The organism is Streptomyces sindenensis, from assembly GCF_014649035.1.
Taxonomy (GTDB): Bacteria; Actinomycetota; Actinomycetes; order Streptomycetales; family Streptomycetaceae; genus Streptomyces; species Streptomyces sindenensis.
On record NZ_BMSG01000027.1, the window covers coordinates 1 to 57,671 of the forward strand.

Annotated in this window: 42 protein-coding genes and 1 tRNA gene; 31 read left to right on the forward strand and 12 right to left on the reverse strand. The window is 70.8% G+C overall.

Annotation, left to right across the window (positions count from 1 at the left end):
• Positions 1-51 precede the first annotated feature (51 nt).
• Positions 52-957 carry a LysR family transcriptional regulator gene (locus IE145_RS24725; protein ID WP_189527655.1) on the reverse strand — a complete coding sequence of 302 codons (906 nt, stop codon included), beginning with the start codon at positions 955-957 and terminating at the stop codon, positions 52-54.
• Between the two features lie 121 nt (positions 958-1,078).
• Between IE145_RS24725 and IE145_RS24730 the strand changes: the two genes are divergently transcribed.
• Both IE145_RS24730 and IE145_RS24735 read left to right on the forward strand, forming a co-directional pair.
• Positions 1,079-2,137: a bile acid:sodium symporter family protein gene (locus tag IE145_RS24730; protein WP_189527656.1), complete on the forward strand. Its 1,059-nt coding sequence runs from the start codon at positions 1,079-1,081 to the stop codon at positions 2,135-2,137.
• Between the two features lie 64 nt (positions 2,138-2,201).
• The gene (locus IE145_RS24735) at positions 2,202-2,417 is read left to right on the forward strand and encodes a helix-hairpin-helix domain-containing protein (protein ID WP_189527657.1); all 216 of its coding nucleotides are present in this window, start codon (positions 2,202-2,204) and stop codon (positions 2,415-2,417) included.
• 39 nt (positions 2,418-2,456) lie between these two features.
• Here IE145_RS24735 and fdhD read toward each other — a convergent pair whose 3' ends face one another.
• Positions 2,457-3,305 (reverse strand): formate dehydrogenase accessory sulfurtransferase FdhD, encoded by an 849-nt coding sequence (gene fdhD / locus IE145_RS24740; RefSeq protein WP_189527658.1) that lies wholly within the window; start codon positions 3,303-3,305, stop codon positions 2,457-2,459.
• Between the two features lie 239 nt (positions 3,306-3,544).
• Here fdhD and IE145_RS24745 point away from each other — a divergent pair, with 239 nt between their 5' ends.
• From IE145_RS24745 to IE145_RS24820, 16 genes are all read left to right on the forward strand, one after another.
• Positions 3,545-4,504 (forward strand): beta-ketoacyl-ACP synthase III, encoded by a 960-nt coding sequence (locus IE145_RS24745; RefSeq protein WP_189527659.1) that lies wholly within the window; start codon positions 3,545-3,547, stop codon positions 4,502-4,504.
• Positions 4,505-4,791: 287 nt separating this feature from the next.
• Entirely contained in the window at positions 4,792-5,973 is a 1,182-nt protein-coding gene (locus tag IE145_RS24750; protein ID WP_069737179.1) for an ROK family transcriptional regulator, read from the forward strand.
• A 177-nt stretch (positions 5,974-6,150) separates the two neighbouring features.
• Positions 6,151-7,674 carry a sugar ABC transporter ATP-binding protein gene (locus IE145_RS24755; RefSeq protein ID WP_189527660.1) on the forward strand — a complete coding sequence of 508 codons (1,524 nt, stop codon included), beginning with the start codon at positions 6,151-6,153 and terminating at the stop codon, positions 7,672-7,674.
• A complete protein-coding gene (locus tag IE145_RS24760) occupies positions 7,671-8,723 on the forward strand; it encodes an ABC transporter permease (protein WP_189527661.1) in 1,053 nt (350 codons plus the stop codon). Before IE145_RS24755 ends, IE145_RS24760 begins: the two co-directional genes overlap by 4 nt.
• A gap of 144 nt (positions 8,724-8,867) precedes the next feature.
• Positions 8,868-9,902 (forward strand): substrate-binding domain-containing protein, encoded by a 1,035-nt coding sequence (locus tag IE145_RS24765; protein ID WP_189527662.1) that lies wholly within the window; start codon positions 8,868-8,870, stop codon positions 9,900-9,902.
• 71 nt (positions 9,903-9,973) lie between these two features.
• Positions 9,974-11,209, forward strand: coding sequence for a Gfo/Idh/MocA family protein (locus IE145_RS24770; protein ID WP_189527663.1), 1,236 nt, complete (start codon positions 9,974-9,976; stop codon positions 11,207-11,209).
• A 13-nt stretch (positions 11,210-11,222) separates the two neighbouring features.
• Positions 11,223-12,227 carry a sugar phosphate isomerase/epimerase family protein gene (locus IE145_RS24775; RefSeq protein WP_189527664.1) on the forward strand — a complete coding sequence of 335 codons (1,005 nt, stop codon included), beginning with the start codon at positions 11,223-11,225 and terminating at the stop codon, positions 12,225-12,227.
• A 289-nt stretch (positions 12,228-12,516) separates the two neighbouring features.
• A complete protein-coding gene (locus IE145_RS24780; protein ID WP_189527665.1) occupies positions 12,517-16,236 on the forward strand; it encodes a ThuA domain-containing protein in 3,720 nt (1,239 codons plus the stop codon).
• A 94-nt stretch (positions 16,237-16,330) separates the two neighbouring features.
• The gene (locus tag IE145_RS24785; RefSeq protein ID WP_189527666.1) at positions 16,331-17,533 is read left to right on the forward strand and encodes an inositol-3-phosphate synthase; all 1,203 of its coding nucleotides are present in this window, start codon (positions 16,331-16,333) and stop codon (positions 17,531-17,533) included.
• Complete coding sequence (locus tag IE145_RS24790; RefSeq protein ID WP_189527667.1) at positions 17,530-18,924, forward strand: SCO3242 family prenyltransferase; 1,395 nt, start codon at positions 17,530-17,532, stop codon at positions 18,922-18,924. The genes IE145_RS24785 and IE145_RS24790 overlap by 4 nt, the downstream gene beginning before the upstream one ends.
• Positions 18,921-19,793, forward strand: a complete 873-nt coding sequence (locus IE145_RS24795) for a sugar phosphate isomerase/epimerase family protein (RefSeq protein WP_189527668.1) — start codon at positions 18,921-18,923, stop codon at positions 19,791-19,793. The genes IE145_RS24790 and IE145_RS24795 overlap by 4 nt, the downstream gene beginning before the upstream one ends.
• Positions 19,787-20,485: an EboA domain-containing protein gene (locus tag IE145_RS24800; RefSeq protein WP_189527669.1), complete on the forward strand. Its 699-nt coding sequence runs from the start codon at positions 19,787-19,789 to the stop codon at positions 20,483-20,485. Before IE145_RS24795 ends, IE145_RS24800 begins: the two co-directional genes overlap by 7 nt.
• Positions 20,485-21,333 (forward strand): TatD family hydrolase, encoded by an 849-nt coding sequence (locus IE145_RS24805; protein ID WP_189527670.1) that lies wholly within the window; start codon positions 20,485-20,487, stop codon positions 21,331-21,333. The genes IE145_RS24800 and IE145_RS24805 overlap by 1 nt, the downstream gene beginning before the upstream one ends.
• A 7-nt stretch (positions 21,334-21,340) precedes the next feature.
• Positions 21,341-22,516, forward strand: coding sequence for a metabolite traffic protein EboE (gene eboE, locus IE145_RS24810; protein ID WP_189527671.1), 1,176 nt, complete (start codon positions 21,341-21,343; stop codon positions 22,514-22,516).
• Positions 22,513-23,931: an alkaline phosphatase family protein gene (locus tag IE145_RS24815; RefSeq protein WP_189527672.1), complete on the forward strand. Its 1,419-nt coding sequence runs from the start codon at positions 22,513-22,515 to the stop codon at positions 23,929-23,931. The genes eboE and IE145_RS24815 overlap by 4 nt, the downstream gene beginning before the upstream one ends.
• A gap of 76 nt (positions 23,932-24,007) precedes the next feature.
• Positions 24,008-25,078: a sugar phosphate isomerase/epimerase family protein gene (locus IE145_RS24820; RefSeq protein WP_189527673.1), complete on the forward strand. Its 1,071-nt coding sequence runs from the start codon at positions 24,008-24,010 to the stop codon at positions 25,076-25,078.
• 65 nt (positions 25,079-25,143) lie between these two features.
• Here IE145_RS24820 and IE145_RS24825 read toward each other — a convergent pair whose 3' ends face one another.
• The gene (locus IE145_RS24825; RefSeq protein WP_189527674.1) at positions 25,144-26,448 is read right to left on the reverse strand and encodes a DUF2254 domain-containing protein; all 1,305 of its coding nucleotides are present in this window, start codon (positions 26,446-26,448) and stop codon (positions 25,144-25,146) included.
• A gap of 163 nt (positions 26,449-26,611) precedes the next feature.
• On the opposite strand from IE145_RS24825, the gene IE145_RS24830 reads away from it, so the two are divergent.
• Positions 26,612-26,699: transfer RNA gene (locus IE145_RS24830), tRNA-Leu, on the forward strand.
• A 73-nt stretch (positions 26,700-26,772) separates the two neighbouring features.
• Here IE145_RS24830 and IE145_RS24835 read toward each other — a convergent pair.
• Complete coding sequence (locus IE145_RS24835) at positions 26,773-27,129, reverse strand: hypothetical protein (protein ID WP_189527675.1); 357 nt, start codon at positions 27,127-27,129, stop codon at positions 26,773-26,775.
• Positions 27,130-27,568: 439 nt separating this feature from the next.
• Between IE145_RS24835 and IE145_RS24840 the strand changes: the two genes are divergently transcribed.
• The 6 genes from IE145_RS24840 to IE145_RS24865 all read left to right on the forward strand — a co-directional run bounded on the left by IE145_RS24840 (position 27,569) and on the right by IE145_RS24865 (position 33,953).
• Positions 27,569-28,585 (forward strand): LacI family DNA-binding transcriptional regulator, encoded by a 1,017-nt coding sequence (locus IE145_RS24840; protein ID WP_189527676.1) that lies wholly within the window; start codon positions 27,569-27,571, stop codon positions 28,583-28,585.
• On the forward strand, positions 28,582-30,150 hold the full coding sequence (locus IE145_RS24845) for a sugar ABC transporter ATP-binding protein (RefSeq protein WP_189527677.1): 1,569 nt from the start codon (positions 28,582-28,584) through the stop codon (positions 30,148-30,150). The genes IE145_RS24840 and IE145_RS24845 overlap by 4 nt, the downstream gene beginning before the upstream one ends.
• Entirely contained in the window at positions 30,140-32,095 is a 1,956-nt protein-coding gene (locus IE145_RS24850; protein WP_189527678.1) for an ABC transporter permease/substrate-binding protein, read from the forward strand. Before IE145_RS24845 ends, IE145_RS24850 begins: the two co-directional genes overlap by 11 nt.
• A 57-nt stretch (positions 32,096-32,152) precedes the next feature.
• The gene (locus tag IE145_RS24855) at positions 32,153-33,076 is read left to right on the forward strand and encodes a ribokinase (protein WP_189527679.1); all 924 of its coding nucleotides are present in this window, start codon (positions 32,153-32,155) and stop codon (positions 33,074-33,076) included.
• Positions 33,073-33,462 carry a D-ribose pyranase gene (gene rbsD / locus IE145_RS24860; RefSeq protein WP_189527680.1) on the forward strand — a complete coding sequence of 130 codons (390 nt, stop codon included), beginning with the start codon at positions 33,073-33,075 and terminating at the stop codon, positions 33,460-33,462. The genes IE145_RS24855 and rbsD overlap by 4 nt, the downstream gene beginning before the upstream one ends.
• Before the next feature lie 110 nt (positions 33,463-33,572).
• Entirely contained in the window at positions 33,573-33,953 is a 381-nt protein-coding gene (locus tag IE145_RS24865) for a hypothetical protein (RefSeq protein WP_189527681.1), read from the forward strand.
• A 14-nt stretch (positions 33,954-33,967) separates the two neighbouring features.
• Here the strand turns inward: IE145_RS24865 and IE145_RS24870 are convergent, their stop codons facing one another.
• The 3 genes from IE145_RS24870 to IE145_RS24880 form a co-directional block, all read right to left on the reverse strand.
• Positions 33,968-37,207: a type ISP restriction/modification enzyme gene (locus IE145_RS24870; RefSeq protein WP_229825797.1), complete on the reverse strand. Its 3,240-nt coding sequence runs from the start codon at positions 37,205-37,207 to the stop codon at positions 33,968-33,970.
• Positions 37,208-37,403: 196 nt separating this feature from the next.
• A complete protein-coding gene (locus IE145_RS24875; protein WP_189527683.1) occupies positions 37,404-39,539 on the reverse strand; it encodes a UvrD-helicase domain-containing protein in 2,136 nt (711 codons plus the stop codon).
• A gap of 76 nt (positions 39,540-39,615) precedes the next feature.
• Positions 39,616-41,208, reverse strand: a complete 1,593-nt coding sequence (locus IE145_RS24880) for a serine/threonine-protein kinase (RefSeq protein WP_189527684.1) — start codon at positions 41,206-41,208, stop codon at positions 39,616-39,618.
• 310 nt (positions 41,209-41,518) lie between these two features.
• Here IE145_RS24880 and IE145_RS24885 point away from each other — a divergent pair, with 310 nt between their 5' ends.
• The 3 genes from IE145_RS24885 to IE145_RS24895 all read left to right on the forward strand — a co-directional run bounded on the left by IE145_RS24885 (position 41,519) and on the right by IE145_RS24895 (position 45,563).
• Positions 41,519-42,970 (forward strand): hypothetical protein, encoded by a 1,452-nt coding sequence (locus tag IE145_RS24885; RefSeq protein WP_189527685.1) that lies wholly within the window; start codon positions 41,519-41,521, stop codon positions 42,968-42,970.
• Positions 42,971-43,053: 83 nt separating this feature from the next.
• A complete protein-coding gene (locus IE145_RS24890; RefSeq protein ID WP_189527686.1) occupies positions 43,054-44,310 on the forward strand; it encodes an AAA family ATPase in 1,257 nt (418 codons plus the stop codon).
• Positions 44,307-45,563 carry a vWA domain-containing protein gene (locus IE145_RS24895; protein WP_189527687.1) on the forward strand — a complete coding sequence of 419 codons (1,257 nt, stop codon included), beginning with the start codon at positions 44,307-44,309 and terminating at the stop codon, positions 45,561-45,563. Before IE145_RS24890 ends, IE145_RS24895 begins: the two co-directional genes overlap by 4 nt.
• Positions 45,564-45,577: 14 nt before the next feature.
• Here the strand turns inward: IE145_RS24895 and IE145_RS24900 are convergent, their stop codons facing one another.
• Entirely contained in the window at positions 45,578-46,048 is a 471-nt protein-coding gene (locus IE145_RS24900) for an ATP-binding protein (protein WP_189527688.1), read from the reverse strand.
• A 113-nt stretch (positions 46,049-46,161) separates the two neighbouring features.
• On the opposite strand from IE145_RS24900, the gene IE145_RS24905 reads away from it, so the two are divergent.
• Positions 46,162-47,037: a helix-turn-helix domain-containing protein gene (locus IE145_RS24905; RefSeq protein ID WP_189527689.1), complete on the forward strand. Its 876-nt coding sequence runs from the start codon at positions 46,162-46,164 to the stop codon at positions 47,035-47,037.
• Positions 47,034-47,234 (forward strand): DUF397 domain-containing protein, encoded by a 201-nt coding sequence (locus tag IE145_RS24910; protein WP_079149690.1) that lies wholly within the window; start codon positions 47,034-47,036, stop codon positions 47,232-47,234. Before IE145_RS24905 ends, IE145_RS24910 begins: the two co-directional genes overlap by 4 nt.
• A 74-nt stretch (positions 47,235-47,308) precedes the next feature.
• On the opposite strand, the gene IE145_RS24915 is transcribed toward IE145_RS24910, so the two are convergent.
• From IE145_RS24915 to IE145_RS24930, 4 genes are all read right to left on the reverse strand, one after another.
• On the reverse strand, positions 47,309-50,488 hold the full coding sequence (locus IE145_RS24915; RefSeq protein ID WP_189527690.1) for a type I restriction endonuclease subunit R: 3,180 nt from the start codon (positions 50,486-50,488) through the stop codon (positions 47,309-47,311).
• Between the two features lie 2 nt (positions 50,489-50,490).
• Positions 50,491-51,684, reverse strand: a complete 1,194-nt coding sequence (locus tag IE145_RS24920; protein ID WP_189527691.1) for a restriction endonuclease subunit S domain-containing protein — start codon at positions 51,682-51,684, stop codon at positions 50,491-50,493.
• Positions 51,681-53,693, reverse strand: coding sequence for a type I restriction-modification system subunit M (locus IE145_RS24925; protein WP_189527692.1), 2,013 nt, complete (start codon positions 53,691-53,693; stop codon positions 51,681-51,683). Before IE145_RS24925 ends, IE145_RS24920 begins: the two co-directional genes overlap by 4 nt.
• 91 nt (positions 53,694-53,784) lie before the next feature.
• Entirely contained in the window at positions 53,785-56,016 is a 2,232-nt protein-coding gene (locus IE145_RS24930; RefSeq protein ID WP_189527693.1) for an N-6 DNA methylase, read from the reverse strand.
• Positions 56,017-56,269: 253 nt separating this feature from the next.
• Here IE145_RS24930 and IE145_RS24935 point away from each other — a divergent pair, with 253 nt between their 5' ends.
• Positions 56,270-57,496: a DNA sulfur modification protein DndB gene (locus IE145_RS24935; RefSeq protein WP_189527694.1), complete on the forward strand. Its 1,227-nt coding sequence runs from the start codon at positions 56,270-56,272 to the stop codon at positions 57,494-57,496.
• The last annotated feature ends 175 nt before the right edge of the window (positions 57,497-57,671 follow it).

The following is a 57,671-nucleotide window of genomic DNA, read 5'->3' on the forward strand; positions in this document are numbered from 1 at the left end:
TGCCTGCAGCATCATCTGTCTCCGACGGCTTCGGGCGGCATTCTGAAACGATCAGTAAGGCGCCTCCGCGCCGCCCGTACCCCCCGTCCCGCGGTGCAGTCGGTCACCGCCCGCCAGGATCGCGGAGGCGAGAGCGTCCGCCGCCTCCTGGGCCGCGCCCCGTCGGTTCCCGTGCAGCAGGACGAAGTCGACCCCGCCGAGCTCCGGCAGCCCCGCCCTGGCCGGAACCGGCACGAGGCCCGGCGGGACCATCCCCCGGGAGTGCGCCATCACCCCCAGCCCCGCCCGCGCCGCCGCGACCAGGCCGCTCAGGCTCGTACTCGTACAGGCGATCCGCCAGGCCCGCCCGCCCTCCTCCAGCACCTCCAGGGCGCGCGCCCGGGTGATGGCGGGTGGCGGAAAGACGACCAGCGGTACGGGGCGCTCCGGATCGAGGCGCAGGTGCGGCGCGCCGATCCAGTCCAGGGCGTCCTGCCACATCAGTTCGCCGTGGGTGTCCCCGGTACGCCGCTTGGCCAGCACCAGGTCGAGCCGTCCCGCCGCCAGCTGCCGGTGCAGCGTTCCGGACAGCTCCACGGTGAGCTGGAGCTCGACCTCCGGATGGTCGCGGCGGAAGGACTCGAGGATCTCGGGGAGCCGGGTGAGCACGAAGTCCTCGGAGGCCCCGAACCGCAGCCGCCCGCGCAGCCGGGTGCCCGCGAAGAACGCGGCGGCCCGCTCGTGGGCCGACAGGATCGTCCGCGCGAAGCCGAGCATGGCCTCGCCGTCGTCCGTGAGATCGACGCGATGCGTGTCCCGGGCGAACAACTGCCGCCCGGCCGCCTCTTCCAGCCGCCGCACGTGCTGGCTGACCGTGGACTGACGGACCCCGAGCCTGCGCGCGGCCTGCGTGAAGCTGAGCGTCTGGGCGACGGCGAGGAAGGTCCGCAGCTGGGAGGGGTCGTACGTGGTGTCCATCCGGCCCACGCTATCGGGAATCGTGATGACAGTCAGAGTGGTGTACGGGATTCCCGATGGTCCCGTACGGGAGCAGGATGGAGGCCGAAACGGATCCCCGACCGCCGGAGCACCCCCGCACATGTCCCGCCGTATCCCGCGCCTGCCGTCCTGGCTGCCGTTCGACGCCTACCTCCTGGCGCTGGCCGCCACCGTGGCCCTCGCGGCACTGCTGCCCGCCCGCGGCGCCGCCGCCGACGTGGCGGGCGGGGCTTCCACCGGTGCCGTCGCCCTGCTGTTCTTCCTCTACGGGGCGCGGCTCTCCACGGCCGAGGCGCTCGACGGGCTCAAGCACTGGCGGCTCCACCTCACCGTCCTGGCCTGCACCTTCGTCGTCTTCCCGCTGCTGGGCCTGGCGAGCGGCGGGCTGGTGCCGTACGTGCTGACGCCCGAGCTCCAGGCGGGCTTCCTCTTCCTGTGCCTGGTCCCGTCCACGATCCAGTCCTCCATCGCCTTCACCTCGATCGCCCGGGGCAACGTGCCCGCCGCGATCTGCGCCGGATCCTTCTCCAGCCTCGCCGGGATCCTGGTGACCCCGCTGCTCGCCGCTCTGCTCCTCGGGTCCACCGGGGGCGGGTTCTCCGGGGACTCCCTGCTGAAGATCGTGTTCCAGCTGCTCGTCCCGTTCCTCGCCGGACAGCTCCTGCGCCGCTGGGTCGGCGGTCTCCTCACCCGGCACAAGAAGGCGCTCGGACTGGTCGACCGCGGGTCGATCCTGCTGGTCGTCCACACCGCGTTCAGTGAGGGGATGGTCGCCGGTGTCTGGCACCAGGTCACCCCCGCCCGGCTCGGCGCGCTGCTCGCCGCCGAAGCCGTGCTGCTGGCGCTGATGCTCACCCTGAGCTGGTACGGGGCGGGGAAGCTCGGGTTCGGCCGGGCGGACCGGATCGCCGTCCAGTTCGCCGGGTCCAAGAAGAGCCTGGCGGCCGGGCTGCCGATGGCGAGCGTGATCTTCGGGGCCCACGCGAGCCTGGCGGTGCTGCCGCTCATGCTGTTCCACCAGATGCAGCTGATGGTCTGCGCGGTGATCGCCAAGCGCCGCTCGCGCGACCCCGGGGAGCCGCAGTCCCGGGACGAGCCGGCAGAGGCCGCCGCTTCCGGCCGACTGTCCGACCCAGCCGTTACGGTGGGTAGCCGGTAGCCGGTAGCCGGTAGCCGGTAGCCGGGCGCCGGTAGCCCGGGTGGACCCACAGCGAGGACGTGCCATGAGTGACAAGGGCGGGACGCCTGCCGATGACTTTCCGCACGGGGCGGGCAACCCGGCCCGAGGCGCTCTGCGCGCCGCGGGCTACACCCGCCTCGCCCAGCTCACCACCGTGACCGCCGCCGAGGTGCTCGCCCTCCACGGGGTGGGCCCGAAGGCGATCGGGGTGCTCCGGGAGGCGCTGGCCGCCGAGGGGCTGGCCTTCGCGGGGGAGTGAGCGGGGCCCGTACGACGGCCCGCGCCCACGCCCCTGGGCTCAGCCCCGCGGCGCCGCCGCCTCCAGTGCGATCCGGTGCTCACCGGCGTACACGTTCATCGACGGTCCGCGCAGGAAGCCGACCAGCGTCAGTCCGGTCTCCGCCGCCAGGTCCACCGCCAGCGACGACGGGGCCGAGACCGCCGCGAGCACCGGGATCCCCGCCATCACGGCCTTCTGCGCCAGTTCGAACGAGGCCCGCCCCGACACCAGCAGCACCGCCCGCGACAGCGGCAGCCGTCCGTCCGTCAGCGCCCGGCCCACCAGCTTGTCGACCGCGTTGTGCCGGCCGACGTCCTCCCGTACGTCCAGCAGCTCGCCCTCCTCGGAGAACAGCGCGGCGGCGTGCAGCCCGCCCGTACGGTCGAACACCCGCTGCGAGGCCCGCAACCGGTCCGGGAGGGCGGACAGCAGCTCGGGCGTGATCCGCACCGGGGGAGCGTCGGCCACCGGGTGGCGGGTCGTGGTGCGCACCGCGTCCAGGCTGGCCTTGCCGCACAGGCCGCACGAGGAGGTCGTGTAGACGTTGCGCTCCAGCGTGATGTCGGGGACCGGGACCCCGGGCGCGAGCTTCACATCCACCACGTTGTAGGTGTTCACCCCGTCCGCCGTCGCCCCGGCGCAGTAGACGATCGACTGGACCTCGTCGCCCTCGGCGATCACCCCCTCGCTCACCAGGAAGCCCGCGGCCAGCGCGAAGTCGTCGCCCGGCGTCCGCATGGTGATGGCCAGGGGCCTGCCGTTCAGCCGGATCTCCAGGGGTTCTTCGGCCACCAGGGTGTCCGGACGGGAGGAGACCGCACCGTCCCGGATTCGGAGGGTGCGGCGGCGTTCGGTGACCCGTCCCATAGAGCTGAACCCGATTCTGTCTGTGTGCGGCTGTCTGTCCGTGTGCGGCTGTTCGTTTCTCCGGGTCATTGTCCGGCACGCGCACCGGCGTGTCGCAGCGAGCCGTTCAGCACGCTGACCAGGCTGTTGTCAAGGCTCCAACGTGTGGGCCCGATTCCTGTGGGATCACGTGCCCTCGTACCCGGCGGTAGCGACCAAGACTGGATGTTTCCTGCCCCCACCCGACGATGGGAACCCGTATGACCGGCTCACGTGTCGTGGCGCTCGGCCACTACCAGCCCGCCAAGGTGCTCACCAACGACGATCTCGCCGCGATGGTCGACACCAGCGACGAGTGGATCACCAGCCGGGTCGGCATCAAGACCCGGCACGTGGGTGGACCCGACGAGCCGGTGGACGAGATGGCCGCGCAGGCGGGGGCCAAGGCGCTGGCCTCGGCCGGTCTCGGGCCCTCGGACATCGACCTGGTCCTGGTCGCCACCTCCACCGCGATCGACCGGTCCCCGAGCATGGCGGCCCGGGTCGCGGCCCGGCTCGGCATGGGCTCGCCCGCCGTCATGGACATCAACGTCGTGTGCTCCGGCTTCACGCACGCGCTGGCCACCGCCGACCACGCGATCCGGGCCGGTGCGGCGGCCCGGGCGCTGGTCATCGGCGCCGACAAGATGGCCGACATCGCGGACTGGACCGACCGCTCCACCTGCGTCCTGCTCGGCGACGGCGCGGGCGCCGCGGTCGTCACCGCCGACCCGGCCGCCGCCGACGCCCCGGGCGGGCCCGGCATCGGGCCGGTGCTGTGGGGTTCCGTGCCGGAGATGGGCAACGCCGTCCGGATCGAGGGGACGCCCCCGCGCTTCGCGCAGGAGGGGCAGTCCGTCTACCGCTGGGCCACCACCCAGCTCCCTCCGATCGCCCGCCGGGTGTGCGAGAAGGCGGGTATCGCGCCGGAGGACCTGGGCGCGGTCGTCCTGCACCAGGCCAACCTGCGGATCATCGAGCCGGTCGCCCGCAAGATCGGCGCGGTCAACGCCGTCATCGCGCGGGACGTCGTGGACTCCGGCAACACCTCCGCCGCCTCCATCCCGATGGCACTGTCCAAGCTGATCGAGCGCGGCGAGGTCGCCTCCGGCGCGCCCGTCCTGCTCTTCGGATTCGGCGGAAACCTCTCCTACGCGGGCCAGGTCATCCGCTGCCCCTGACCGCCCGCCGCCGACCTGCGCGACCCCTCCCCGCCCCCGGCCTCCGCGCCCCGTCCCGCCGACCTCGACGGCGCCCTCCTTGCCGACCTCCACGACCCCTCCTCGCCGACCTCCACGACCCCTCTCCGTCGGTCTCCGTGGCCACCCCCGCCGACCTTTGTCCTGAGTGTGGAAAAAGTTGGCGCGGATTCCTGCGCAACTTCTTCCCACTCCGGGAAAGCGCTGCTACGTTCCCCTCGAAAGCCCGACGGACTGGCCGATGTGGCGGGGAGGGACGCGTGAGACGTATGACGGCACGACCCGCGAACGCGCATCAGGCGCGGCTGCTCCGGCTGTTGCGCGACGGGGGACCCAACTCCCGCGCGCAGCTGGGCGATCAGGTCGATCTGTCGCGCTCGAAGCTCGCCGTCGAGGTGGACCGGCTCCTGGAGACCGGTCTGGTGGTGGCCGACGGGCTCGCCGCATCGCGCGGCGGGCGCCGCTCGCACAACATCCGGCTCGCCCCCGAACTGCGCTTCCTCGGCGTCGACATCGGCGCCACCTCGGTCGATGTGGCCGTCACCAACGCGGAGCTGGAGGTACTGGGACACCTCAACCACCCGATGGACGTGCGCGAAGGGCCCGTCGCCGTCTTCGAACAGGTCCTCTCACTCGCCGCCAAACTGCGGGCCTCCGGGCTCGTCGAAGGCTTCGACGGCGCGGGCATCGGGGTCCCCGGCCCCGTCCGCTTCCCCGAGGGCGTGCCGGTCGCGCCGCCGATCATGCCCGGCTGGGACGGGTTCCCGGTCCGCGAGGCGCTCAGCCAGGAGCTGGGCTGCCCCGTCATGGTCGACAACGACGTGAACCTCATGGCGATGGGGGAGCAGCACGCGGGCGTGGCCCGCTCCGTGGGCGACTTCCTCTGCGTCAAGATCGGTACGGGCATCGGCTGCGGCATCGTCGTCGGCGGCGAGGTCTACCGCGGTACGACCGGCAGCGCCGGGGACATCGGGCACATCCAGGTCGACCCCGACGGCCGGCCCTGCGCCTGCGGCAACAAGGGCTGCCTGGAAGCCCACTTCAGCGGCGCGGCGCTCGCCCGCGACGCGGAGGACGCCGCCCGGGAGGGCCGCTCGCCCGAACTCGCCGCCCGGCTGGAGGCGGCGGGCCGCCTCACCGCCGCCGACGTGGCGGCCGCCGCCGCTGCCGGGGACGCCGCCGCGCTCGACCTCATCCGCGAAGGCGGCAACCGGCTCGGCCAGGTCATCGCGAGCCTGGTCAGCTTCTTCAATCCCGGTCTGGTGGTGATCGGCGGCGGGGTCACCGGCCTCGGTCACAACCTCCTCGCCAGTGTCCGTACGCAGGTCTACAAGCAGTCCCTGCCCCTGGCCACCGGCAACCTCCCCATCGTCCTGGGCGAGTTGGGTCCCACCGCCGGAGTGACCGGCGCGGCCCGGCTGATCAGCGACCACCTCTTCTCCCCGGCCTGACCCCAGGCCGTACGCACCCCGCATCACGCACCACGGAACCACCTTCCGTCAGCAGCCGTTCGCGGTGCCGCCGGCTCCACGGCACCTCCAGCCCTGCGCCCTGTCCGCTCACCGGCCCTCCCCGGCCCTCGGCACCCGCCCGAGCAGGGGAGACCCCATTCGCCGAGGGGATTCGTCATGGCACCAGAACCACCCCTGCTCACCATGTCCGGCATCACCAAGCTCTTCCCGGGCGTCCGCGCCCTGGACGGCGTCGACCTGGAGGTCCAGGCCGGCGAGGTCCACTGTCTCCTCGGCCAGAACGGTGCGGGCAAGTCCACCCTCATCAAGGTGCTCGCCGGAGCCCACCAGCCCAATGACGGCGAGATCACCTGGCGCGGCGAGAGGGTCCAGCTGAAGTCGCCGATCGCCGCCATGCGCCTGGGCATCGCCACCATCTACCAGGAACTGGACCTGGTCGAGGACCTGTCGGTCGCCGAGAACGTCTTCCTGGGCCACGAGCCGACCAGCGCCGGCTTCATCGTCCGTACGGGGGAGGGGCGCGCCGCCGCCAAGGCGCTGCTGGCCCGTCTCGGGCATCCGGAGATCGACCCCGCCCGGCACGTCGGCGACCTCTCCGCCGCCCAGCAGCAGATCGTCTCCATGGCGCGGGCGCTCTCCCACGAGGTCCGGCTCATCGTGATGGACGAGCCCTCCGCCGCCCTCGACCCCGACGAGGTCGACAACCTCTTCCGCATCGTCGAGAGTCTCACCGCCGACGGGGTCGCCGTCGTCTACATCTCCCACCGGCTCGAGGAGATCCGCCGCATCGGCGACCGGGTCACCGTCATCAAGGACGGCCGGACCGTGGCCGTCGGACTGCCCGCGGCCGACACCCCCACGCGCGACATCGTTGCCATGATGACCGGCCGCGACGTCGCCTATGTCTTCCCGCCCCGCCCCGAGGAGCCGGCGGTCCTCACCGCCGAGCCCGTGCTCCGGGTCGAAGGCCTGTCCCGCAAGGGCGAGTTCGCCCCCGTCGACCTCGAACTGCGGCCCGGCGAGATCGTCGGGCTCGCCGGACTCGTCGGCTCGGGCCGTTCGGAGATCCTGGAGACGATCTACGGAGCCCGCAAAGCGGCCACCGGAACCGTCACCGTCGACGGCAGACAGCTCCGCCCCGGCAGCGTCCGCGCCGCCGTCGCCGCGGGCATCGGGCTCGCCCCCGAGGAACGCAAGGCGCAGGCCCTGCTGATGACCGAGTCGGTCACCCGTAACGTCTCCGTCTCGTCCCTCTCCCGCTTCGCCCGCATCGGCTGGATCGACCGGGGCGGGGAGCGGAAGGCCGCGCGGAGCGCCACGCGCGAACTGCAGATGCGGCCCGACAACCCGGACGCCGCCGTCCGCACCCTCTCCGGCGGCAACCAGCAGAAGGCCGTCCTCGCCCGCTGGCTGCTGCGCGGCTGCCGGGTCCTGCTGCTGGACGAACCCACCCGTGGCGTCGACGTCGGCGCCCGCGCCGAGCTCTACGCCGTGATCCGCCGGCTGGCCGACGAAGGCCTCGCCGTCCTGCTCGTCTCCAGCGAAGTGCCCGAAGTCCTGGGCCTCGCCGACCGGGTGCTGGTCCTCCGCGAGGGCGAAGTGGTCCACACGGCCCCCGCCCAGGAGCTCGACGAGCACCGCGTACTCGACCTCGTGATGGAAGGGAGCCCGACGCCATGACACAGCCCGCCCCGTCGGCGCAGCACAACGGGCCGGACAAGGGGGCGCTCGCCGCCCCCTCCGACACGCCGCCCTCGAAGTCGGGCGGGGGCATGCCGGCCCTCGGTCTGCGGCTCGACGTCCGGATCCTGTCCCTGCTCGGCGTCCTCGCCGCGCTGGTCCTGGTCGGCGGCATCACCGAGCCGGACGCCTTCCTGGACACCGGGAACCTCCAGCTGATCCTGACCCAGGCGTCCGTCATCGGCGTCGTCACCGTCGGTATGACCTTCGTCATCATCAGCGGCGGCATCGACCTCTCGGTCGGCGCGATGGTCGCCCTCGCCTCGGTGTGGGCGACGACCCTGGCCACCCAGGAGTACGGTTTCGCGGGCATCGCCTTCACCGCGGTGATCGTCGGCCTCGCCGCGGGACTCGTGAACGGCGTGCTCATCGCGTACGGCAACATGGTCCCGTTCATCGCGACGCTGGCCATGCTCGCGTCGGCCCGTGGACTCGCCCTCCAGATCACCGACGGCAAGACCCAGATCGTCACCGTCGACGCGGTCCTCGACCTCGGCCTGCCCGACTCCTACATCCTCGGGGTCCCGCCGCTGGTCATCATGTTCGGGGTGGTGGTCGTCGTCGGCTGGCTGATCCTCAACCGGACCACCTTCGGCCGCCGTACGGTCGCCGTCGGCGGCAACGCGGAGGCCGCCCGGCTCGCCGGGATCGACGTCCGCCGCCAGCGCCTGTACCTCTACCTGCTGTCCGGGCTCTGCTGCGGCATCGCCGCCTTCATGCTGATCGTGCTGGCCGGCTCCGGCCAGAACACCAACGGCAACCTGTACGAGCTCGACGCCATCGCCGCCGCGATCATCGGCGGAACCCTGCTCAGCGGCGGCCGGGGCACCATCGTCGGCTCCGTCCTCGGCGTCCTGATCTTCACCACGATCACCAACATCTTCGCGCTCAACAACCTCCAGAGCGACGTCCAGCAGATCGCCAAGGGCGCCATCATCGTCGCCGCCGTCCTCGTCCAGGGCCGCACCATGCGCGGCCGGGAGACCTGAGCGACCTCCGGCCGACCGGACACCCCCGGCACCTCGAAGCGCCGTACCTGAACCCCCCCGCACCTGAACGTCTCCCCGCACCTGAACGACCCCCCCCCGCACCCGCACCTCGTACGCACCCACCGGATGAAGGGTCAGACCGTCATGCCAGAAACCAGCCGCAGAGGGCTGCTGTTCGGAACCGCCGCCGTCTCCGCGGGCGCGCTCCTCACCGCCTGCACCAGCAACGAGCCCAAGAAGACCGAGCCCGCCGGCAACAGCGCCCCCGCCGACGACAAGCCCGGCAAGGCCGTCACCATCGGGTTCGCCGGACCGCAGGCCGACCACGGCTGGCTGAACGCGATCAACGTGAACGCCAAGTCCCGGGCGGAGACGTACTCCGACGTCACCCTGGAGATCACCGAGGGCTCCAACGACACCGCCGCCCAGATCGGCCAGGTCAAGACCCTCATCAACAAGAAGGTCGACGTCCTCGTCATCCTCCCCGCCGACGGGAAGGCCCTCACCCAGGTCGGTCTGGAAGCGATGAAGGCGGGCATCCCCGTCGTCAACCTGGACCGCGTCTTCGCCTCCCCGCAGGCATACCGCTGCTGGGTCGGCGGCGACAACTACGGCATGGGGCTCAACGCCGGGCACTACATCGGCGAGCAGCTCAAGGACAAGCCGAACGCCAAGGTCGTCGAGCTCGCCGGGATCGACAACCTGGAGCTGACCAAGCAGCGCAGCCAGGGTTTCGCCGACGCCCTCAAGAACTACTCCAACATCAAGCTGGTGGCCCGTCAGGCGGCCGAATTCACCGTCGAGTCCGGCCAGGCCAAGATGGCCCAACTCCTCCAGGCACAGAAGCAGTTCGACGCCCTGTGGAACCACGACGACGACCAGGGCGTCGGTGCGCTCCGCGCCATCAAGCAGGCGGGCCGCGACGAGTTCATCATGGTCGGCGGTGCCGGCGCCAAGTCCGCGATGGACGCCATCAAGGCCGACGACTCGGTCATCAAGGCGACCGTCCTCTACCCGCCGACGATGGCCGCGTCCGCCATCGACCTGGCCCGGGCGCTCGGCCAGTCGAAGGGCATCAGCGGGCTCTCCGAGATGGAGATCCCGACCTCCCTGACCCTGTACTCCGCGGTCGTGACGAAGGACAACATCGACCAGTACTTGCCGACGGGCTTCAACTGACCGGGACCCGGGGGGAGGCGGCCAGCGCGTCCCCCGGCCCGTTACCGCACACCGATGAGGAGGAAGTCCGCATGGCCCGTAGTCAAGAGACGGAAACGCAAGCCTCAGCACCCCCGCCGCGGCAGGCGCCGGGAACGCTCGGGGTCGGCATGGTCGGATACGCGTTCATGGGCGCCGCCCACTCCCAGGGGTGGCGCACCGCAGGACACGTCTTCGACCTGCCGCTGCGACCCGCTCTCGCCGCGATCTGCGGACGCGACCGTGCGGCGGTCGACGCCGCCGCCGCCCGGCACGGCTGGGCGGCGGCGGAGACCGACTGGCGGGCTCTGATCGCCCGGGACGACGTCCAGCTGATCGACATCTGCACCCCCGGCGACAGCCACGCGGAGATCGCCGTCGCCGCTCTGGAGGCAGGCAAGCACGTCCTGTGCGAGAAGCCGCTCGCCAACAACGTCGCCGAGGCGGAGGCCATGGTCCGCGCCGCCGAGGCCGCCGCCGCCCGCGGCCAGGTGGCGATGGTGGGCTTCAACTACCGCAAGGTGCCCGCGATCTCCTACGCCCGGCAGCTCATCGCCGAGGGCCGGCTCGGAGCGCTGCGCCATGTGCGGGCCACCTACCTCCAGGACTGGCTGGTCGATCCGGCCTCCCCGCTCACCTGGCGGCTCAAGCGCGAGCACGCGGGATCCGGCGCGCTCGGCGACCTCGGGGCGCACATCGTCGACCTCGCCCAGTACCTCGCGGGCGAACCGCTGACCGGGGTCTCCGCCGTCAGTGAGACCTTCGTACGCGAGAGGCCCCTGCTCGCCGGGGCGTCGGCCGGGCTCTCCGGCAGCGCCGACACGGTGGAGCGGGGCGAGGTCACCGTCGACGACGCGGCGATCTTCACCGGCCGCCTCGCCTCCGGCGCGCTCGCCTCCTTCGAGGCGACCCGGATGGCCGCCGGGCGCAAGAACGCCCTGCGCCTGGAGATCAACGGGGAGCTGGGTTCGCTCGCCTTCGACCTGGAGCGGCTCAACGAACTGTCCTTCCACGACCACACCGAACCCGCCGCCACCGCCGGCTTCCGCCGCATCCTCGTCACCGAACCCGAGCACCCCTACCTGGAGGCCTGGTGGCCGCCGGGCCACGGCCTCGGCTACGAGCACACCTTCGTCCACCAGGCCCGCGACGTGGTCCGCACGATCGCCGAAGGGGCCCCGCCCGTACCGTCGTTCGCGGACGGCCTCCAGGTGCAGCGCGTGCTCGCCGCAGTCGAGGAGAGCGCCGCCAAGAACTCCGTCCACACCCCGGTCCCGTCCTCGTCCTAGGAGGCTGCCGCCCATGCCCCGCCCCTTCACCCTCTTCACCGGCCAGTGGGCCGACCTCCCGCTGGAGGAGGTCTGCAAGCACGCCCGGGACTTCGGCTACGACGGACTCGAACTCGCCTGCTGGGGAGACCACTTCGAGGTCGACAAGGCGCTGGCCGACCCCGGCTACCTGGACACCCGGCACCAGCTGCTCGACAAGTACGGGCTGAAGTGCTTCGCCATCTCCAACCACCTCGTCGGGCAGGCCGTCTGCGACCACCCCATCGACGAACGCCACCAGGGCATCCTGCCCGCCCGCATCTGGGGCGACGGCGAGCCCGAGGGCGTCCGGCAGCGGGCCGCCGCCGAGATCGCCGACACCGCGCGGGCCGCCGCCGCCTTCGGCGTCGACACGGTCATCGGGTTCACCGGCTCCTCGATCTGGCACCTCGTCGCGATGTTCCCGCCCGTCCCACCGCACATGATCGAGCGGGGCTACGAGGACTTCGCCGAGCGCTGGAACCCGATCCTGGACGTCTTCGACGCCGAGGGGGTGCGCTTCGCCCACGAGGTGCACCCGAGCGAGATCGCCTACGACTACTGGACCACCAAGCGCGCGCTCGAAGCGGTGGACCACCGGCCCGCGTTCGGGCTGAACTTCGACCCGAGCCACTTCGTCTGGCAGGACCTGGACCCGGTCGGCTTCCTCTACGACTTCCGGGACCGGATCTACCACGTCGACTGCAAGGAGGCCCGCAAACGCCTGGACGGCCGCAACGGCCGTCTCGGCTCGCACCTGCCGTGGGGCGACCCCCGGCGCGGCTGGGACTTCGTCTCCGCCGGCCACGGTGACGTCCCCTGGGAGGACGTCTTCCGCATGCTGCGGTCCATCGGCTACGAGGGCCCGGTCTCGGTCGAGTGGGAGGACGCCGGAATGGACCGTCTGACCGGAGCCCCGGAAGCGCTTGCCAGCCTCAAGCGGTACGACTTCGACCCGCCGTCCGCTTCCTTCGACGCGGCCTTCGGCGGCGGCGAGTAGCGAGAAAGATCAAGCTCCGGGGGCATGTGGCACGGCACCGCTCCCCGCCCCCGGGGCTGCCTCGTCCTGCCCGAAAACCTCTTTGTCCTGGCGGAAGCAGAAGTTCGACTTACCTGTTGCACAAGGGCTTTCCGTCGAGGACGAACAGGTCTACCGTCCATTTCGTGTACACGACATGACTCGCGTCACCGGGGTCACTCCCGTCTCCGGTGACGCACGCGCGGCAGTCCCCGCGCGGCACGGCACGGCTACACCCGCCCGTACAACCGGCACTCTCCGGAGGACCTTCGTGCACAGAACCAGAAAGCGGCTCCTGGCCCGGACCCGCGTCCGCAAAACCCTCGCGCTGTTCACCGGCGGCCTGCTCGCCGCCGCCACCCTGACCCTCGGCTCCGCTCCCGGCGCCACCGCCCACCCGGGCCACCCCGGGCACGAGGAGCCCCTGGCGGAGGACTTCCAGCAAGTCACCCTCGCCAAGGGCGCCGAGGAGACCGGTGAGCCCATGTCGCTCGCCGTCCTCCCCGACCGCAGCGTGCTGCACACCTCACGCGGCGGCGAGCTGCGGATCACCGACAGCGCCGGCAACACCAAGATCTCCGGAACCCTCCCCGTGTACACACACGACGAGGAAGGCCTCCAAGGCGTCGGCGTCGACCCGGACTTCGCCGAGAACCGGGCGATCTACCTCTTCTACGCGCCCCCGATGGACACCCCGGCGGGCGACGCCCCGGAGACCGGCACCGCCGCCGACTTCGCGAAGTTCGACGGTGTCAACCGCCTCTCCCGCTTCGTCCTCAACGAGGACGGCACCCTCGACACCGCCAGCGAGAAGAAGGTCCTGGACGTCCCCACCTCGCGCGGCACCTGCTGCCACGTCGGCGGTGACATCGACTTCGACAAGGACGGCAACCTCTACCTCTCCACCGGCGACGACACCAACCCCTTCGCCTCCGACGGCTTCACACCGATCGACGAACGCCCCGGCCGCAACCCGGCGTTCGACGCCCGCCGCACGTCGGGCAACACCAACGACCTGCGCGGCAAGATCCTGCGCATCAAGGTCGCCGACGACGGCTCGTACACCATCCCCGAAGGCAACCTCTTCGAGCCGGGCACGGACAAGACCCGCCCCGAGATCTACGCGATGGGCTTCCGCAACCCCTTCCGCTTCTCCGTCGACCAGGCCACCGGCACCGTGTACGTCGGTGACTACGGCCCCGACGCGGGCGCGGCCGACCCCGAGCGCGGACCGGCCGGGAAGGTCGAGTTCGCCCGGGTGACGAAGGCCGCCAACTTCGGCTGGCCCTTCTGCGTCGGCGACAACGAGCCCTACATCGACTACGACTTCGCCACCAAGAACTCCGGCGCGGCCTTCGACTGCGCCGCCCCGAAGAACGAGTCGCCGCACAACACCGGACTCGTCGACCTGCCGCCGGCCGAGGCCGCGTGGATCCCGTACGACGGCGGATCGGTGCCCGAGTTCGGCTCCGGTTCCGAGTCCCCGATGGGCGGACCCGTCTACCGCTACGACGCGGACCTCGACTCCCCGGTGAAGTTCCCCGAGGCCTACGACGGCGACTTCTTCGCCGGTGAGTTCGGCCGCCAGTGGATCAAGCGCATCGAGCAGGACGCCGACGGCACCGTCCGGTCCATCAACGACGTGCCCTGGTCCGGCACCCAGATCATGGACATGGCCTTCGGCCCGGACGGGGCGCTGTACGTCCTCGACTACGGCCTCGCCTGGTTCGGCGGCGACGAGAACTCCGCGCTCTACCGCATCGAGAACGCCACCGGAGGCCGCTCGCCCATCGCCGAGGCCTCGGCGAACAAGACCTCGGGCACCGCGCCGCTGAAGGTGAAGTTCTCCTCGGCCGGCACGGCGGACGGCGACGACGACCCGCTGACGTACTCCTGGAACTTCGGTGACGGCGGCACCTCCACCGCCGCCAACCCCACGCACACGTACAAGAAGAACGGCACCTACACCGCCACCCTCACCGCCGAGGACCCGACCGGCCGCACCGGCTCCGCCAGCGTCCACGTCACCGTCGGCAACACCGCCCCGACCGTGGAGCTGGTCCTTCCCAAGGACGGGCAGCTCTTCGAGTTCGGCGACTCCGTGCCGTTCAAGGTCAACGTCAGCGACCCGGAGGACGGAACCATCGACTGCACCAAGGTCGAGGTCAAGTTCACCCTGGGCCACGACAGCCACGGCCACGACATCACCTCCGAACACGGCTGCGAAGGCACCATCAAGACCGCCATGGAAGGCGGCCACGACCCCAACGCCAACATATACGGCGGCATTTCCGCCACGTACACCGACAACGGCGGTGGCGGCCAGGCCAAGCTGACCGGCAAGGACGCCTCCCGGCTCCAGCCCAAGCACCGCCAGGCCGAGCACTTCGACGACTCCTCCGGCATCACCACGCCGAGCAAGTCCAGCGCGCACGGCGGAAAGACCGTCGGCGACATCCACAACGACGACTGGATCTCCTTCAAGACCTACGTCCTCGGCGACACCACCAAGCTCACCGCCCGGATCTCCTCGGCCGGCTCCGGCGGATTCCTCGAAGTCCGCACCGGATCACCCACCGGCAAGATCCTCGGCTCCGGACCCGTCCCGGTGACCGGCAGCTGGGACACCTTCCAGGACATCGACATCCCGCTGCGCGGGGCGCCCAAGAAGCAGACCGAACTCTTCCTCGTCTTCAAGGGCGGCGACGGAGCGCTCTACGACGTCGACGACTTCGAACTCTCCAACACCCCGGTCGACAAGACCGCCAAGCGCGTCCTGGTCTTCTCCAAGACCGCCGGCTTCCGCCACGACTCGATCCCCGCGGGCATCGAGGCCCTGAAGGAGATCGGCAAGGACACCAACATCACGGTCGACGCCACCGAGTCGGCCGCCCAGTTCACCACCAGCAACCTGGCCCGCTACGACGCCGTCGCGTTCCTCTCCACCACCGGTGACGTACTCAACGCCGAGCAGCAGAAGGCGTTCGAGAACTACGTGGCCAACGGCGGCGGTTACGTCGGCATCCACGCCGCCGCCGACACCGAGTACGACTGGGAGTTCTACGGCGGCCTCGTCGGCGCCCACTTCCACTCGCACCCGCAGATCCAGCCCGCCACCGTCCGCGTCGAGGACCACGACCACCCCGCCACCGCCCACCTGGACGAGGAGTGGGAGCGCACCGACGAGTGGTACAACTACCGCACCAACCCCCGGGACAAGGCCAAGGTTCTCGCCACACTCGACGAGACCACCTACACCGGCGGGAACATGAAGGGCGACCACCCGATCTCCTGGTGCCAGACCTACCAGGGCGGACGCTCCTTCTACACCGGTCTCGGCCACACCAAGGAGTCCTACGCCGAACCGGCCTTCCGCAGCCACGTCCTGGGCGGCCTGCGCTACGCCACCGGCCAGGTCAAGGCCGACTGCAAGCCGGACACCGACTACCGGCCGATCTTCAACGGCAAGACGCTGGAAGGGTGGAAGCAGGCGGGCCCGGGGAAGTTCTCCATCAGTGACGGCGCCCTGCACTCCGAGGGCGGCATGGGTCTCCTCACCTACCAGGCCAAGGAGCTGAAGTCGTACTCGCTGAAGCTCGACTGGAAGATGGCCGGCGACGACAACTCCGGCGTCTTCGTGGGCTTCCCGATGTCCGACGACCCCTGGTCGGCGGTGAACAACGGGTACGAGATCCAGATCGACGCCACCGACGCCGCCGACCGCACCACGGGCGCCGTCTACACCTTCAAGTCCGCCAACACCAAGGCCCGTGACCGCGTCCTGCGGCCCCCGGGGCAGTGGAACAGCTACGAGATCAAGGTCCAGGGCGAACGTCTGCAGATCTTCCTCAACGGAGCGAAGATCAACGACTTCACCAACGCCGATCCCGCCCGCAGTCTGAAGGACGGCCACATCGGCCTCCAGAACCACGGAGCCGACGACCAGGTGTCCTTCCGCAACATCCAACTGAAGGAGCTGCCCCCGAAGTAGGGCAGCCGCCTCTGCCGACGACGGGCGGGGGAAGCACGCACCTTCCCCCGCCCGCCGTCCTCCACCCCGACCCATTCCCCCAGGGAGGCAGCCCGTGACCGCTCACGCCGATCGTGAAGGCCGAACCGACGCCCCAGGCCGCACCGGTGACCCGAGCACCTCGGAGGCCACCGGCCCCGCGAGGACCGCGGGCCGCACCGGCGTCTGGTTCATCGGAGCACGCGGCTCCGTGGCGACCACCGCCACCGCGGGCTGCGCCGCCATCGCCGCAGGTCTGCACCCGCCGACCGGCATGGTCACCGAGACGCCCCCCTTCGCCGACAGCGGACTGCCCGCCCTGAACAGCCTGGTCTTCGGAGGCCACGACACCCTCGACTGCCCGCTGGCCAAGCGGGCCGAGGCCCTGGCCGACGGCGGCGTCCTGCCCCACGGACTGCCCTCCGCCGTACGTGCCGAACTCGACGCCGCCGACGCGGAGATCCGCCCCGGCGGACCGCTCCCCGGCGACACCCGCACCGACCAGGAACTCATCGCCGCGTTCGCCGCCGACCTCACCGACTTCGCCCACCGCCACGACCTGGCCCGCACCGTCGTCGTAAACGTCGCCTCCACCGAACCCGCACCGGGACCCGACGACACCCGGCTGCCCGCCAGCTCGCTCTACGCCGCCGCCGCCCTGCGGGCCGGCTGCTCCTACGCCAACTTCACCCCGTCCACCGGCCTGCGCACCCCCGCGCTCACCGACACCGTCGCCTCCAGCGGACTTCCCCACGCCGGACGCGACGGCAAGACCGGCCAGACGCTGCTCCGTTCCGTACTCGCCCCGATGTTCCTCCAGCGGGCCCTCGCCGTACGGGCGTGGTCCGGGTCGAACCTGCTGGGCGGCGGGGACGGAGCGGCGCTGGCCGATCCGGCGGCCGCGGCCGCCAAGAACGCCGGCAAGGAACGCGTCCTGGCCGACACGTTCGGCACCGCCCCCGAGGGCGAGGTGCACATCGACGACGTGCCCGCGATGGGGGACTGGAAGACCGCCTGGGACCACATCGCCTTCGACGGCTTCCTCGGCTCCCGCATGATCCTCCAGACCATCTGGCAGGGCTGCGACTCGGCCCTCGCGGCCCCGCTGGTCCTGGACCTGGCACGGCTGCTCGCCCGCGCCCACGAGGCCGGGATCAGCGGCCCGCTGCCGGAGCTCGGCTTCTACTTCAAGGACCCGGACGGCGGCACCTCCGCGGCCCTCGCCGAGCAGTACGCCACCTTGCTCACCTTCGCCGAGCGGCTGCGGGACCGGGCGTGAGGCGGCGACGGAACACCCTCCCGGCCGTCCTCGCGGCGGCCCTGTCGATGCTCCCGCCCGGGCGGCGGAACGGCTATGCCCACGGCGTGCCGAGCGCCGTGACCGAAGACAGCCTGTCCGGTGAGGGTGGGACTGCACCCGCACCGGACAGGCCCGGACCGCCCTCCACGAGCCGGCCCGGGGAACGGGGCACGCGCACCGCCGCGGACCGGCCGGACCCGCGATCCGACCGGGGCGAGCCCCGGCAGCGCCTGCGGGCCTGGGCCGAACTGCTGCGGGTCTCCGCCCTGTTCTCCGTGCCCGGGGACGCCCTGGCGGGCGCGGCGGCGGTGGGCCGCCGCCCCGGCCGGGGCACCGCACTGGCCATCGGCGCTTCGCTGTGCCTGTACGAGGCCGGGATGGCCCTCAACGACTGGGCCGACCGCGACGAGGACGCCGTGGACCGGCCGCACCGCCCGATCCCCTCGGGCCGCATCAGCCCCGCGGCGGCCCTGGGCGCGGCCGGGGCGCTGACGGCTGCGGGCCTCGCCCTCGCGGCTCGGGCCGGCCGCCCCGCGCTGACCGTCGCCACGGGCCTGGCCGCCACGGTCTGGGCCTACGACCTGCACCTGAAGCACACGAAGGCGGGCCCGGCGGCCATGGCGGCGGCCCGATCGCTGGACCTGCTGCTGGGCGCGACGGCCACGGCGACGGACCCACGCGCGCCGGGCGCGACGGTCACGGAGCCGCCTGTACGCGTGCCGGGTGCGACGGCGCCGGGTGCGACGGCGCCGGGCGTACGTGTGCCGGGTGTACGGCTGCCGGGTGTACGCGTGCCGGGCGGCACCAGCGCACCCGACAACGTTGCCGCAGCGGCACACCGCGGTCTGCCCGCAGGCCTGCCCGCATGCCTCCCCGCTCTGCCCGCCGCCCTGGTGCTCGGGGCCCACACCTACGGCGTCACCGCCGTATCGCGCCACGAGACGCAGGGCGGTTCCACCGGCACCCCGCTCGCGGTGCTGGCCACGACGACGGCGCTCGCGGCGGCGGTGCTGCGGGGGTCCTGGGGGCGGGCCCCCGACCGGCCCGGTACGACGAGGGCGGCAGCCGATGCCGGTCCCGTCGCGCGACGGCTCGACGCGGGCCCGCTCGGGAAGGTCACCGACTCCGCCCGGCTCCTGGCCGTCACGCTCACCGGCGCTTACCTCCGCACCGCCGGGCCACCCCTCCTGCACGCCGTGCTCAACCCGTCCCCGCCCCTGACCCAGCGGGCGGTCGGCGGGGGCATCCGGGCCATGATCCCGCTCCAGGCCGCGCTCGCCGCCCGCGCCGGGGCGCCCGTCACCGCTCTCGCCGTCATGGGGCTCGTCCCCCTCGCCCGCGGCCTCTCCCGGAAGGTGAGCCTCACATGACCCTCCACCTCGGATACGGCACCAACGGCCTCACCGACCTGCGCCTCGACGACGCCCTCAACCTGCTCGCCGACCTCGGCTACGAGGGCGTCGGCCTGACCCTCGACCACATGCACCTGGACCCCATGGCCCCGGACCTCACCGAGCGCACCCGCCAGGTCCGGCGCCGGCTCACCTCCCTCGGGCTCCGGGTCACCGTCGAGACCGGCGCCCGCTACGTCCTCGACCCACGCTGCAAGCACGGCCCCTCCCTCCTCGACCCGGACCCCGAAGCCCGGGCCGCCCGCACCGCCCTGCTGGTCCGCGCCGTCGACGTGGCCGCCGAACTCGGCGCGCACGCCGTCCACTGCTTCAGCGGCATCACCCCGCCCGGCACCCCGCCGGACACCGCGTGGAAGCGGCTCACCGAAGCGATCACCCCCGTACTCGCAGCGGCCGACCGGTCCGGCGTACCTCTCGCCATCGAGCCCGAACCAGGGCACCTCCTCGCCACCCTCGCCGACTTCCATCACCTGCGCGGCCTCCTCGGCGACCCGGGACCGCTCGGCCTCACCCTCGACATCGGCCACTGCCAGTGTCTGGAGGAGGCGACGCCCCTGGAGTGCGTCAAGGAATCCGCCCCCTGGCTCCGGCACGTCCAGATCGAGGACATGCGGCGCGGAGTCCACGAGCACCTCCCGTTCGGCGAGGGGGAGATCGACTTCCCGCCCGTGCTCGCCGCCCTGGCCGCCTCCGACTACCGGGGCCTCACCGTCGTCGAACTGCCCCGCCACTCCCACGCGGGCCCCGAACTGGCCCGCACCTCGATCGACTTCCTGCGCGACGCCCTGACGCGCGGCACCGCGACCGAGGGAGCCGCCCCGTGCTGAAGTCCCGCAAGGAACTCGACGCCGAACTCGGCGGAGCCGCCCGGGCCTGGCTCGACGAGGCCCTCGCCGAAGCCGCCCACGACGCGGCCCGCACGACAACCGCCTCCGGCACCCCCCACCCCGAGGCGAGCCCGTACGCCTCCCCGCCGTGGGAGCTGCGCTACGCCGCCGCCGGCCGCCACTGCGGCCGGGAGAACGCCGACTCCGTACGCTCCCTCCTGCTCGTCGAAGCCCGCGCCCCGCTGTCCTCCGTCACCCGGCTCTACGAACAGGGCGCCGCCGCCGAACGCCGCGCCGTCCTGCTCATCCTGCACCGCCTCGACCTCGGCGACACCGCGCTCCCGCTCGTCGAGGACGCCCTGCGCGCCAACGACACCCGGCTGGTCGCGGCGGCCGTCGGCCCCTACGCCGCCGACCACCTGGACCCGCACGCCTGGCGGCACGCCGTGCTGAAGTGCCTGTTCACCGAAGTGCCGGTCGCGGCCGTCGCGCGGCTCGACGACCGGGCCCGGGGAGACGCCGAACTCGCCCGCATGCTCCGCGACTTCGCCGACGAACGCACCGCCGCCGGCCGCGCCGTCCCCGAAGACCTGCGCACGGTCCTCGCCCTCACCGCCCCCGCCGACGGGGGCGCCCACCGGGCCACGCCGACCGCAGCTCCCGCAGCCCCCGCCCCCACGGAGGAGTCCTGATGCGCATCTTCGACCCCCACATCCACATGACCTCCCGCACCACCGATGACTATCGGGCGATGTACGACGCGGGCGTCCGCGCGCTCGTCGAACCCTCCTTCTGGCTCGGCCAGCCCCGCACCTCGCCCGCCAGCTTCTTCGACTACTTCGACGCGCTCCTCGGCTGGGAGCCCTTCCGGGCCTCCCAGTACGGCATAGCCCACCACTGCACGCTCGCCCTCAATCCCAAGGAGGCGAACGACCCCCGCTGCACCCCCGTCCTGGACGCGCTGCCCCGCTATCTGGTGAAGGACTCCGTCGTCGCCGTCGGCGAGATCGGCTACGACTCCATGACTCCGGCCGAGGACCACGCGCTGGCCGCTCAGCTCCAGCTCGCCGCCGACCACGCTCTGCCCGCACTCGTCCACACCCCGCACCGCGACAAGCTCGCCGGTCTCCACCGCACCATCGACGTCATCCGCGAATCGAACCTCCCCCCGGAGTTCGTCCTCCTCGACCACCTCAATGAAACAACCGTAAAGGCCGCCACTGACAGCGGCTGCTGGGCCGGGTTCTCCATCTACCCGGACACCAAGATGGACGAGGACCGCATGGTCACCGTCCTCCAGAACCACGGCACGGAGAAGATCCTCGTCAACTCGGCCGCCGACTGGGGCAAGAGCGACCCGCTCAAGACCCGCAAGGTCGCCGACGCCATGCTGAAGGCCGGGTTCACCGAGGACGACGTCGACCAGGTCCTGTGGCGCAACCCGGTCGCCTTCTACGGCCAGAGCGGCCGCCTCCAGCTGGACGTGCTCACCCCCGACCCGCTCCACGAGGGCAACTCCATCCTGCGCGGCGGGGAGTGAGGCGGCCATGCGCTTCCGCCACCCGGACGGCTCCACCGTCCACCTCGCCTACTGCACCAACGTCCACCCCGCCGAATCCCTCGACGGCGTCCGCGCCCAGCTCCGCGACCACTGCGAACCCGTCCGCCGCCGACTCGGCCGGGACCGGCTCGGCATCGGCCTCTGGCTCGCCCGGGACGCCGCCCGCACCCTGATCAACGACCCCGCCGAACTGCGCGCCCTGCGCTCCGAACTCGACAGCCGCGGCCTCGAAGTGGTCACCCTCAACGGCTTCCCGTACGAAGGGTTCGGCGCCGATGAAGTGAAGTACCGGGTCTACCGGCCGGACTGGACCGAACCCGACCGCCTCGCCCACACCACCGACCTCGCCCGCCTCCTGGCCGCCCTGCTCCCGGACGACGCCACCGAAGGCACCATCTCCACCCTGCCCCTCGCCTGGCGCACCCCCTACGACGGCGACCCCGAGGCGGCCCGCACCGCGCGCTCCGCCCTCACCACCCTCGCCCAGCGCCTCGACGCCCTGGCCGAGATGACGGGCAAGTCGATCCGCATCGGCCTCGAACCGGAACCGGGCTGCACGGTCGAGACCACCACCGACGCCATCGCCCCGCTCACCGACGTCGGCCACGACCGCATCGGCATCTGCGTCGACACCTGCCACCTCGCCACCTCCTTCGAGGACCCCGCGACCGCGCTCGACGCCCTGCACGCCGCCGGTGTCCGCATCGTCAAGTCCCAGCTCTCCGCCGCCCTGCACGCCGAGGACCCGCACCTGCCCGAGGTCCGCACCGCACTCGCCGCGTTCGCCGAACCCCGCTTCCTGCACCAGACCCGCACCAGCACGGCGGCCGGGCTGCGCGGCACCGACGACCTCGACGAGGCCGTCGCCGGCCGGGCGCTCCCGGACTCCACCCCCTGGCGCGCCCACTTCCACGTACCGCTGCATGCACCCCCGGCGCCCCCGCTGACCTCGACGCTGCCCGTGCTGAGGGACACGCTCGTCCGGCTCGTCGGCGGACCCGCGCCGCTGACCCGGCACCTGGAGGTCGAAACGTACACCTGGCAGGCGCTGCCCGCGGAACTCCGGCCCCGCACCCGCACCCAGCTCGCCGACGGCATCGCCGCCGAACTCACCCTCGCCCGCGACCTCCTGGTCGACCTCGGCCTCAAGGAACTGCCATGAGCGCGCCCGAACCCGGCCCGGAAACCCCCCGGCAGACCGGCGGCCCCACCCCCCTCCTCGTCCTCGACGTGGTCGGGCTGACTCCCCGGCTTCTGGCCCACATGCCGAACCTCCGGAGCCTGGGGGAGCGGGGCGCGCAGGCACCGCTCTCCACCGTGCTGCCCGCCGTCACCTGCGCCGCCCAGTCGACCTTCCTCACCGGTGCGATGCCCGCCGAACACGGCATCGTCGCCAACGGCTGGTACTTCCGCGAACTCGGCGACGTCCTTCTCTGGCGGCAGCACAACGGACTCGTCGAGGGCGACCGACTCTGGGACGCCGCCCGCCGCGCCCACCCCGGCTACACGGTCGCCAACATCTGCTGGTGGTACGCGATGGGCGCCGACACCGACTGGACCGTCACCCCGCGCCCCGTCTACTACGCCGACGGCCGCAAGGAACCCGACTGCTACACCCGGCCGCCCGCCCTGCACGACGAACTGACCGACAAACTCGGCACGTTCCCCCTCTTCCACTTCTGGGGCCCCGGCGCCGACCTCGTCTCCTCCCAGTGGATCATCGACGCCACCCGCCACATCATCGCCACCCGCACCCCCGACCTCGCCCTCTGCTATCTGCCGCACCTGGACTACGACCTCCAGCGCTTCGGCCCCGACGACCCCCGCTCCCACCGGGCCGCCGCCGACCTCGACCGGGCGATCGCCCCGCTGCTGGCGGACGCCCGCGCCCAGGGCCGCACGGTCGTCGCCCTCTCCGAATACGGCATCACCCGCGTGAACCGACCCGTGGACATCAACCGCGCCCTGCGCCGGGCCGGCCTGCTGGAGGTCCACACCCAGGACGGCATGGAATACCTGGACCCGATGGCCTCCCGGGCCTTCGCCGTCGCCGACCACCAGCTCGCCCACGTCTACGTACGCCGTCCCGAGGACCTGGAAGCGGCCCGGGCCGCCCTCGCGGACCTGCCCGGCATCGAGCAACTCCTCGACGACGAGGGCAAGAAGGCACACCACCTGGACCACCCGCGCTCCGGCGAACTGGTGGCCGTCGCCGAGAAGGACGCGTGGTTCACCTACTACTACTGGCTCGACGACGCGCGCGCCCCCGACTTCGCCCAGCTCGTCGAGATCCACCGCAAGCCCGGATACGACCCCGTCGAGCTCTTCATGGACCCCGAGGACCCCTACGTCCGGGTCAAGGCCGTCACGGCGGTCGCCCGCAAGAAGCTCGGCATGCGCTACCGCATGGCGGTCGTCCCCCTGGACCCCTCACCTGTTCGCGGCAGCCACGGCCGCCTCCCCGAGAGCGACGACGAAGGTCCGCTCATCCTCTGCTCCACCCCCCACGCGTTCACCGACCGGGTCAGGGCCACCGAAGTGAAGTCCCTGCTCCTCCAGCTTGCCGGACTGCACTGACCATCCCTGTCCCGCACCCGGCACCGCACGCACCGCACCACCCACCCCGTCAGGTCAGCAAGGGAGACACCCGAACATGAGCCGCACCTCCAAGGACACCGAACTCGCCCGCAGACTGAGCCGCCGCAACGTCCTCGGTGTCGCCGCCGGAGCGACCGCCGCCACGATCATCGGCACGGCGAGCGCCCAGGCAGCCGACCGGAGCCAGGGCCACGGGCACGGCCACGGGCACGGCCACGGCCACGGCAAGGGCAAGCCGGTCCTGCCCCCCGGCCGCCTCGGCATCCAGCTCTACAGCCTCCGCGACCAGATCTCCACGCTGGGCTTCGCCCCGGTCTTCGCCGAACTGGAGAAGTACGGCTACGACGAGATCGAGCTCGCGGGCTACACCCAGGGCTCGGCCGGCCCCATCACCCTGGACCGGCTCAAGCGGCTGGCCCGGGACCACGGACTCAACCCGATCGGCAGCCACGTCGGCTACTACGACGACAACAACCCCGGCGCGTACACCTTCGCCCAGAACCTGGAGAAGGTCCTCGACGACGCCCAGGCGCTCGGCCTCAAGCACATCGGCACCGCCTCCGGCCCCTTCCGCCACGGCTCCACGGTGGACGGCTGGAAGCGGGCGGCCGAGGACTTCAACACGTACGGGGCGGCCGCCCGCAAGCGCGGCATGAAGTTCTACCAGCACAACCACGCGGAGGAGTTCTCCTTCGCGACCGACCAGCCGAACGTGCGCCTCTACGACGTCCTGCTCGCCGAGACCGACCCGGACCTCGTCTACCTGGAGATGGACATCTACTGGGCGTACTGCGCCCAGTTCCGCTTCAGCAAGCGCGTGGACGGCACCCCGGCCCCGCTCGACCCGCTGCGGTACGTCCTGAAGTACCCGAACCGCTACCCCCTCTTCCACGTCAAGGACGGGGTCCGCGACGAGACGACCCGTGACGGTTACCGCATGTCGGACGTGGGCGACGGGGACATCGACTACAAGGCGTTCCTGTCCAAGGTCACCAAGCGCACCCACCACGGCCGGACCTACCACCACTGGCAGGCCGAGCACGACAACCCGGTCGACTCGCTCGCCTTCGCCCGCAAGTCCAGCGAGCACCTGCACTCGCTGCGCGAGGGCCGCTGCGGCGACTGACGCGAGAGGCCCGGCCCGCCGGAGAGATCCCGGCGGGCCGGGCAGCACCGCACACGTTCCTCCCCCTACCCGATGCCCTGCCGGTCCGGAAGGAGGGCGAACGCGCGGTCGGCGGCCACCGGAACCGCCCGCTCCATCGTCTGGACGAGCAGCTCACGATGCCGGGCCAGAGACCTCCTCCGCTCCTCGGGAACGATCACCAGCAGATCGTCGAGTCCGGCCATGAGCCGCCGCGTGACCTGAGGGCTGCCGGCGACACACCAGCGGATCTCCTCGAAGGCGAGATCCACCAGGTCGTCCCAGTCCGGACCGTCCTGCACGAGCCGCACCCGCCCGGCCCGGTCCCGGTGGTGGACCGTACCGAGCGGCAGACGCGCCACGGCCGCGAGGAACTGCACGATCCGGTCCAGGCACTGCACAGCGGTGGTCGGATCGTTCACGGACGTGGAGAGCGCCCGCAGCGCGATGTCCGCGAGCTGACGCAGCCCGAACCCCAGGTCCTGGTGCAGGGTGCGCTCCACCGAGACGGAGACGGCGTGCCGCAGCCGGAGCCGGTGCGGCACGGCCCCGCCGTGAACGGCGAGCATCGGCGTCCCCGGTACGACGAAGTCCCCGATACGGGGGATCACCCGCAACACCACCCCCTGCCGCCGCGCGGCCCGGACCAGCCGCGCCGTGTTCACATCCCGCAGCACCCCGGCCCGCCCCTCGTACACGACGCGCGCCGTCTCGGGCCCCACCTCGCCGTCCCCCCGAGGCCCCCGCGGCATCCCGCCCAGGGCCCGGAACGAGTCCCGCGCGATCCGGTCGACGACCGGACACACCTGCATCAGCCGCAGCGTCGAACTCACGTAGACGACGAAGAGCACCAGACTCGTCCCGACGAGCACCAGCATGAGCAGGCCCTGCACCAGCGGGACCGACACCACCCGGCGGGGGTCCGTCTCGCTCTCGTACGAGGAGAGCACCAGCAGCGACAACAGGAACGTCGCCAGGAACACCGTCAGCGTGAGCTTGCTGATCCGGCTCCGGACGAAGATCCGCACCACCCGGGGGGTGAGCTGGCCGCTGGCCATCTGCACCGCGACCAGCGAGATGCTGAAGACGACACCGATGAACGTCATCATCGCCGAGCTGACGACGGTCACGACGGTCTTCGTGTCCTGGGAGAACGCGATGAGATCCCCGAGCTTGTCGTACGCCTCCTCCCGCTGGAGCAGTCCGACGAGCGCGTCGTCGAGCGCGGTGGCGGCGAACCACAGCACGAACACACTGACGAACCCCACGGTCGGGGCGAACCAGAACGTGTCGCGCAGGTGCTCGCGCAGAGGGGACAGCGGGCGGGGCCGGCGGTAGCCGCGATCACTCATGCACGCGAAGGTAGCCCCGCGACCTCCGAGGACCGGGGAGGCCGACCGCCCGCCGACGCTCGCACCGCACTGACCACCGGATATGCGGGTGAAGGGCACGCCGAACCCCTGGTATTGTTTTCCATGTCGCCGCGGGGAACACACCGCGAACGACAGACACCTTGTCCGGGTGGCGGAATGGCAGACGCGCTAGCTTGAGGTGCTAGTGCCCTTTATCGGGCGTGGGGGTTCAAGTCCCCCCTCGGACACCACTGGAAAACCCCACTTCGCGTGGGGTTTTCTGCTTTTTCACGCAGGGGCGTGCCCGGCGGGCCGCAGAGCGGGTCACCTGGCGGAGAACACGGCCACCGCCAGGACCAGAGGAACCGGGCAGGCCAGCGCTCCCAGCAGCAGGCTGCGCACATCACCGGACATACGCCGGACCGCCGGTGCCCGGCAGACCGCGACGAGCACGCCCGCGCCGGCGCACAGGACCGCGAAGCAGCACAGCAGGAAGCCGCCGACCGGCTCACCCGACGCCGCGCCCCACAGTGCTGCGATCCCGACCAGCGCGCACAGCCAGGAGACGGACAGCGACGTGAGCAGCCACAGCACCGCGGAAAGCAGCACCACACCGGGGCGTCGGGGCGGAGGAGCGATGCGGGCCGGTCCGTAGAGCGCGCCACAGGTGCGAGAGTCCATGCCCTGATCCTCAGCCGCTCCCCGCCGCCGGGCATGAGGCGGATGACTCAGCCGCGCGGGACTCCGTACTCACTCCACCCACGACGGCACCGGTCATTCGCCGTCCGGCGGCCGGGCCGCCCGGTCACGAAGGCGGTCGAACTCCGCCAGTTCAGCGGCAAGAACGTCGAAGTGGGGGGAGCGGGACCCACAAGCTGCGCTCCCTCCGGCCTTCGGCCAGGGCTTCTGCGCGAACGGCCGACCGGTGACCCGCGAACCGGAAGCGGACCACCCCCTCCCGTCACGATCCGGTCTCGGCCACGGGAGAGGGTCTTGATTTCGGCCATGTAATCGATTCCAATCATGCGTGTAATCGATTCCACGGCGTCGTGAACCGGTCCACCACCGGTCGGTCACCGGGTTTCGAGGTGTACGGAAACCACAAGGAGGTGGTCCGGACATGGCGAGCATCAAGGATGTCGCGGCCGAGGCGGGAGTGTCCGCCGCCACGGTCTCGCGCGTGCTGAACAGCCACCCGTCCGTCAGCGAAGAGGCGCGCACCCGTGTCCTCGCCGCCGTCGAGGCGCTCGGCTACCGGCCCAACGCGGTGGCCCGCTCGCTGCGCACCGCCCAGACCCGCACCCTCGGCCTGGTCATCAGCGATGTGCTCAACCCGTACTTCACCGAGCTGGCCCGCTTCGTCGAGGAGGAGGCCCGCGCGCTCGGCTACAGCGTCATCATCGGCAACGCCGACGAGCGGCCCGACCTCCAGGACCACCACATCCGCACGCTCATCGACCGCAGGATCGACGGGCTCCTCGTCTCGCCCGCCGACGGGGGCTCCCCGCTGATGCGGGACGTCGCCCTGAGCGGCACCCCGATGGTCTTCGTCGACCGCTGGATCCCCGGCATCGACGTGCCCGTCGTCCGGGCCGACGGTACGGGTGCGGTCAAGGACCTCGTCGCGCATCTGCACGGGCTCGGCCACCGCCGGCTCGCCATCATCGCCGGACCCGCCGCCACCACGACCGGCAACGAGCGCGTCGAGGCCTTCCGGGCCGCGATGCGCGAGCTCGGGCTCGCCCTGCCCGACGCCTATATCGGCCAGGGGGACTTCCAGGCGGCCAGCGGCCGCCGGGCCACCGAGCGCTTCCTCGCCCTGGCCGAGCCGCCCGAGGTCGTGTTCGCCGCCGACAACCTGATGGCCCTCGGCGCGCTCGACGCGATCCGGGCGCACGGCCTGCGGGTTCCCGACGACATCGCGCTCGCCGCCTTCGACGACATCCCGTGGTTCGTCCACACCGATCCGCCGATCACCGCCATCGCCCAGCCCACCGCCGACCTGGCGCGGGCCGCCGTGCGCGCGCTGGCCGACCTGATCGAAGGACGGACCCCGCAGTCCGTCACCCTGCCCGCCCGCCTCGTCGTACGCCGCTCGTCCGGCGGGGCCGCAACGAACCAGAGGAGCGACCGGTGACCGCACCGGAGGAGCAACCGACCACCGCGCCCGACGAGTTGCTGCGCATCGAAGGTCTGCGCAAGACCTTCCCCGGCGTCGTGGCGCTCGACAACGTCGACTTCGACCTCCGCAGAGGTGAAGTGCACGTCCTGCTCGGTGAGAACGGCGCGGGCAAGAGCACCCTCATCAAGATGCTCTCCGGCGCCTACCGCCCCGACCACGGCCGCATCCTCGCTGAGGGCCGCGAGGTCCGCATCGACGGCGCGCAGGACGCCGAACGGCTCGGAATCGCCACCATCTACCAGGAGTTCAACCTCGTCCCCGATCTGACGGTGGCCGAGAACATCTATCTCGGCCGCCAGCCGCGCCGCTTCGGGCTCGTCGACCACCGTCGGATGCGCCAGGACGCGGCGGAGCTGCTGCGCAGGGTCGGCGTCGACGTGCGCCCCGACGCCAAGGTCCGTGAACTGGGCATCGCCCGGCTCCAGATGGTGGAGATCGCCAAGGCGCTCAGCCTGGACGCCCGCGTTCTGATCATGGACGAGCCGACCGCCGTGCTCACCTCAGAGGAGGTCGACAAGCTCTTCGCGATCGTCCGCCAACTCCGCGAGGACGGCGTCGGGATCGTCTTCATCACCCACCACCTCGAAGAGATCGCCGCGCTCGGCGACCGCGTCACCGTCCTGCGCGACGGCCGCAGCATCGACCAGGTCCCCGCCTCCACCCCCGAGGACGAACTCGTCCAGCTCATGGTCGGCCGCAGCATCGAGCAGCAGTACCCGCGCGAACGCCCCGACACGGGCGACGCGTTGCTGTCCGTGCGGGGGCTGACCCGTAACGGCGTCTTCCACGACATCAGCTTCGACGTACACGCCGGCGAGGTCGTCGGCCTCGCCGGACTGGTCGGCGCCGGGCGTACGGAGGTGGCGCGCGCGGTCTTCGGCGCGGACCCGTACGACGCGGGCACCGTCGACGTACGCGGCGAACGCCTCGCCCGGCACGACGTCCCCGCCGCCATGAGTGCCGGGATAGGCCTCGTACCGGAGGACCGCAAGGGACAGGGGCTGGTGCTCGACGCCTCCGTGCAGGAGAACCTGGGCCTGGTCACCCTGCGTTCCGCCACCCGCTCCGGGCTCGTCGACCTGAAGGGCCAGCGCACCGCCGCCGCCCGCATCGCGCAGCAGCTCGGCGTCCGCATGTCCGGCATCGGCCAGCACGTGCGCACCCTCTCCGGCGGCAACCAGCAGAAGGTCGTCATCGGCAAATGGCTGCTGGCCGACACCCGGGTCCTCATCCTCGACGAGCCCACGCGGGGCATCGACGTCGGCGCCAAGGTCGAGATCTACCAGCTGATCAACGAACTGACCGCCTCCGGCCACGCCGTTCTGATGATCTCCAGCGATCTGCCCGAGGTGCTCGGCATGAGCGACCGCGTCCTCGTCATGGCCGAGGGCCGGATCGCCGGGGAACTCCCCGCCGACGCAGCCACCCAGGACGCGGTGATGGCCCTCGCGGTCTCCACCCGGCCGCCCCACGAACACCCCGCACCGAAGAACGAAGAGGAGGGCCCCCGTGGCCACTGAGCCACTCAAGAGCGACACGGGCGCAGGGGGCACCTCCGTGATACGCCGCGTCCTGCTCGACAACGGAGCGCTGAGCGCCCTGGTCGTCCTGGTGGTGGCGATGTCGCTGCTCTCCAGCGACTTCCTCACCACCCAGAACCTGCTCAACGTCGGCGTGCAGGCGGCCGTCACCGCCATCCTCGCGTTCGGCGTCACGTTCGTCATCGTCTCGGCGGGCATCGACCTGTCCGTCGGCTCGGTGGCGGCCCTCTCCGCGACGGTCCTCGCCTGGTCGGCGACATCGGCGGGCGTCCCCGTCGTCCTGGCCGTCGTCCTCGCGATCGTCACCGGCATCGCCTGCGGCTTCGTGAACGGTGCCCTGATCTCGTACGGCAAACTCCCTCCGTTCATCGCGACGTTGGCGATGCTCTCGATCGCCCGGGGCCTCTCGCTCGTCATCTCGCAGGGCAGCCCGATCGCCTTCCCCGACTCCGTCTCACGGCTCGGTGACACCCTGGGCGGCCGGCTCCCCGTACCCGTCCTCGTAATGATCGCGATGGGCCTGATCACCGCACTGATCCTCGGCCGCACCTTCATCGGCCGCTCGATGTACGCCATCGGAGGCAACGAGGAGGCGGCCCGGCTCTCCGGACTCCGCGTCAAGCGCCAGAAGATCGTCATCTACGCGCTGTCCGGCCTCTTCGCCGCCGTCGCGGGCATCGTCCTGGCCTCGCGCCTCGTCTCCGCCCAGCCGCAGGCCGCCCAGGGGTACGAACTCGACGCCATCGCCGCCGTCGTCATCGGCGGGGCGAGCCTGGCAGGCGGTGTCGGCAAGGCGTCCGGCACCCTGATCGGCGCGCTGATCCTCGCCGTCCTCCGCAACGGACTCAACCTCCTCTCCGTGTCGGCGTTCTGGCAGCAGGTCGTCATCGGCGTCGTCATCGCGCTGGCCGTCCTGCTCGACACACTGCGCCGCAAGGCAGGTTCGGGGGCGGCATCCTCGGCCGGAACGGCCCCCGGCGCACCGGGTGCGGGCCGCAGGGGCGCGCTCAAGTTCGCCGGAGCGGCGCTCTGCGTGGCCCTCGTCGTCGGTGCCGTCTCCTACTTCAACTCCGTTTCGTCCGGGGGCACGAAGAGGGTCGGCATGTCCCTCTCCACGCTCAACAACCCCTTCTTCGTGCAGATGAAGGAAGGCGCACAGGCGGAAGCGGAGAAGGCGGGCATCGACCTGACCGTCACCGACGCCCAGAACGACGCCTCCCAACAGGCCAACCAGCTCCAGAACTTCACCAGTTCGGGAGTCTCCTCGATCATCGTCAACCCGGTGGACTCGGATGCCGTCGGACCGGGCGTCCGCAGCGCCAACAAGGCGGACATCCCCGTGATCGCCGCCGACCGGGGCGTCACCAAGGCGGAGACCGCGACGCTCGTCGCCTCGGACAACGTGGCGGGCGGCAAGCTCGCGGCCGACGCACTGGCCGACAAGCTCGGCGGCAAGGGCAGCATCGTCATCCTCCAGGGCACGGCGGGCACCTCCGCCAGCCGTGAGCGCGGGGCCGGCTTCGCCGAGGGGCTGAAGGCCTACCCGGGCATCAAGGTGGTTGCCAAGCAGCCCGCGGACTTCGACCGCACCAAGGGCCTCGACGTCATGACGAACCTGATCCAGTCGCACCCCGGCGTGACCGGTGTCTTCGCCGAGAACGACGAGATGGCGCTCGGCGCGGTCAAGGCGCTCGGCAGCAAGGCGGGGAAGTCCGTCTCGGTCGTCGGCTTCGACGGCACCCCGGACGGCCTGAAGGCGGTCGAGGCCGGCACGCTCTACGCGTCGGTCGCCCAACAGCCCGCCGAACTCGGAAAGATCGCCGTGCAGAACGCGGTCAAGGCAGCGAAGGACGAGAAGGTCGCGAGCACGGTGAACGTGCCGGTCAAGGTGGTCACCCGGGAGAATGTCGCCGACTTCTCCTGAGCCGCGCTCACCGAATCCGTCCACCGGTTCCGACCGACGAAAGCAGGAAGCACGCCCATGCACGACAACGCCCCCGACGACCGGTACGACCTGCTGGTCGTCGGGTCGGCCAACGCCGACCTGGTGATCGGCGTCGAGCGCCGCCCCGCGCCCGGGGAGACGGTCCTCGGCTCCGACCTGGCCGTACACCCCGGCGGCAAGGGCGCCAACCAGTCGCTGGCCGCCGCCCGCCTCGGCGCCAGGGCGGCCCTGCTCGCCCGGGTCGGCGACGACGACCACGGACGCCTGCTGCTGGAGACCCAGCGCGCGGCGGGCGTGGACACGGACGGCGTTCTGGTCGGCGGAGCCCCCACAGGCGTCGCACTGATCACCGTCGACCCCTCGGGCGACAACAGCATCGTGGTCTCCCCGGGGGCCAACGGACGCCTCACCCCCGAGGACGTCCGGGCGGCGGCCCCGCTGCTGGCCGCCGCCCGGGTCATCTCCGTACAGCTGGAGATCCCGCTCGACACGGTCGCCGAGACGGTACGCGGCCGGGGGCCGGACACCCGGCTCGTCCTCAACCCGTCGCCGCCCGCCCCGCTCCCCGGAGAGGTGCTCGCCGCCTGTGATCCGCTGGTGGTCAACGAGCACGAGGCGCGGTACATCCTCGGTGAGGACGCGGGGGAGGGGCCGCACGACTGGGCTCCGGCCCTGCTCGCGCTCGGCCCGCGCTCGGTCGTCATCACCCTGGGCGCCGCCGGGGCCCTGGTGGCGGACAGCCGTACGGGCTCCCTGGACCAGCTCGTCAGCCCGAAGGTCGAGGCCGTCGACACCACGGGCGCCGGGGACGCGTTCACGGCGGCCCTCGCCTGGCGTCTCGGCCGGGGCGACGACCTGCGGGAGGCGGCGGCCTTCGCCGTACGGGTGGGCGCGGCGGCGGTCACGGCACGAGGGGCGCAGGAGTCGTTCCCGACGCTGGAGGAGGTCGACGCGCTGTGAAGAAGTCGGGCATCCTCAACCGCCACCTGGCGGGCGCGATGGCCGAACTCGGCCACGGCGACACCGTCCTGGTCTGCGACGCCGGCATGCCGATACCCTCCGGCCCCCGCGTCGTCGACCTGGCCTTCCGCGCGGGCACCCCGTCGTTCGCCGAGGTACTGGACGGCCTGCTCGACGAACTGGTCGTCGAGGGCGCGACGGCCGCGGAGGAGACCCGCGAGGCCAACCCGGCGGCCTCGGCGCTCCTGGACACCCACTTCCCCTGGCTGGAACTGGTCCCGCACGACGAGTTGAAGGCGCTGACGGCGAGGGCCCGCCTGGTGGTCCGCACGGGGGAGGCGAGGCCGTACGCGAATGTGCTGCTGCGGTGCGGGGTGTTCTTCTGACACCAGGTCGAATGCCGCTCCGAGTCTGTGCGTCCGGCCGGCTTCGGCCGGCCGAGACGCCTCCATGTGCTAGGCATGACGGCATGTACTCTCCAGCCCCTCTGCCACACGTGGACCTCACGGCTGCGCAGTGGCAGCTCTTGGGCGAGTTGGTCTCCGCCCCCATGACCGACCCGTCCCACGGCGCCGACAGCACGGCGACGGCCGCAGCACGCGGTCTCGACCCGCAGCTGTTCCCGGCTGATTCCGCCCTTCTCACCTGGATGAAGCTGGCCGAACTCAGCGGCGATCTGCTGGTGGTAACCGATCTTGGGGTCGCCCTCCACTACCGGCGCCTGCAGGAGTTGTTGGAGCTCCGGCTGAGCGAAGTGGCCAGGTTCGCGGCAGCCCATGAGCCCTCCGCGCCGTGGTTCGCACGGAACGTACGCCTCCTGGCTGAGGGCTCCCTGTCGTTCGCCGACGCCATGCGGGAGCCCCGGCGGACAGCGTGAGTCAGGGTGGGCTGCTAAGAGGTGGGGGCCGTCGTGAAGAGGGTGTCGGCAGGGTGATGGCGTGGCTTCCGGTCGCTTTCCCGCCCGAGCAGTACGCCGGCCGCCGACAGCTCGTCACGTGTGGAGAGGGGCCCCGCCAGAATCTCGGAGAGAAGGTCTCGCTGCACCGTGGCCAGGTCGGTGAGGCGACGCAGTACGGAGAGAAGGTCGAGCAATTCCTCCGTCCACTCGGTCGGCCAGCTCTCCACGTGCAGATCGTCCAACGGGCTCGTCCTTTTGCTGGTCGGCTTCGCCTTCCGGTACCCGAACCACTTGTTCACGACCTTCATGCCGCCCACGTGGTACTCCCAGACGGCCTCGGGCACGGGAGCGAACGAACCGCCGCCCAGGTACAGCGTCCGTGTCTCCGCCTCGTACCGGATGCGGTCCGGGACGTCGCGGCCGATGTTCGTCTCGTAGCGCACCTGCCGCGGATCCCGCGCGGGAAACCGGACATCGCCACGGGGACGCCCGGCTTCCGGATCGGCACACCGCTCTCCGTATGTCGATGCCCACAGGATCTCCGTCCCGAGCGCGGTCGCCTGTTGCCACAGTTCCGGGTCCCGGGTCAGCGGCAGACGTACGCCCGGCGTGAGCAGTTCCTCCGCGAAGTGTTCCGTGAAGGCACTGTGCGCGGTGACGGCCATGATGTACGTGGCAAGGTCCGCCGCGCTCACCGGCCCCGTGCCCGTACTGCGTGAGAGGAGGGACAACAGGCCCGCAGGGACATTGGGTGAGCCGTCGGGATGCAGGAGAGGCATGACCCGGCCGCCGCGGCCGTTGAAGTGGTGTGTGTCTGGTATGAGGTGGGTGGCTACGACGGCCGGGCCGGAATCGATCTCGTGCGACGACTGCTGGTTGAGGAAGAGCTGGTCGGGGTGGACCGACGCCCAGAGGCTGGGCCGCGGATAGTCGATGACACGGTTGTCGGCGATGAGCCACTGCCGGTCGAAGCTGCGCAGGGAGACACGGGCCAGCCCGGGACGGGTGTCGGTCTCGTTTCCGACTGTGCGGGAGCGGCTGGGCAATCCGGGGAGTGGTTCGCGTCTGCTGATCAGGTCGCGATCGCGGGTCTCCTTGAACAGCGTCGACTTGTCCGCCGGGTCGGCCTCGCGCACCAGTCGTGCCCACCTGCGCCTGAGGGTCTCCGCCGAGGGGCTGCAGACCCAGGAACGGTTCGTCTTGATTCCGGGACTGCCCCATGGCAGCAGGTCGTTGAGGGTGGGGAAGTCCTGCCAGCCCGATGACGTGAGTGGCGTGAAAGGGAGGACCTTCTCGGTATGTGTGTCCCTCCACCCCGCGTCGTCCAGCCGGATGTCACGCAGCTGCCGGAACTTCTCGTCGCGACTGCCGACCACGGCACGGTAGTGCACCCGCGCCTGACGGCCGGTCTTCTCCGCCGGTTCCCCGGCTCGACGGACGAAGACGCAGATGGCGAGAGGCTGGGCGACGCCGGGGAAGACGCGGGTGGCTACGTCGGCGCGGTGGCCTTCGGGCGAGAGATTGATGATCCAGCCCTCGTCGCATGTCCGGCGCAGGTAGCTCCGCATGCCCCGTCCGCCCGGACCCGTGGTCCACCCGGACGGGGCGATGAAGCAGACCACGCCGTGGCGGTCGTTCTGGTGTGCGTCGAACACCTTCCAGGTTGCCCAACGCCAGAAGTAGACGTACAGGTTCTTGAGTACGTGCTCGTAGCGGCCGTTTCCCGGCAGCCGGAAGCCGTCCAGCAGTGGTGCATCCTGGCCGTGGCTGCGCTTTTCCACCCAGCCGCCGCGGTTTTCGGCCTTGTCGTCGTACGGAGGGTTGCCGATCACCACGTTGACGGGCGTGCTGGCCTTGATCCTGTTGGCGTGGCGCCGGGAGGCGGCCAACGCGTCGTGGGTCAGGTACTCGTCCTCGACGAAGGGGTTGTCGAGGGTGTCGGTGACGAAGAGGCTGAGTCCGCCTTCGGGTAGAGCTGCCCCGTGGCGTTTCAGGAGGTCCGATGTCCGTAGTTCGGCAACGGCGAAGGGCCCCATCTGCAACTCGAAGCCATAGAGACGCGAGGCGAGGCGCGAGATTGCGTCCGTCGCCATGGCGGGTCCGGACCGCTCCGCGGCCTGCTCGGCCACCCGGTCGATGATGGTGTGCAGATACGTGCCCGTGCCCATGGCCGGGTCCACGATGTGTACCTCCTGCTCACCGAACCCGGCCTGTTGGCCGAGGCGGGTGTGCAGCACGTCCTCGGTGAGACGAACCATTTCTTCCACCACCTGGTGCGGCGTGTAGTACGAGCCGCTCTTCTGCCGCAACTCCGGGTCGTACACGGTGAGGAAGTGTTCATAAAGATGCAGATAGGCATCCCGGTTTCCCGCCCTGATCGCGGGCCAGTCGACCTCGGCGATCGTCCGTTGCAAGAGGTCGAGCGTCACGCTGAAACGCTCGTTGACGTTGTCGGTGAGGAGCTGAAGTGCCCGGCCCATGAGCGCGTGATCCGCGTTGAGACTGCGGCCGACATCATGTAACCCGACCCCTTGCAGGCGTACGCCCTCCGAGCGGGCGAGGAGCAACGCGAAGGTGACCGCTTGGGCGTAGCCGTCGGCGAAGGTGGCGTCGTCGGCGGAGGGGAAGAGCAGCCGCCGCCACTCGTTCTTGAGCCCGGTGAACGGCCGGGCTCGCAGGTCGTCGTCGGGGGCAGACGATCGGGCCTCGGCTGACAGCTGCTCCAGCACGGCCGAGCGCAGAAGCCTGCACAGCGGGGCCAGATGCTGGACCAAGCGGGACACGTTGGAGATGCGGGGCGGCTTCCAGTTGAGGAACAGCTTCAACAGGGCATCGAATGCCGCTGGATCGCCGGGCGCCAGCCGGTCTCCCGCATTCCTGAGAGTGCCGACGAACCGGACGGTCTCGCCGAGTTGCCGCCCGTCGCGGAACAGACGCCATTCTGTCCCGTTGGAGTAGAGCAGGTTGGGCAGATTCCGGAGCTTCTCCCACTGCTCGCGGTTCGCCTTGTTGAAGGTGTCCGGATCGACCGACAACGCAGGCTTCTTGAGCTCGATGTAGCCCGTCAGGTCACCGCCTGCGCGGATGGCGTAGTCCGGGCGGACACCCAGGTCCGCGATGCGGTACTCGTCGTGCCAGGTGACTTCGTGCTGGTTGTGCCGCTCGCCGACCGCCCGCAGCAAGTTTTCGAGAGGCCCACGGATCGCGGCTTCCTCGCTGCCACCACCGGACAACTTGGTCTTCGACTGACGGCCGAACTCCGCTACGGCGGCCAGCAGCCAACCGTAAAGCCCTTCTGACATATTCCCCCCGGGTTGTGTCAGACGGAGCCTAGCTACGCATGGTTCTCAGGGGAAGACGGTCTGTTACTAAGGGGGTTGTGGAGGTCGGCGGGACCAGGGGGACGGTGATGCGGCACCGCAGTTGCTCTCACACCCCGGCCTCCACCAGGAATGCACTGGGCTCCCCGGTCCACGACACGTACAAATCGTCCCGAGCACGCGTGCACGCCACGAAGAGCAGACAACGTTCCGCCAGCAGATCGGCGGCGTGCTGAAGGCGGTCGACCTCGGCCGGGGTAACCGCCTTGGGGAACGGGAGGGCGCCGACACACGCACCGATGACCGCGACACAGCGAAACTCCAGTCCCTTGAAGGCATGCATGGTGCCGACCTGGACGGCATCCGCCTCGGCAATGCTGTCACCTCGCAAGCGAGCCGCGGGAATGCCGGCCTGCCTGAGCCGCTCTACCGCCTTGTCTCCGTTCTTGTTGAACCGGGCGCTGACCCCGATCTCGCCTGCGGCGATCCCGCTGTCGAGCCAGCCGCGCACCCGCTCCACGAGTCCTTCCAGTTCCGCTGCCTCCGATTCCGCTCCGAGCATCTCGGGCCGTGTGCCGTGAAGAGACGAGCGGTAGCCCAGCAGGGTCTCGTTCCGCGCGTCATCGGCGAGCTGTTCGAAGGGCCGCCCGACCAGCAGAGCCGTTGACCAGCTGAGGATCTCGTGGGTGGAGCGGTAGTTCTTGCGCATCTTCGTCGACCGGCCGGCGACCCTCACTCCGACGGCCTTCAGCGACACCTTCGAGTCGTAGATCCGTTGGTGCGGATCGCCCGCGATGAACAGGTCGTCCGGGCGGGACGGGGCGGCCGCCCGCAGCAACCGCCACTGCACGGGGTGCAGGTCCTGTGCCTCGTCGACGACGACGTGCCGATAGCGCGGGCCGCCGGACTCCAGCAGATCCGCTGCCTCCGCACAGGTGCCGAGGTAGGTGCGCAGCCCGTCGGCTGTCAGACGGCCGGTGAACTTCTCGACTGTGCGCCAAACGAGCGCGCGGGAGGTGATCGGCAGGGCGCTGCCCCGGCCTCGCCGCTCACAGTCCTCGTACTCCTCCAGGGTGCGCAGATTCTGCGCCAGGACGACGTGCTTGTACTCCTGTGCCAGAAACTGTCCCGTCCCCGAGAATCCGGTCGCCCGCGCGGCCTGTTCCCACCGCGGCTCTTCCTCGCCGCCCCGCAGGGGGCGCCGCGAGGTGGACACGACACGACCCGCGAACGCGTCGACCGTCATGATGTCGACACGGTCGCGCAGCGTCTCGTCCTCCACCAGGGAGGCCAGTCCGCTCCGCAGCGCGGCCACGAGCGCGTTCGTGTACGTGGTCAGCAGGATGCGATCGCCATCGCGCAGGTGCCCCAGGAGATGCCGCACACGATGCAGCGCGACGACGGTCTTCCCCGTGCCCGGGCCACCGGTGACCTGTGCGGGGCCGGAGTACGAAGCCCGATAGGCGATCCGGTGCTGGGAGGGGTGGAGAAACACCCGCCAGGCCGCGAACGGCTTGCCCAGGATGTCCCGCAACTCCTCGGACGCGGTCACCAGCGCGATGCGGGTACGCGTGCGGTGGATGGCCGTGGCGAAGTCGTCCGTGTCCACAGGAGCGTCACCCGGCGAGACCTGGGCGAGACTGACGGAGACGACATCCCGCCACACCTCCTCCACGCTGAATCCTGCCGCCAGGTACTCCAGGACCTCACGTTGGTCCTGCGGGAAATAGGGGGCGAAGACCTCCAGCTGCTCCACATCGGTGAGTGCACGGGCCTGACGCAGCGTGGTTTCGTCGATGCCCAGCGCCGCGAGGTCTCCGTCGGACACCTTGGTGAACAGTCGCTGATCGGCAGCCGGAGCGATCCGCTCGTAGGCAGGTGTGAGCTCGTCCAGCATGGCGATGTCCCGGATCTCCACCGCCCGGGTGACGGTGTTGACGCTCGCCTTCTGCTTGATCGCCCAGTCGATCGCCTTGTCGTGCGGCATCACCCGGAGCAGCACGTAGGTGTCACCGCTGTCGGGCGCGAGCACCACGCCCCGCGTCCCCTGGTCGATGCGGATGGTGCGGATGTGCGGATCGCGAGCGCGCTTCAGCGACTCGAGTTTCAGCCCCGGGTCCTTGAACAACTGGTCGAGCGTGAGTCGTTCGAACTTCTCCCAGGCGTCGAACACCCCTTGTTTGACAGTCCCTTGAAGCTTGCCGAGCTGGGAACAGAAACCGATGTCGAACGCGAGGTGGGGCATGGGCGGACTCTCCCGTGGTGCGGGCGGAACGGAGCGAGGGGGTGGGGCAAGGGGGAAACGACAGCAGACCGGGCACTCAGCCCGCGGTCCCGTCGAGGTCGAGACGTATCAGGGCCAGGGCCTCGGCGACCTCCTCCGTCATCTCGTCGTCGGCGCCGAACACCAGGCACAGGTCGTCGTAGAGCGGTGTGAGGATCCGCTCGGCCTCGGCGGCCTGCCCCTGGGCAAGCAGGAGCATCCCGATGTCCCGCCGCAGCTCGACCGCCTCGTCGCTGACGTCGCCGTCGACGGTTCGGACCACTTCGAGGACGCTGCGCAGAGCGGCCAGCGCGTCGGTCACCTGTCCGAGCTCGCCCCGGCACCGGGCAGCCTGCGCGCGGCAGCCGCGGGCCCGTTCCCCCGTCGGCCCGTCGGTCCGCGCGTAGGCATCGGCGAGGGCCTCGAACTCCGGCAGCGCCGCCCGGAAGTCTCCGCCGAGCAGCCGGATCGCGGCCCGCTGCCGCCGTAGACCCAGCACTCTCCTGCTCTCCTCACCGAGAGCGCGGGCGGCCGGCTCGATCAGCTCTCCGAGCACTTCGGCGGCCTGGGCGTACCGCTCCTCCTCCAGCAGCGCGTCGGAATGCTGGTAAGCCTCCTCGATCTCCGCACGCAGCTGCTCCGGTACGGGGACGGGCACGGCGGCTGCGACGCCCGGGTCAACGGTGGTGGGCGTGGGACGGCGGCCTTCACCGGCGCGGGCGCGCGGGGCGTACGGGTTGCGGAAGATCCCGGTCGGGTCGGGCGCACCGTTCCACCGCTCCTCACCCGGCGAGGGCTGCTGACCCGGGGGCGGCAGGAAGGGCCGCAGCCGCTCGTACACCTCCTGCACATCCGCAGGCCGGGCCTCCGGCGCCTTGAGCAGCAGGTGCAGGACGAGGTCCTCAAGTGCCTCGGGTACGTCGGGGCGCAGAGTCCGCAGCGGGGTGGGTGCCGCGTTGACATGCTGAGACATCACCACGTACTCACTGGCACCGCTGAACAACAGACTTCCGCAGAGGAGCTCGTGGAGGATGCAGCCGAGCGCGTACAGGTCGGTCTGCGTGCTCGTGCGCCCGCCCCGCACCTGCTCCGGCGCCATGTACTGGTAGGTCCCGATCGGGGTGCCGGTGGCGGTGAGCTTGGTGGCGTCGCTTCGCAGGATCGCCGCGATCCCGAAGTCCAGGACCTTCACGGTCCCGTCCCGGGCGACCAGAATGTTGCCCGGCTTCAAATCGCGGTGAATGACCGGCACTTCGTGTGCGTACGACAGCACGGTCGCAACCTGCGCGGCGACTGCGGCCGCCCAGCTGACCGGCAGCGGACGTTCCGGGTGGATGTACGAGGACAGGGCCACCCCGTCGACCAGCTCCATGACCAGGTACAGCCGCTCGAACGAGTCGTCCAGCACCGCGTCGTACACCTGGGGAACTCCGGTGTGCCGGATCTTGGCGGTGATGCGGGCCTCGCGACGGAAGCGCTTCGCGAACTCCTCGGCCAGTTGCGGCGAGCCGAGAACGGCTTGCTGTCGGATCAGTTTCACGGCGACGGGCCGGTCGAGCACGGCGTCGTAGCCGCGCCACACGTCGCCCATGCCACCGCTGTCGAGCCCTTCCAGCAGTTCGTACCGACCGGCGATCGCCTGTGGTGACACCGTTCCCCCGGGGTTGTGCGGATGCGGTCGACGTGCAGGGGGCCGACCACGGCATGGTTGGGGACGAGTCTGGCCGGTGGGGGTGTTCCAGGTCCACCGGAGGCGCGCAGCGAGGGATGAGCCGTCTTGTTCCGGTCACCGAAGTGGCTCGTTAGTGCTGCTCAGGGCCGTGCGGGCGTCCCGTCTTCGTCCGGGCGTCGCTCCGTCGGCGAAGAAAGTTCTGGCGGATCCCGGTCACCGGAGCTAAGCTCCCCGCGATGACTCACTCCATGAACAGATTGGGGGACCCGTCCGCGCAAGGTGAGTGCTGATGCTCACTTCGACCGCGAACCGGGATTCCCACCCGTCCACTCTGCGTTTCCCCTCCTTCTGGCCGCGCGTGCGCGAGTTCGCCGTGCCGGCCTCGATGATCGAGGCTGCGACCGCCCGCCGCGAGGCCGGGGACTGGGCAGGAGCGTGCGCCGCGGCAGGCGTCGACGTCGATCTCCAACTCCGCTCCGTGGCACGCAGTCACGGCCGGGCCCTCGCCGCCCGCATCCGGGCGGACCTACGCCACCTGGCACCCGACCTGCTGCGCTGGCACATGCCGAGAGTCGCCCCGCACGGGCTGCTGCGCCCGGGGCTGACGATCGACCTGGCCCGCTACGACCCAGCGGAGCGCGACGGGCCGGGCCCGTTGCACCTGGTCGTCCGGACCCCGCCCGCCTGGGCGGACGCCGGGCAGCGGATCAGCCTCGCGCTGTGGGACGGCTCGCACACCGAGCCCACCGCCCGCCGTCACCCCCACCCTCATCCGAACCGCCGCTTCCGCCTCGATCTGCACCGCCACCTGTGGGATGCGCGCAGGGCCGATGAACTGCCGCTCCGCTCCGGAACCGACGCCCCGTCAACCGGAAACTCCAGGCAGCCAGTTGACCCTGACCTGTGGGCCGTCGTGCCACCGGACCGCCGCTGTGCCGTCGACCGGTGGGCGGCGGAGGCGGCGACCCTGCTCCGAGCGGAGGGGCGAGGACCGGGCGGGACGGTGAGTGTGCGACTGGGCGGCCGACGCCGACTGCTTCTCCGCATGGAGGCAGACGAGAACGGCCCTGGCACGCCGGTCGCGCGGATCGCGGCGGCGCTGCCGGACCCGGGTTCGTCCACGGCACCCGTGCTGCCGGACGCGGCCACGTGGGTGCTGCCCGACCTCGACCTGCTCCGTACCGGGGCGATCGAGCCCGGCCAACTGCACCCGCTGGTCGCGCGGGCGCTCGTGCCGGACCTCCCGGCATCGGCTTCCGCTGCGGCCCGTTCACGTACCGGCGACCGGACCGGGGCCGTGCGCCTGGTGGACTGCCGGGGATCGCAGCACCGGATCGGCCTGGTCGACGGGGCCCTCGCTCCGCTGGACCACGACCCGGCCGAGATCCGCCGTGAAGAACTGCTGGTCGCCCTCACCGGAACGCCGTTGCCCTGCCTCCAGGCGATCGACGAAGCACACCGAAGGCCCGACTGCCTCACCGGTGTGCGCGAACGCCTCGATCACGGGGACATCGCCGGCGCGCTCGCCGTCGTCGAGGGGCTCCTCGGTCCCGAGGCAGTGCTCCGCGATGGCCCCTTGCGGGACGAACTGGAAGCCGCGGCCCGACGGCGGATCACCTACGGACTGTTCCGGGCCGACCTGCTCGGCCCCGGCCCGATCCGCCGCCGCACGGACCCCCGCCGCATCGTCGACCCCCGCCCGCGCCGGGCCCGTCGACCGCGCCACACCACCATCAGCTGAACCCGTAGCCTCCGCGGCCGCTGCCGCGCTCCCAAGGCCGCCCCCTCCCATCCGCCCTCTCGCACACCCTCAGGTGATCACCCATGCCCACGAACACCCTGTCCTCCGCGCCCACGGACTCCGCTCCCGGCTCCCAACTCGCCGTCGCAGAAGTGCTGATGAGCATGCTTCGCGGCACCACCACCGAGCTGCGCCCCGACATCCAGCTGGAGGCGCTGACCCTGGCGGTCTCCGCCGACCTGCCCGTCCTGCTGTGGGGCGAGCCGGGCATCGGCAAGACCGCGGCCCTCACCCAGCTCGCCGCCTCTCTGGACCTGCCGCTCACCACCGTGATCGCCAGCGTGCACGAGCCGTCCGACTTCTCCGGGCTCCCCATCGTCGGCGACGACCCGGCCGAACAGGGCGTGCCGATGGCCCCGCCGGACTGGGCCGTCCGCCTCGTACGGGCGGGAAAGGGCCTGCTGTTCCTCGACGAGCTCTCCACCGCACCGCCCGCCGTCCAGGCCGCGCTGCTGCGCCTCGTCCTGGAGCGGCGCATCGGTGCACTGCGGCTCCCGCCCGGCGTAAGGATCGTGGCGGCGGCCAACCCGCGTTCGTCGGCGGCCGACGGCTGGGAGCTGAGCCCGCCGCTCGCCAACCGGTTCGTCCACCTCCAGTGGACCCACAATCACGAGGTCGTCGTACGCGGCCTCGCCGGCACCTGGCCCCGCGCGACGATGCCCCGCCTCGACCCCGAAAGGCTGCCCGAGGCCGTGGACTTCGCCCGGCGCGCCGTGTGCGGGCTGCTCTCCGCCCGCCCCACGCTCGTCCACCGGCTGCCCACCACGGAGACCCGCCGGGGCGGCCCGTGGCCGTCGCCGCGCAGCTGGGACATGACGCTGAACCTGATCGCCTTCGCGACCGCCGCCGGCTCCTCCCGGGAGGTGCTGTCCCTGCTGGTCAGGGGAACGGTGGGAGACGGCCCGGGCCTCGAACTGCTGGCGAGCCTGGACCGGATGGAACTTCCCGACCCCGAGGACCTCCTCGCCGATCCGGCGGGCGCCGTCCTGCCCGAGCGCGGCGATCTCCGGCAGGCCGCACTCGACGGGGTCGTCGCCGCGGTGCGTACCCGCCCGGACCGGGCACGCTGGGACGCGGCGTGGGCGCTGCTCGTCCGGGCGCTGGAGACCGGAGCCCCCGACCTGGTGGTCGTCCCCGCCACCACCCTCGCCTCGCTGCGCCGGGAGGACTGGGACGTACCGGCCGCCATCGAGCACCTCGCCGGAGTGGTCTCCCTGTCCCAGCGGGCGGACCGGGCGGCGGACCGGGTGGCCCGCGTCGGGGCGAAGGCGGGCCGATGACGACGGCGGACGCGCCGGGCGCGCTCGACCTGGACCTGGACCTGGACAAACTCTTCGCCGCCCGCCTCCAGGCGGCCCGGGCCCGCCCCTATCTGGCCACGGCCCTGTTCGCCCTGCACACCGTGGAGTCGCGGGAGGTTCCGACCATGGCCGTCGACCGGTACTGGCGGTGCTACGTCTCCCCGTCCTTCGTGGCCCGCACTCCGGTGGAGGAGCTGGCCGGGGTCTGGGTCCACGAGGTGTCGCACCTGCTGCGCGACCACCACGGGCGCAGCGACCGGGTCGCCCGGCAGCGCGGGCTGACCGGCCCGGGGGACCGGCTGCGGATGAACATCGCCGCCGACTGCGAGATCAACGACGACGTGTACGGCGACGGCCTGGCCCGGCCGAAGGGCGCCGTCTACCCGTCGACGCTGCACCTGCAGTCAGGCGAGCTCATGGAGGACTACCTGTACCAGTTCCGCCTCGGCCCGCGTACCCAGGACCTCGCCTGGCTGGACTGCGGAAGCGGCGCCGACGGCCTGGAGAGGGAATGGGACCTGGGGCCGGACGGCGCGCACGGGCTCAGCGCACACGAACAGGACGCCGTCCGCTTCCGGGTCGCGCAGGGCATCACCGGCCGGCCGGGCAACGCCTCGAAGGGATGGAAGCGGTGGGCGGAGGAGGCGTTCCACCCGCCGCAGCCCTGGCGGGAGCTGCTGGGCGCCGCCGTCCGCTCGGCCGCCTCCGGCCCGGGCGCGGGGGAGGACTACAGCTACGGGCGGCCCGCGCGCCGCTCCACCGGCCTGCCCGGCGTCGTCCTGCCGAGCCTCCGCCGCAGACCGCCCCGGGTCTCCGTCGTCATCGACACCTCCGGCTCGGTCAGCGACGCCGAACTGGGCAGCGCCCTCCTCGAAGTCGCCGCCATCTCCCGCGCGGTGGGCGGCCGCCGCGACCTGGTCACCGTCCTCGCGTGCGACGCGGCGACCCGGGTGGTCCACCCGCTGTGCCAGGCCGAGGGCATCCCGCTGGTGGGCGGCGGCGGCACGGACCTGCGTACGGGCTTCGCCAAGGCGCTGCGGTCCCATCCCCGCCCCGAAGCCATCGTCGTCCTGACGGACGGCCAGACGCCGTGGCCGAGCGCTCAGCCGGCGTGCCGCACGGTCATCGGCCTGTTCCCGAGAGACCACCGGCGCGGCTCCTGGAACGAGGACAACCCCGACTACGTCCCTCCCCGGCCGCCGGCGTGGGCGCGGGTGGTGGAGATCGGGTAACGCCGGGCGCCGGATCAGAGCGGCCGTACGTCCAGCGAGGCCCAGACGGTCTTGCCGGGGCCGTCGGTGCGGGGGGACCAGCCCCAGTCGTCGGCCAGGGCGGCGACGAGGAGCAGACCTCGGCCGCCTTCCTGGTCGGGAACGGAGGGTTCGGTGAGCGCGGGGAGGCGTTCGCCACGGGTGTCGGTGACCTCCACGCGTACGGTCGTGCCCTCGGCGGAGAGCCGGAGGCGGAAGTCCCGTCCCCGTACGAGTCCGTGGCTGACGGCGTTGGCGCTGAGCTCCGCCACGATCAGCGTCAACACGTCGTGGGCGTCGCTCCCGTACGGGACGCCCCAGGTGTCGAGCCGCTCGCCGGCCAAGTGCCGGGCGAGGCGGGCACTGCGCGGTGTGGAGCTGAACCGCATCGTGAAGTGGTGCCAGGTGAAGCGGGGTTGGGCGGGGCGCGCCATGCGTACGGGGAGGGGTGAGGGGTTGCTGGTCATGCCTCCACGGTGACGACTCGTGGCGTAGCGTGACCAGGGGTGACGCGCCGTCGTGAGGTGGTTGTACGCGACGGCGCACGGCGTGTACGTACGTGGGACAGGCGGTGGCGACGATGACGCAGGACGACGAGGCGGGTTCGGGAGCGGGGCGCGCGGCGGGCCCGGAGCACGGGGGACGGCCCGAGGACGAGCCCGGGTCGGGGGTGATGGTCGCGTTCGGCCGGCAGTTGAAGCTGTTGCGGATCCGGGCGGGGATGGACCGGACGGAGTTCGGCAACCGGGTCGGGTACGCGGCACAGTCGGTGGCGTCCTTCGAGCAGGGGAGGCGGATCCCGCAGCCCGGGTTCATCGACCAGGCGGACCCGGTGCTGGACGCGGGTGGACTGCTACTGGCGATGAAGGAGGAGGTGGCGCGGGCGCAGTATCCGGCGTTCTTCCGGGATGCGGCCAGGTTGGAGGCCGAAGCGCTGGAGCTGTTCGTCTTCGCCGTGAGCGCGGTGCCCGGGCTTCTCCAGACGGAGGAGTACACGCGAGCCCTCCTCAGCATGCGTCGGCCGTTGCTCAGCGAGGACATCATCGAGCAGCGGGTGTCGGCTCGGCTGGCACGGCAGGAGATCTTCAACCGTTGGCCTGCTCCGCTGCTGAGTTTCGTGATCGAGGAACAGGTCTTGCGCAAGCCGTTCGGCGGGGCGTCCGTCCTGCGCGGTGTGCTTGAACGAGTGCTCCTGGTCGGGCAGAAGCGCAACGTGGAGATCCAGGTCATGCCGATCGACCAAGAGGACAACGCAGGGGTGGACGGGCCGTTCACTCTGCTCACCCGCAAGGGGGGTGAGCAGGTCGCCTACCTGGAAGTGCAGGGACGCAGCATCCTCATGACGGATCGCGAGGAGGTGCGTTCCGTCGCAGCTCGCTGTGGAATCATCCGGTCGCAGGCTCTCACACCACGAGAGTCCCTGCGGTTCGTCGAGAAGCGGCTGGGAGAGCTATGAAGACCACGGATGCCAGTGCCGCACAGGAGCTGACTTGGTTCAAGAGCAGCTACAGCGGAGCTGAAGGCGGCGAATGCCTGGAGGTTGCCTCAATGCCCACGAACGTGCTTGTACGCGACTCGAAGCAGGTTCAGGGCCCCATAGTGGTGCTCAGCCCGGAGGCATGGGCGGCGTTCGTCCGACGGCCGGAGGCTTGAGGCACAGAACGGTCTGAGGGCCCCACTGCATCGCCCGTGCGGCGCGTGGCGGGGCCCTCCTGCGTAAGGGGCGACTATTCGTCCACGCCCTCGTCGCGGCGGATCATCCGCCAGGCCGCCCGACGGGCGCTGCGGTCCAGGTTGGACCGGAAGGTCTTGTCGGGGCCGAAGTACTGCCGTCCCATGCCGGCCGTCGACTCGATGTGGTCGGCCATCTTGTCGGCGAAGACCTTGTCGAAGACCTTGCCGAAGTTGTTCTCGTCGTTGACGACGGCGGCGGCCCGCACCTTGCCCTCGGCCAAAGCCTCGTCGAACGGCTTCCGCACGTCCTCCTCCGTGAAGTCCGTGCCGAACTTGGCATTGAACTGGTCGATCAGCTCGGAGAGCAGCGACTTCTCGGCCTCCGCGGCCCCGCCCGTACCGTCGCCGAATCCCTTGAGCTCGGCCGGTCCCTCGGGGGAGAGGGAGACGTCGTGCTCGCCCGTCTTCTCGACCCGCAGGTGACTGAGGTCGATCTCGCCGATGTCGACGCCGCCGTCCGCCCGGCGCGGGAGCCGGTTGAGGAGGTAGCGGCCGTACAGGTGCAGGCGTTCCAGCTCGGCGTCGCGGTAGGGCACGATCTGGGCGAGGAAGCCGTACTTGCGCACGTAGTCGTTGAGGTCCGCGCGGAAGTCCTCCGCCGTCTCCACGTCGTCCTCGTCCTCGCTCTCCAGGAGCGGGGTGAAGCGGGCGACGGCGGGGGAGAGGAGCCGGTACAACTCGGCGTGCAGCTTCTCCCACTTGGCCTGCGAACCGGCCGCCTTCTCCTTCGCTTCGAAGTACGCGGCGGCGAATTCGTCCATCTCCGGCTCCGAGATGATCGGCGCCGACATGACCCGGCTCTGCGCGGTGTAGAGCAGGTTCGGGTCGGAGGGAAGAGTCATCGCCTCCTCGTAGTACGGGCGGAACGCGTCCTGGATGTCCTCGGCCTCGTTGGCGAAGTCGAGCACGGCCAGGTCCGCCTGGGCCTTGCGCTCGGCGGTGCGGTTGAGGCGGGAGAGGGTCTGCACGGCGGAGATGCCGGTCAGCTTCTTGTTGACGTACATCGTCGTCAGCAGCGGCTGGTCGAAGCCGGTCTGGTACTTCTCCGCTACCACCAGGATCTTGTACTCCTGCTGGCCACGCCCGCCGGCCTTCGCCGCCTTGTCGTCGGCACGGGTGTACGCGAACGCCTTCGGCAGGGCGCCCTCCGAAATGCCCCCGTTCTCCTTCGGCTCGGTCGTCTCCTCGCCCTCGATGGTGAGCGAGCCGGAGAACGCGACGAGCACACCCAGGTCCGGGTACTTGGTGTCGTAGTCGCGGTCCTTGATGTAGCTCTTGATGGCCCGGGCCATGTGTGCGGCCGACTCCCGAGAAGCCGTGACCACCATGGACTTGGCCCGCCCGCCGAGCCGGCCGCGGGAGTGGGCGAGGAAGTGCTCGACGATCACCTGGGCGTGCTGGGAAACGGTGTGCTCATGCGTGAGCGCGTACCGGGCGAGCAGGCCGTTCGCCTTCGCAGGGTCGACCTCGCGCTCGTCCGGGTTCTGGTTCACCAGCTTCCAGTACGTGTTGTACGTGACGTAGTTCCGTAGCGGGTCGAGGATGAAGCCTTCCTCGATGGCCTGGCGCATGGAGTACGTGTGGAAGGGCCGGTAGACCGCCTTGCCGTCCACCGTGTGTTCCGTGCCGAAGAGTTCGAGCGTCTTGGCCTTGGGGGTGGCGGTGAACGCGAAGTAGGAGAGGTTCGCGGCCCGCGAGCGTTCGATCGCCTTCTTCTTGAGCTTCTCGTCGACCGTGACGGTGGTGGTTCCCTGGTCCTCCGAGTCCGAGTCCAGACCGAGGTCCCGGAGGGCCGCCCGTACGGCGGTGGCGGCGTCGCCCGACTGCGAGGAGTGCGCCTCGTCCACGATGATCGCGAAGCTGGTGCCGGTCAGCTCGGTCGGATTGCGCTTGATGTAGTCCAGCAGAGCGGGGAACGAGTGCAGGGTGACCGTGACGATCTTGCCGGTGTCCCGGGACAGCGCGCGGGCGAGCTGTTCGCTCTTCGCCCCGTGCTTCTCGTCGACCTTGACGACCAGGCCCTCGGTCTGCGAGAAGCTGCCGACGGTTTCCCGGAGCTGGGCGTCCAGGTTGCGGCGGTCAGTGATCACGATGACCTTGTCGAAGACCGGAGCCCCCGGTTTGACCCGCCCGGCCGCGAGGGCCTCCGTGTCGAGGGCGCGCGGGTCGGTGTCGGCGTGCAGGTCGCTCAAGCGATGAGCAAGCCAGCCGATGGTGTTCGACTTCCCGGAACCGGCCGAGGCCATGACCAGGTAGTTCTGCCCGACGCCGTGGGTGGCGGCGTGGGTGGTCAGCCGCTTGACCACGTCCCACTGGTGGAAGCGCGGGAAGATCGTCGTCCTTGTGGTCCCGCCACCCGGCGTCTTGGTCTTCTGCTGGTGCACGAACCGCTGGAGCAGGTCGAGCCAGTTGTCCCGCGCCCAGACCTGTTCCCAGAGGTACGAGGTGGCGTACGTGCCGTACGCCGTCGGGTCCGGGTTTCCGGCCCCGCCGGGCTGGCCGGCGCCGTTGGAACCGGTGTTGAACGGCAGGAAGCGGGTGTTCTTGCCCCGGAGCTGGGTCGCGACGAAGACCAGGTCCGGGTCGACGGCGAAGTTGGCGATAACCCGGCGCGTGAAGATCAGCTCGGTGGGGTCGCGGTCGGTGCGGTACTGCTCCTTGGCGTTTTCGACGCCTTGGCGAGTGAGCGGGTTCTTCAGCTCGGCGGTGGCGAGGGGGATGCCGTTGAGGAACAGGGTCAGGTCGAGCTTGTTCCCCCAGTCGGCCTGCTTGGTGGCGTAGACGAGCTCGCGTACGACGGTTAGGCGGTTGGCCCGGTAGCCGTCGAGGACGGAGTCGGCGGCGACGAGATTCGGCTTGAAGTAGGCCACGCGGAGCCGGACGCCCCGGTCCTTGACGCCGTTACGCAGGACGGTGAGCAGGCCGTCGTCGCTGATGGCGCGGTCGAGGCGCTGGGCGAAGCCGCGCTGGGCCTCGTTGACGTTGTTGCCGTAGACGGCGAGGAGGTCGTTCCACTCGTCGATCTGTGTCTCGCCGATGAACGTGAACAACTCGTTGGTGTCCAGGCCGAGGTCGGCCTGGTAGTCCTCGGGGCGCGCCTCGCGCCAGCCGCGCTCGGACATGGCGGCGACTATGGCGTCGCCGAAGGCGGACTCGTGGTGGATGGGGGCCATACCTACACTCCGTCCGTTACGTTGCGGCCGCTGGCGGTGGAGACGTCGAACTGGCCGGTCACGGCGGCGGTGATGAGGGCTTGGCGGCGCTCGGCGAGGAGGGCCGACTGCCGGTTCGCGAGATGCACGAGCCGCAGGCACTGGCCGCGGTCGGCGTCGATCTGCTGGACGAGAGCGTCCTGGTGCGCACGAGGAGGGCAGTGGACGCGCAACTTCAGCCCGTCCCCCACGCGCATGTGCTCGTGCAGTGATCCTGCTCCGAGGAGGCGCAGCTGCTTCTCCATGTGCGACCCCAGGAAGTTGTACAGCAGGAGGTCGTTCCGCATCACCTTTTCGTCGGCCCGGTACAGCATGATGCGCTGGCCCAGGAAGACAGGTGCGTCCGTCCGAAGAATTCCCGCCTGGCCCAGGGGGGCTTCGCGGGTAAAGAGGATGTCCCCGATCCGAGGGGCGCCGCGACGGTTCCATTCGACGAAGGTGGAATGCTCCACCGAGAAGGTGTTGGTCAGGTCGACTTCGCCGTTCCTGATATTGGAGGTGCGGATCATTCTGTAGGGCGTTTCCCCGTCCACGGTGGGCGCCGTCTTGTTGACGCAGTCCACGATCGCCTTGCACGTGGCTGATACCGGCACGAGGGCTTCCCCGGAGGAGCGAGACAACGCTGCGTCGATGACCGCCCGCGCCCGCTCGTGCGCCAGTGCGGTCAAATGCCGGTACCGGTTCTGCAATTCATGGATGCGATCCGTCTCGGAGGCGAGGAAGTCGGAGATGCGACGCTGCTCTTCCAGCGGTGGCAGCCACGTGGGGTAGTTCCCGACCAGCTCCCAGGAGGTGCGCGGCATCTTCGTTCCGTACGCCGTGCTGGTGGCCCAATCGAGCCACGGGGCTGACCTCGTGACATAGGAGAGGAACCGGCTGTCGATCTCTGGGCCCGGACGCAGCACGAGGAGCTCCCCGGTTCCCGTGCCCGGTGATGTCGGCAGGTAGGTCTTCGCCAGATAGGGCCGGAGCTTGCTGAACAGCACATCGCCCGGGCGATGCCTGAGGCTGTCGCTCGCCGCCTTGAGCGGCAGGTTCTCGACGAGGAGGTGGCCAGTGGCGCTTTCGATCTCTTCCAGGCCGACGAACGGATGGCTGTCGCCATCGGATTTCTCGACCACATGGCGCACCAGGGATTTCAGGCGTACGTGTGTCACTCCGTCACCTCCCCCAGCAGTGCCTGGATCTCCGCTTCGAGCTCCTTGAGTTCCGTATCGATCTCCGCCAACGGCCGCGGCGCCTCGTACACGTAGAAGTGTCGCGTGAACGGAATCTCGTACCCCACCTTCGTTTTCGTGTGGTCGATCCATGCGTCCGCCACATACGGGTGCACCTCCCGCTTCAGGTACTCCTCCACGTCCTGGCCCAGCGGCACGTTCTCGTAGTCCCGCGATTCCGCGTCGGGCTCCGGCTGCCCCTTCACCCGCTGGACCTCGCCCCCCGGGTCCCGTACCCCCACCGCCTCCCTCAACGCCTTGCTGAACGGCGCCCCGGTCGGCCACGTCGTGCCGGCTGCCACCGCCGCGCCCTTGAGCGCGACCCACGCCTCGGACTTCGTTGCCCAGGACCGGGGGCCCTCCATCGCCTTGAAGGCGTCCACGAGCGCCGAAGCATTCGGCAGCTTCTGGATCGCCTTCGACGCCCCGACCGCCGCCAGCGTCTCCTCCGTCAGCTCGAACCGGAGCTTCAACGGCCGCTCCACCGTGATCCGCTGATAGCCGAAGGCCGTGTTGTCGAAGACCTTCACCTTCCCGTGCATCGGGTGCTCCGCGTTCGCCGCGGCCGCCACCGCGTCCCCGTACAGCCGCGTGATGTCGCCGATGTGGTTCGGCTTGCCGCCCGATCCGTCGCCCAGTTCCTTGCGCTTGTCGCCCAGTGACTTCCGCATCTTCACCCACTGGTCGCGCGCGTCCAGCAGCACCACCTTGCCCTTGTGCTGGGCGTCCTTCCGGTTCGTCAGGATCCAGAAGTACGTCGAGATGCCCGTGTTGTAGAAGAGCTGATCCGGGAGCGCGACGATCGCCTCCAGCCAGTCGTTCTCCAGGATCCAGCGGCGGATCTCCGACTCTCCCGAGCCGGCCGCGCCCGTGAAGAGCGGGGAGCCGTTGAAGACGATGGCGATGCGCGAGCCGCCCCCGCCCTTCGCGTCCACCGGCTTCATCTTCGAGATCATGTGCTGGAGGAAGAGCAGTGAACCGTCGTTGATCCGCGGGAGACCCGCGCCGAATCGGCCGGAGTCGCCGAGGTTCGTGTGCTCGTACTCGACGTCCTCCTTGACCTTCTTCCACTCCACCCCGAACGGCGGGTTCGCCAGCAGGTAGTCGAACCTCTCCCTTGCGTGGCCGTCATCCGAGAACGAGTTACCGAACGCGATGTTCTCCGGGTCCTGGCCCTTGATCATCAGGTCCGACCGGCAGATCGCCCACGACTCCGGGTTGAGCTCCTGCCCGTACACCTCCACCGTGGCATCCGGGTTCAGCGCCTTGATGTGCTCCTCGGCCGCGCTCAGCATGCCGCCCGTGCCGCACGCTGGGTCCATGACCGTACGCACCACGCCGGGCAGGCTCAGGGCGTCGCCGTCCGGGGCGATGAGGAGGTTGACCATGAGCCGGATGACTTCGCGCGGGGTGAAGTGCTCGCCCGCGGTCTCGTTGGACTGCTCCGCGAAGCGGCGGATCAGCTCCTCGAAGATGTAGCCCATGTTGTGGTTGGACACGACCTCGGGGCGCAGGTCCAGGTCCGTGAACTTGCCGATCACCTGGTAGAGCAGGTTCGCGCTGTCGAGCTTCTTGATCTGCTGGGCGAACTCGTACTTGTCCAGGACCTCGGTCGCGTTCTCCGAGAACGAACCGACATACACCTGAAGGTTCTTCGCCGCGTTCTGCGGGTCGGCGGCGATCATCTTCAGCGTCAGTGCGCTCTTGTTGTAGAACGAGTGACCCGACGCCTTCCGCAGGAAGTAGTCACCATCGATCTCCTGGCTCTCGTACAGGGCCGCCGTCTCGGCGACCTTCTGCCGCGTCGGCTCCAGTACGCATTCCAGGCGCCGCAGCACCGTGAACGGAAGGATGACCTTTCCGTAGTCGGACTGCTTGTAGTCGCCGCGCAGGAGGTCGGCGACGGACCAGGCGTGGTTCGCCAGCTCCGTGTGCTTGCTGCTGTTCAAGGGGTTCCCCGGATTCCTTTCGGACCCCCGCCCTACTCGCCGGGACGGGTGCGTACAAGTGTGGTCGGTACGTGACGTTCGTGGTGCTGATTCAGGCCGAAGCGTCGGATGTGGAAGTAGTGGAGGTAGCGGGGGGAGGCGCATCGGCGTGCGACGGGGCATCCGCCCCCGGCGGCGGTACCAGCCCGCCCCCCGTCAGCCCGCCCGCCAGCAGCCCCGCCATGCGCTCGGCCAGTTCCGCGGCGTGCCGTGCCTCCGCGCGCAGCTCGTTCACGCGGCGGAACGCCTCGCCGTAGCGGCGCTGTTCCTCCAGAGGCAGGAGCGGTACGCGCAGCCGGCCGGGACTGACGTGCACGATCGTGCTGCCGGTCGACGCCGCTGCGATGTTCTCTTCCGCGCCCAGGAAGCCGGCGAGGAACCAGGCGTCGAGGCGCGACGGGTCGGGACGGAACAGGTGGACCTGGGGGCCGAGCAGTGCGCCTTCGTCCGCCGCGTCCGCCACTCGGGCCATCGCTCCGCCGCCGCCTGCGACCGCTCGTACGACCACGTCGCCCACCGCCACCATCGGCGCAGATTCCGTACGCAGGCCTGTCGGGTCGCCGGTCGGTCCGGTGCCCCGGGCGATGTCCCCGCCCGTGAGCACGGGGAGCGCCGAGACTGCGGGATCGGGCTCCCGCGTCTCCGGCGCGGTGCGGAGCAGGGTGAGCGCGCCGCCTCGGGCCAGGTCCGCCGCCGTGGCCGTACGCCACTCGCGGGGCGACGAGCCAGGGGCGGCGTGCCAGTCGGTCGAACGCGCCGCCTCGCCCAGGGATTCCGTCCGCGCGATGAGGCGGCGCCGGGCCTCGTCCGCTTCCCGCGCCAACTCCGCCGGTTCGACGTCGGTCCGTGAGACCCGCACATGCCGGGCGGGGGAGAGGTCGACGACATCGTCGAGCAGGTCGACCACGGGGACCGCGCGCGCTGCGCCCGGATCATCGGCGAATGCGTCCGGAGCCTCGGTGAAGGCCTCCCAATGGGTCAGTGCGGTCTCCGACAGCACAGACCAGTCCAACGTGGTGCGGCTGGTTCGAGGGGAGCCCGGGTTCAGGCCTCCGCCACGTCTGCCGGCACTCGTCACACCGGAAGAGGGGGCGTCGCCAAGGCCGCCCGTCACCCCCGCCACCGTCGTGTCGACGAACAGCACCGACTTGCGTTCGGGGCCCGCCGGTTCGGGGCGTTGCAGCACCCAGATGTGGAGACCGACGTGGAAGGGGGCCGCCGCGCCGGGCGGCAGGGCCACGATGGCTCGTACAGCTCCGCTGCGTACGAGGTCCATACGTACGCGGCGGCCCGACGCCCGGGACGCCGTGGCCGGAGGGAGGATCATCACCGCGTGGCCGCCCGGCTCCAGGTGCGCGAGCGCGTGCTGGACCCAGGCCAGCTCCGACTCGGCGCGCGGCGGCACACCGTAGGCCCAGCGCGGGTCGTAGGCCAGCTCGTCGTGGCCCCAGTCCCGGTCACCGTATGGCGGGTTGCACAGGACCGCGTCCGCGGTGAGCTGCTCGAAGGCGTCGGCGCGGAGGCTGTCCCCGGTGCGGACGGTGACCGTCGTGTCCGGTGCCGCCAGCATCAGGGCGACCGCGCTGCGCCGGGCCTGCACGGGGACGCTGTCCTGACCGTACAGCTCGCTCGCGCCCCGCCGGGACGCCGCCGCGAGCAGGGAGCCGCTACCGCAGGCGGGGTCGAGAACGCGGACGGGTCGGCCGGGAACCAGCCGTGCCACGAGGTCCGCGAGCGGGCCCGGGGTCACGTACGTGCCACTCGCCGCCGTGTCCTCCAGCTCCCGCTCCGCGAGAACGCCGAGGGCCGCCTCGCCGCCCTCGTCCCGTACGCACAGGGCGAGCGCCCGTAGTACCGCCGTGTCCTCCGGCGAGAAGTGGACCGCTTCCGGGCCGGGAACGCTGTCGGCGAGCCGGGCGGCCGAGCTGTCCGCGTGGGTGATGAGGTCGGCGTCCGGCAGTTCGGCCAGCGCGGTCAGCTCATCCGGGATGCGGCGGGCCGCGGCGAGTACGAGCGGGAGCAGTTTCGCCACCGCGAGGCTGCCCCGGGGGTGCAGGCGCAGAGTGGTGCGCAATTCCTCCAGGGCGTTCGTGGCCGCCGCGTGGCCGCGCGTGGCCAGCCAGGCCCGAACCGCCGTCAGGTCGTACAGCGGGCTGCTCTCGTTGCCTCCCGTCGGCGCCGGGAAGTCGTCGTGCCGACGGCGCCAGTTGCTGACGGTGGCGCGCGTTACTCCCGCGATGCGGGAGATCTCGGCCGCTGTCACCTGCGCGGATGGCTGGGGCATGGCGGGGGTCCTGGACCTCTCGGATGCGAACGACAACGGACGACAACGGACGCCCCGTCGGTGATGGGCGGCCCTCTGGCGACGGCCGAAGACGCGGTCGACGACTCCTCATGATCAGCTGCCGCTTCCTACTGAACAGCTCACAACCTACACCAGCCCACATGTACGTCAATGTGTTTGACAGTGCTTTCATGGGAATGTTTATGTTGAGATGCTTCCGCAGTGGGGGCATCCGTCTCAGGGGGGAATCGCCATGCGCATCACCATGCCGACAGCGGTCATCGAGGGGACCCAGCTCACCGTCATGCCGTTCCGTGCCGACGCGGTGATCGGGACCATGTCCGTACCGACGCTCGTCCAGCTCGTTCCGTCGCCCCGCCGCGAGGAGGACGTGAAGACCCTGAAGGCCGCGTCCGGGGCCGTGCGCCGCCATGCCGAACTGCGGTCGCTGGTCCAGCGGGCGCTGAAGTCCACGCAGAAGGGGAAGAACGTCGGCTCGTACGCCGAGTACATCGCCGACGGAGTCAAGGGTGAGCTGGGCGCCGGCTGGTCCACCCCGCCCATCACCTTCTGGCACGCGGGACCGCTCGCCGCCCTCAGCGACGAACTGGTGGCGGGCACCGGACTGCGGACCCTGACCATTGCGCCCGGCACCTCGATCGTCGCCATCGACGGCGAGACCCAGACGACCGCCTGGCACGAGCTGTACGACGATCCGGAGCGCTTCGGCCTCACCTACACCGAACTCGCCCGCGTACGCATCCCCTTCGAGCTGTACGTGGACCTGTCCGTGGACGACGCCCGGCAGATTTTCTACGACCGGAACGTGCAGGGCGTCGCCGTGGCCAAGAACCTGGCCATGTCGATGGACCAGCGGGACTTCGCCACGCGTCTCGCCCACCGTGTCGCCGACGCCGTCAAGGTCGAGATCGACGACAAGGTCGTGTCGTTCGCCAAGCTCGTCAACGCGAGCAAGCGCCAGGTGGGAAAGACCGATCCCGAGGTGATCACCCTCTCCGTGCTCCGGGCCCTCGTGATCACGACGATCTACGGGCGCGGTGGTCTCTCCCGCTCGGCGGAGACCGTGCACGAGGACGAGCTGCCCGCCGGGACGGATGCCCAGCAGGTGGAGGCGTACGTCCTGCCGCTGCTCGCGGGCCTGATCTCCGACCACAGCGCCCACTTCCTCGCGCGGAGCGCCCTCACCGCTCCTGCTGTGCTCGCCGGACTGGGCATCGCGGTGCACCACACAACGCCCTGGGCCGAGCCGTCGAACGCGCTCGGCTCCGATCAGCTGAGCCGCCTGCTGTCCGGTATCCGGTGGGAGCGGGACGCACGCTACTGGGACGGGGTGGCGGCGAAGGCGGGCGCCTCCGGGCGGCTCAACTTCAGCGGTGGCGTCAAGGACTCCGGGGGGCGCGTCGCTGACGCCATCCTCTACCCGGGAACCGAGGCCGGGCGTCGGATCCGCGGACAGTAGGCCGCCCGTCCCAGCCTGCCGTCCGCCGCCCGGCGCAGTGGACGAGGAGTCCCCCTGCCTCCCACCTGTTGTCGCATCACCAAGACCTGGAGCATACGCATGAACCCGCAACAGCCCGACGAGCACCAGCACCAGCACCCGGGGGTGCCCGGTGGGTACCCGGGGCAGCCCGGAC

Coding starts and splice junctions, on each gene's coding strand:
- IE145_RS24755 (WP_189527660.1), top strand. CDS start 6,151: ATGGCACCAGAACCACCCCTGCTCACCATGTCCGGCATCACCAAGCTC.
- eboE (WP_189527671.1), top strand. CDS start 21,341: ATGCGCTTCCGCCACCCGGACGGCTCCACCGTCCACCTCGCCTACTGC.
- IE145_RS24840 (WP_189527676.1), top strand. CDS start 27,569: ATGGCGAGCATCAAGGATGTCGCGGCCGAGGCGGGAGTGTCCGCCGCC.
- IE145_RS24900 (WP_189527688.1), bottom strand. CDS start 46,048: ATGACCAGCAACCCCTCACCCCTCCCCGTACGCATGGCGCGCCCCGCC.
- IE145_RS24825 (WP_189527674.1), bottom strand. CDS start 26,448: ATGAGTGATCGCGGCTACCGCCGGCCCCGCCCGCTGTCCCCTCTGCGC.
- IE145_RS24735 (WP_189527657.1), top strand. CDS start 2,202: ATGAGTGACAAGGGCGGGACGCCTGCCGATGACTTTCCGCACGGGGCG.
- IE145_RS24730 (WP_189527656.1), top strand. CDS start 1,079: ATGTCCCGCCGTATCCCGCGCCTGCCGTCCTGGCTGCCGTTCGACGCC.
- IE145_RS24765 (WP_189527662.1), top strand. CDS start 8,868: ATGCCAGAAACCAGCCGCAGAGGGCTGCTGTTCGGAACCGCCGCCGTC.
- IE145_RS24910 (WP_079149690.1), top strand. CDS start 47,034: ATGAAGACCACGGATGCCAGTGCCGCACAGGAGCTGACTTGGTTCAAG.
- IE145_RS24770 (WP_189527663.1), top strand. CDS start 9,974: ATGGCCCGTAGTCAAGAGACGGAAACGCAAGCCTCAGCACCCCCGCCG.
- IE145_RS24890 (WP_189527686.1), top strand. CDS start 43,054: ATGCCCACGAACACCCTGTCCTCCGCGCCCACGGACTCCGCTCCCGGC.
- IE145_RS24750 (WP_069737179.1), top strand. CDS start 4,792: ATGACGGCACGACCCGCGAACGCGCATCAGGCGCGGCTGCTCCGGCTG.
- IE145_RS24815 (WP_189527672.1), top strand. CDS start 22,513: ATGAGCGCGCCCGAACCCGGCCCGGAAACCCCCCGGCAGACCGGCGGC.
- IE145_RS24805 (WP_189527670.1), top strand. CDS start 20,485: ATGCGCATCTTCGACCCCCACATCCACATGACCTCCCGCACCACCGAT.
- IE145_RS24895 (WP_189527687.1), top strand. CDS start 44,307: ATGACGACGGCGGACGCGCCGGGCGCGCTCGACCTGGACCTGGACCTG.
- IE145_RS24930 (WP_189527693.1), bottom strand. CDS start 56,016: ATGCCCCAGCCATCCGCGCAGGTGACAGCGGCCGAGATCTCCCGCATC.
- IE145_RS24760 (WP_189527661.1), top strand. CDS start 7,671: ATGACACAGCCCGCCCCGTCGGCGCAGCACAACGGGCCGGACAAGGGG.
- IE145_RS24795 (WP_189527668.1), top strand. CDS start 18,921: ATGACCCTCCACCTCGGATACGGCACCAACGGCCTCACCGACCTGCGC.
- IE145_RS24835 (WP_189527675.1), bottom strand. CDS start 27,129: ATGGACTCTCGCACCTGTGGCGCGCTCTACGGACCGGCCCGCATCGCT.
- IE145_RS24915 (WP_189527690.1), bottom strand. CDS start 50,488: ATGGCCCCCATCCACCACGAGTCCGCCTTCGGCGACGCCATAGTCGCC.
- IE145_RS24725 (WP_189527655.1), bottom strand. CDS start 957: ATGGACACCACGTACGACCCCTCCCAGCTGCGGACCTTCCTCGCCGTC.
- IE145_RS24875 (WP_189527683.1), bottom strand. CDS start 39,539: ATGCCCCACCTCGCGTTCGACATCGGTTTCTGTTCCCAGCTCGGCAAG.
- IE145_RS24905 (WP_189527689.1), top strand. CDS start 46,162: ATGACGCAGGACGACGAGGCGGGTTCGGGAGCGGGGCGCGCGGCGGGC.
- IE145_RS24855 (WP_189527679.1), top strand. CDS start 32,153: ATGCACGACAACGCCCCCGACGACCGGTACGACCTGCTGGTCGTCGGG.
- IE145_RS24885 (WP_189527685.1), top strand. CDS start 41,519: ATGCTCACTTCGACCGCGAACCGGGATTCCCACCCGTCCACTCTGCGT.
- IE145_RS24745 (WP_189527659.1), top strand. CDS start 3,545: ATGACCGGCTCACGTGTCGTGGCGCTCGGCCACTACCAGCCCGCCAAG.
- IE145_RS24820 (WP_189527673.1), top strand. CDS start 24,008: ATGAGCCGCACCTCCAAGGACACCGAACTCGCCCGCAGACTGAGCCGC.
- fdhD (WP_189527658.1), bottom strand. CDS start 3,305: ATGGGACGGGTCACCGAACGCCGCCGCACCCTCCGAATCCGGGACGGT.
- IE145_RS24935 (WP_189527694.1), top strand. CDS start 56,270: ATGCGCATCACCATGCCGACAGCGGTCATCGAGGGGACCCAGCTCACC.
- IE145_RS24775 (WP_189527664.1), top strand. CDS start 11,223: ATGCCCCGCCCCTTCACCCTCTTCACCGGCCAGTGGGCCGACCTCCCG.